Source organism: Polaribacter aquimarinus (assembly GCF_003129485.1).
GTDB lineage: Bacteria > Bacteroidota > Bacteroidia > Flavobacteriales > Flavobacteriaceae > Polaribacter > Polaribacter aquimarinus.
This window is the reverse complement of sequence record NZ_QFFG01000001.1, coordinates 1-57,671: the sequence shown is the minus strand read 5'-3', so window position 1 is coordinate 57,671 and position 57,671 is coordinate 1. Positions and strand designations below refer to the sequence as shown.

Sequence of the window (57,671 nt, the reverse complement as noted above, 5' to 3'; positions counted from 1 at the left end):
TTCTTTAAAATCTAAAATATTTGTTACTTTTGAAGATGTTCCATAATTATGGTTAAAGGAATCTATTGCTGGTTTCCAATGGTCATATCCAGCTACAATCTTGTAACCTTGTTGTCTAAAACCCTCAGAAAATCCACCAGCTCCACAAAAAAAATCTATTACAGTTAGTTTATTCATATGTAGGTTAAATCTACGTTTTTTTCTTTTTTTATTAATTACAACTATAGATAGCCAATTTACCAATTTTTAACAAGAAATCAACACGTATAAACACTCTTTTTAATAAAAATCAATTGAATTATATTTCCTTGGGTATATTTTCCTTGGTAAATAAAAGTATTTGTTGTAACTTTGTCTAGAATTTAAAAATAATCAAGATGAAAACAACAAAAATTATATATTACATTTCTACAGGTTTGTTAACGGTATTAATGCTTTTTTCAGCAGGAATGTATTTTTTCAATCACGCAGAAGTGGCAACAATGTTTACCAGTTTTGGCTATCCAACTTATATTATTTATCCTTATGGTGCAGCAAAAGTTTTAGGAATAATCGCAATTTGGTTTATAGCGAATAAAACTATTAAAGAATGGGCATATGCAGGTTTTTTCTTCGCATTTATACTCGCATTTTTTGCACACGTAATGATTGGAGATGGAAAACAAATGGGCGCAGTGGTAGCAATGGTGTTGTTAATTGCTTCTTACGTTACTCATAAGAAAATTGCAAATGGCTAAAACAAAAAACGCAGCAGTAGTTTTATCCAATAAAAACTATTTGGCAGAAGCAAAAACGAGAAACCATTTTTTAACCATAGATGAACCTGTTGCTTCTGGAGGTGATGATAATGGCCCAACACCAGTTGAGTATTTATTAACGGCAGTAGGAGGTTGTGTATCCATCACACTAAGAATGTATGCAGAAAGAAAAGGTTGGGATGTGGGTAAAATAACCGTAAACGTTTCTCAAAAAGAAGAGTTAACCAAAGCAGGTATCAAAAAAAGTTTGGTAGAAGAAATTTCTTTTGAAAACGAAATTACAGAAGACCAAAAAACAAAATTATTAGAAATAGCAGGAAAATGTCCTGTGGCAAAAATGATAAAAGGAGAAACTGAAATAGTTAGCAGTATTCAGTAGTTCAGTAGTTCAGTTTGCGGTCGCAGTTTACAGTCTGTCAGTTCGAGTGATTTTGAAGAATGAAAAAATTGTATCAAACACAATTACACAAATAAACATTTTAAAATATGAAAAAAATACTAGCATTTGCAGGGAGCACAAGCTCAACATCCATCAATAAAAAATTAGCAACATTTGCAGCAGAAAATTTAAAAAATACGGCTTTTGATGTGATCGATTTAAGAGATTTTACTTTGCCCATTTATAGTTCAGACGAAGAGCAAAACGGAATTCCAGAAGACGCACAAAAATTCTCTGATTTGTTAGACAATTACGATGGTTTTATACTGTCTTTAGCAGAACACAATGGTTCTTATGCAGCAGCGTTCAAAAACATTTTTGATTGGAGTTCTAGAATCGAGAAAAGTGTATTTAGAGACAAACCTTTATTATTAATGGCAACGTCTCCAGGAGGAATGGGAGGTAAATTTGTGTTGGCAGCAGGAGTACAGAGATTTCCAAGACAAGGAGCAAAAGAAGTAATATCATTCTCTTTACCCAATTTTTACGATAATTTTAAAGACGGTACAATCGTAAATGACGAATTATCAGCTTCTTTAAAAGAACGAGTTCGTGAATTTGAAAATTCAGTAAATCAATAAAAAATGAAAATTACTTTATACGGAAAACAAGGACACGCCTATACAGTTGCATTTAAAAACTTTTTAAATTCTACAGATGTTCCTTATATTTATAAAGATATTTCTAAGGATGTTGAGGCAAGAGAACACAGCAAAGAATTGTATGGAGGTATTGCCAAGTTTCCTACTTTATTTGTGGATGATGATGTGTATTTAACACCAACAACAGAAGAGTTTAACAAAATAATGCAAGATTTAAAGTTGAGAGCGTGATGAATTGGGAGTTGGAAGAGTGAAGAATGAAGTTGGAAGATGGGAGTTGGGAGTTTGTAGAATGAAGATGGAAGATTGGAGTTTGAAGAAAGAAGAACTAAATAGAAAAAAATCAAACTTATTAGCCAACAACCAAAAACCAACAACCAACAACCAAAAACTAAAAACTTAAAACCAAAAACTAAATAATGGGTGACATTTCTAAAGACATAAAATCAAAATTTGTAAGTAATAAAGTCAAAGCTTTAATCAATATCAAGTACACTTCCAATTGGTTGAGTAGTAAAGAAAATGAGTTTTTTAAACCTTATGGAATTTCGCCACAACAATACAATATTTTGCGAATTTTAAGAGGCGCAAAAGAGAGAACAAAGGTGCAAATTGTAAAAGACAGAATGATAGAAAGAGCACCAAATGCAACCCGTTTAATGGATAAATTGTGCGATAAAAGTTTAATTGCCAGAGAACGTTGTGAGCACGATAGGAGAGTGGTGTATGTGAAAATCACCAATCAAGGATTGGAATTATTAGCTACTATTGATGACAATAAGAACTTGTCTTTTTTAGAAAATTTGACAGATGAAGAAGCAGAAACATTAAGCAACTTACTAGATAAATTACGATAGAATTATTACTTAATATTGTTTCAAAAAAAAAGAAAGGTTTTTTTTATAAAAATATTTTCCTTGGAAAATAAATAAAACCTAAGTAAATGTCAGTTCGAGTGATTTTGAGGAACGAAAAATTGTATCGAGAACTATTTTAAAGTTTAAACTCTTATTCTCGATACAAATTTTATTCATTTCAATCATAAAATTCACTCGAATTGACAGCGTATTATAAAACTTAATAAAATGAAAACATATAAAACCATACAACATAAAGTTACAAGTCCGTTAGTAAATATGGGGCCAATAAGATTGCGTCAACCCTTACCAACACAAGGCATAGAAAACGTAGATCCGTTTTTATTATTACATCATTATGGGCCTTATGCCATCTCAGAATTCAACAATCCCTTTGATCTTGGTCCACATCCACACAGAGGTTTTGAGCCAATCACATTATTATTCAAAGGAGAGCAACTGCATAGAGATTCTTTAGGAAATGAAATGATTGTAAAAGCAGGAGGTGTACAATGGACTACTGCTGGACGTGGAATTATTCACGCAGAAGCTCCAACCAAAGAATTTGTAAAAAAAGGAGGAGAGTTAGAGGGAATCCAATTGTGGTTGAACTTACCAGCAAAAGATAAAATGATGACTCCTAATTATCAACATTTAGAAGATGAACAAATTCCGAAGATTTTTTCTGAAGACAAAAAAGTGCAACTCAATGTGATTGCAGGAAATCAGAAAGAAGTAACAGGAAATATTAGCACCCAAACTCCAGTAAATGTATTTACAGCAAATGCGGATGAAAATGGGAGCATAGAAATTGAGATTCCAGAAAATCATCAATCATTGCTCTATTTGTTAGAAGGTGAAGTGATTGTAAATGATGCTGAGAATTTAAAAAAAGGCGAAAATCAGATGGTTACTTTCAATCAAGATGGAAATACCATAAAATTTGAAGCAATTCAAAAAAGTACTTTATTGATTTTGTCAGGAGCACCAATCCAAGAAAAAGTAACCCAATATGGACCTTATGTAATGAACACACAGACTGAAATATTAGAAGCAATGCGCGATTATCAGGCAGGTAAAATGGGGTATTTGTATTAATTGTCATTCCCGTGAAAACGGGAATCTAAAATATTAAAAAAATGAAAAAAACAATTCACAAAGCAGACACAAGAGGATATGCAAATCACGGTTGGTTAAAATCACATCATACCTTCAGTTTTGCAAGTTATCAAAATCAAGAAAGAATGAATTTTGGAATGTTACGTGTTTTAAATGACGATGTTGTACAACCAAAAATGGGATTTGGAACACATCCTCATAGAAATATGGAAATCATTTCTATACCGATTTCAGGAGTTTTATCGCACAAAGATTCTATGGACAATAAACGTGCTATAGAAGTAGGAGAGGTGCAAGTAATGAGTGCAGGAACAGGTTTAACCCATTCAGAATTTAACGACTCTAAAACTGATGAAGTTAACTTTTTACAACTTTGGATTATTCCTGAGCAACAAGAAGTGGAACCTTATTACAATCAAAAGTTTTTTGAAGAAGAGGGAAGGAAAAATAGATTTCAAACCTTAGTTTCTCCAAAAACAAATCAGGTTGAAGGCTCTTTACCAATACATCAACAAGGTTATATATCTATGATTGATTTAGAAGAAAAAAAGGAAGTTGTTTATCATTTAAAAAACGGAGCTTATTTTTTCTTAATTGATGGCAAAGTTGAAGTTGCTGATGAAACCTTACAGAAAAGAGATGCTGTTGGGATTTCAGAAACAAAAAGTGTTACAGTAAAAGCAAAATCAAAAAGTAAGTTACTGGTAATTGATGTACCTTTTGATTAACAGTTGATTACATCAAGAATTGATTTAACAATAAAAAAGTATTTTTTTTCAAAAAAATACTTTTTTTGTTTTTGTATTAAAAAAATATATACATTTGTTGCACTTATTTTAAGTGAAATTGTTAAGTTTTTCTTATTTCGGAAATAACTTTCCATTGGAGAATGAAAGTTATATCGCATTTTGGAAATGCAACGAAAAAATTAAGGTATCTCCGTTTTCTTATCCAAAAGAAGTGCAGTGTTTTTCTAAGCTGCATGTAGTTTACTTGCAAATATTACAGTGATAATCATCTCTTTTTATGAGTTGTAAATGCTATGCTTTAACTTTTTTCAGTTTTAGCTAGGATTGATTTATCCTATAATTAATTTAAAATAAAGTGAACACAAAATACATAGATTTAATCGAACAAACGTTCGATTTTCCTCAAGAGGAATTTAAAACAGAAAACAATAAATTATTTTGGCATGGTGTAAATTTAATGGAATTAGCAGCAAAATATGGAGCTCCATTAAAGTTTACTTACCTACCTAAAATTTCAGAAAACATCAATAAAGCAAAAGGATGGTTTCAAAATAGTATGGAAAAATACAACTATAAAGGCAAATACTTTTATAGTTATTGTACTAAAAGTTCTCATTTTAAACACATTTTAAATGAAGCTTTAAAAAATGATATTCATATTGAAACATCTTCTGCTTTTGATATCGATATTGTTAACAATTTGAAGAAAGATGGAAAAATAAAAGACACCACTTTTGTGATTTGTAACGGATTTAAACGCGATCAATACATCAAAAATATTGGTGGTTTAATCAATTCAGGACATAAAAGTTGCATTCCGATTATAGACAATTATGAGGAGCTTAATTTATTGATGGATGAAACAGATCAAAAACTAAATGTAGGGATTAGAATTGCTTCTGAGGAAGAACCAAAATTCGAATTTTATACGTCTAGATTGGGTATTGGTTATAAAAATATCGTTTCTTTTTACGAGCGTGAAATCGCAGAGAACCCTCAAGTAGATTTAAAAATGTTACACTTTTTTATCAATACTGGTATTAAAGACAACGCTTATTATTGGAATGAGTTGATGAAATGCTTAACAGTATATATCAATCTTAAAAAAGTATGTCCAACTTTAGACAGCTTAAATATTGGAGGCGGATTTCCGATTAAAAATTCATTGGCTTTTGAGTACGATTATCAATATATGATTGATGAAATTATCAATCAAATTAAGCAGGCTTGTGATGAAGCCAATGTAGATGTGCCACATATTTTTACAGAATTTGGAAGTTTTACTGTAGGCGAATCTGGAGCAGCGATTTACGAAGTTTTGTATCAGAAAAAACAAAATGATAGAGAACGTTGGAATATGATTAACTCATCATTTATAACCACTTTACCAGATTCTTGGGCTATTAATAAACGCTTTATTATGTTACCCATAAACAAATGGAACAGACAATATGAGCGTGTTTTATTAGGTGGTTTAACTTGTGATAGTGATGATTATTACAACTCAGAACAACACGTAAACGGAATTTACTTACCTGTTTACGAGAAAGATAAGCCTTTATATATTGGCTTTTTTAATATTGGTGCGTATCAAGAATCTATAGGTGGTTTTGGAGGATTGCAGCATTGCTTAATTCCACATCCAAAACATTTAATTATTGATAGAGATGAAGATGGAAACATCACCACCAAAATATTTAAAGAGCAACAAAAAAGTAGCGAATTACTGTCCATTTTAGGCTATGGAGAAGCTACAGAAACAACACAAAAAGAAGAAGAATTAATACAACAAGAAGTGTTTTAACACATCAACTTATAAAATGAATACAACAAAAACTTATGCAGGAATTCCAGAAGAGTATGGAAACCTGTCAACATCAAAAATCGTAATTATTCCTGTTCCTTATGATGGAACAAGCACTTGGCAAAAAGGAGCAGACAAAGGGCCACAAGCGTTTTTAGACGCTTCAGAAAATATGGAATTGTATGACATAGAAACTGATTCTGAAGTATATAAAGAAGGTGTTTTTTTAGCAGAAGCTGTAACAGAAAATGCATCACCAGAAGCAATGGTAGAAGCTGTGCATCAAGAAACTAAAAAGTATATCAATAGAAATAAGTTTGTCACTGTTTTTGGAGGAGAACATTCAGTTTCAATAGGTGCAATTCGTGCTTTTAATGAGTGTTTTAACAATTTATCGGTGTTGCATATAGATGCACACGCAGATTTAAGAAAAGAATATGGTGGCTCTACTTGCAATCACGCTTGTGCTGTTTATGAAGCAAATCAAACCACCAATTTGGTGCAAGTGGGTATTAGAAGTATGGATATTTCTGAAAAAAGAACAATGAATTCAGATAAAGTATTTTTTGCACATGATATGGCAATTAATGAATATTGGATGGATGACGTTGTAGATCAATTAACTGATAATGTATTTATTACGTTTGATTTAGATGCTTTAGATCCTTCTATTATGCCTTCTACAGGAACTCCAGAACCAGGAGGATTATTATACTATGAAACTTTAGAATTCTTAAAAAAAGTGTTTGAAGAGAAAAACGTAGTTGGTTTTGATATGGTTGAATTATGTCCGAATGAAAATGAAAAATCTTCTGACTTTTTAGCAGCAAAATTATATTACAAAATGTTGAGCTACAAGTTTGCAAAAAATGATGACACGTATGATAATGGAGATGATGAAATTGAAAACCCGTTTAGCAAATTGTCTAAATTTAAAAATGACGACGACGATTTTTAAGAAATTATGAAAGTCGAAAACATAGAAAATATAGAGCTGCAGTATTTAACGATTAACGACTATCAGGAGTTAAAACAGGCAATGATAGAGGTGTATGCAAATATGCAAAGCACTTATTGGGAAGAACCTCAAATTCAATCTTTAATTAATAAATTTCCTGATGGGCAGGTAGTTATAAAGATTAATGGTCAACTTGCAGGTTGTGCGCTTTCGTTAAGAGTAAATTACGATCAGTTTGACGATCATCACACATACAAAGAAATTACGGGCAACTATACTTTTAGCACGCATAGTAATTCTGGCGATGTTTTATATGGAATAGATGTGTTTATCAAACCAGAATACAGAGGTTTACGTTTGGGAAGAAGGTTGTATGATTATCGAAAAGAATTATGCGAAAAACTGAATTTACGAGGCATTGCATTTGGAGGAAGAATTCCGAATTATCATAAATATTCAGCACAAATTTCACCAAAAGAATACATAGAAAAAGTAAAACGTAAAGAAATTCAAGATCCTGTTTTAAACTTTCAAATTTCTAATGATTTTCATCCTTCAAAAGTGATGAAAGGTTATATAGAGGGAGATTCTGATTCGAATGATTTTGCAGTTTTGTTGGAATGGGATAATGTGTATTATAAAAAGGAAACTACAAAAGCGGTTATTAAAAAGAAAGTAGTTCGTTTAGGATTGATTCAGTGGCAAATGCGTTTGTATAAAAACTTAGAAGAATTAATGCAACAAGCGGAATATTTTGTGGATGCAGTTTCTGCTTACAGGTCAGATTTCGCATTGTTTCCAGAGTTTTTTAATGCGCCATTAATGGCAGACAATAATCACTTACCAGAATCAGAGGCCATTAGAGAATTGGCAAAATTTACACCAGAAATTGTACAGAAATTTTCTGAATTAGCAATTACTTACAACATCAATATCATTACAGGAAGTTTCCCAGAATTAAAAGACGGAATGTTATACAATGTAGGGTATTTGTGCAGAAGAGATGGTTCTACAGAACGTTACGAAAAATTACACGTAACACCGGATGAAGCAAAGGTTTGGGGAATGCAAGGAGGTAATGAACTTAAAACGTTTGATACAGATTGTGGTAAAATAGGTGTTTTAATATGTTACGATTCAGAATTTCCTGAGTTAAGTAGATTATTAGCAGAAGAAGGTATGGATATTTTATTTATCCCGTTTTTAACGGATACACAAAATGGATACTCAAGAGTAAGACATTGTGCACAAGCAAGAGCTATAGAAAACGAGTGTTATGTGGCTATTGCTGGTAGTGTAGGGAATTTACCAAAAGTAAATAATATGGATATACAGTTTGCACAATCTATGGTTTTTACACCTTGTGATTTTTCTTTTCCTGCAAACGGAATAAAAGCAGAAGCAACCACCAATACAGAAATGATTTTAATTGCTGATGTGGATTTAGACCTGCTAAAAGATTTAAATCAATTTGGCAGTGTGCGCAATTTAAAAGACAGAAGAACAGATATTTTTGAAGTAAAAAAAATAAAAAATTAAATTAGAATGATCAATACAAACTCAAAACCAATTTCAGAATTTATTGAAAAATATTTTCTACATTTTAATGCTGCTTCTTTGGTGGATGCAGCTAAAGAATATGAAACTCAATTAGAAAAGGGTTCTAAAATGTTGGTTTCTTTAGCAGGAGCAATGAGTACTGCTGAAATAGGAAAAATATTTGCAGAAATGATTCGTCAAGAAAAAGTACATATTGTTTCTTGTACCGGTGCAAATTTAGAAGAAGATATTATGAATTTAGTAGCACATTCTCATTATAAACGCGTACCAAATTATAGAGATTTAACAGCTCAAGACGAATGGGATTTGTTACTAAAAGGATTAAATAGAGTTACTGATACTTGCATACCAGAAGATGAAGCTTTTAGAAGATTGCAAAAACATATTTTTAAAATTTGGCAAGATGCAGAAGAAAATGAAGAACGTTTTTTTCCACACGAATTTATGTACAAATTGTTATTGTCTGGTGTTTTAGAAGAATATTATGAGATTGATTTAAAAGATTCTTGGATGTATGCAGCAGCACAAAAAAACTTACCAATGGTGGTTCCTGGTTGGGAAGATTCAACAATGGGTAACATTTTTGCTTCATATGTTTTAAAAGGAGAGTTAAAAGCTGCTACTATGAAATCTGGAATTGAATACATGACTTTTTTAGCAGAATGGTATACAGAAAATTCTAAAGATGGAATAGGATTTTTCCAAATTGGAGGAGGTATTGCTGGTGATTTTCCAATTTGCGTAGTGCCTATGTTATACCAAGATATGGAAAGAGAAGATACTCCTTTTTGGAGTTATTTTTGTCAAATATCAGATTCAACAACCAGTTATGGTTCTTATTCTGGAGCTGTACCTAATGAAAAAATTACTTGGGGTAAACTAGACATTGATACTCCTAAATATATTATTGAAAGTGATGCAACCATTGTCGCACCATTAATTTTTGCTTACTTGTTAAATATGTAAAACAATTGTTGTTCCAAAATTTGCTTTTTTAAGCTATTGTAGAATATCACATTAAATTTAAAAAATGAAAAGAGTAATTGTAGAATACGCAAAATTAACCAAAGATATTTTAGATATGCTTATTGAAAAATATCCTGATGGTTATGATTATGAAGACATCATTTCCTTTAAAAATGCAAAAGGAGAAACTGTGAAAGCTGTTGAAGTAAAAACAGAAGATACTTGTTACTTAGTCAAAATTAGTAATCGTTTAGAAAATGCTATGGAAGAATATGCAGAAGATGAAGAGTTTTTTGACGATAATGATGATTTTGATGTAAATGATGATGAAAGTAAATAAAAGTTAAACACTCCGAAGTATAAAAAGTTCTGATAGTATATATTATCAGAACTTTTCGATTAATCATCATAATATAGATTCATAACGGATTTAAAATTATTTTGGAAAAAATTGTATCTTGCCATATATTATGCATGCATAGTAAATTTAATTCCAGTTTTATGAAATACAAACACATTTTTGAGCCCTTAGATTTAGGTTTTACAACCTTAAAAAACAGAATTTTAATGGGTTCTATGCATACAGGTTTAGAAGAAGAAAAAAACGGAATTGAAAGAATAGCAGCCTATTATGCAGATCGTGCAAAAGGTGGAGTAGGCTTAATAGTTACAGGAGGAATTGCACCAAATATTCAAGGTTGGACAGGACCATTTGCAGCGCGAATGTCTACCAAAAAACACGCAAGACATCATCAAAAAATAACGGAAGCTGTTCATGCGGCAGGAGGTAAAATTTGTATGCAAATATTACACGCAGGTCGTTATGGATACCATCCTTTTAATGTAGCTCCATCAAAAATTAAAGCGCCAATCAACCGATTTACGCCTTTTAAATTAAAAGAATCAGGAATTAAAAGAACGATTAAAGATTTTGTCAATTGCGCAAAATTATCAAAACTAGCAGGTTATGATGGCGTAGAAATTATGGGTTCTGAAGGATATTTAATCAATCAATTTATTGCAAAAAGAACCAACAAAAGAACTGATAAATGGGGAGGAGATTATGAAAACAGAATGCGTTTACCTATTGAATTGGTAAAACAAACAAGAGCAGCTGTAGGTAAAGAGTTTATCATTATCTACAGATTATCAATGTTAGATTTGGTTGAAAATGGAAGTTCTTGGGAAGAAGTGGTTCAACTAGGTAAAGCAATAGAAAAAGCAGGTGCAACCATTATCAATACAGGAATTGGTTGGCACGAAGCTAGAATTCCGACGATTGCTACTTCAGTGCCAAGAGCCGCATTTACGTGGGTGACCAAAAAAATGAAAAAAGAGATTAAAATTCCGTTGATTACTTCTAACAGAATTAATATGCCAGAAACTGCAGAAAAAGTGTTGGCAGCAGGAGATGCAGATATGATTTCTATGGCGCGACCTTTTTTAGCAGATCCAGAATGGGTAGATAAAGCTAAAGAAGAAAAAGCAGATGAAATTAATACGTGTATTGGTTGTAATCAAGCTTGTTTAGATCACGTTTTTCAGCAAAAAGTGGCCAGTTGTTTGGTAAATCCAAGAGCTTGTCACGAAACAGAACTGAATTACCATCCAACCGAAAATCAACAAAAAGTTGCTGTTATTGGTGCAGGTCCTGCAGGATTAGCAGCAGCAACAATTGCAGCACAAAGAGGACATACAGTTACGTTGTTTGATGCAGCTTCAGAAATTGGAGGACAATTTAATATGGCAAAACAAATTCCTGGTAAAGAGGAATTTTATGAAACCATCAGATATTTTAATAAACAAATCGAATTGCATAACGTCAATTTAAAATTGAATACCAAAGTATCTGTAGAAGATATACAAAATTCAGATTTTGATGAGATTGTGATTGCTACAGGGATACAACCAAGAGCATTAAAAATTGAAGGTATCAATCATCCTAAGGTATTAAGTTATATAGATGTTTTAAAGCATAAAAAACCAGTTGGAAAAAGAGTAGCCGTAATTGGCGCAGGAGGAATTGGTTTTGACGTTTCAGAATATTTAACGCAGGAAGGTGAATCTACTTCACAAAATATAGATGCTTGGTTAAAAGAATGGGGAATAGATAAATCTATGGAAGCTAGAAGCGGAATAGAAGGTGTTCAACCAGAATTTCATCCCTCACCAAGAGAAATTTTTATGTTTAAAAGAAGCAAAGGTAAGTTTGGCGGAAACCTAGGAAAAACAACAGGTTGGATTCATAGATCAACTCTAAAAAAGAAAAAAGTACAATTTATCGGTGAAGTTGCTTACAATAAAATTGATGATAAAGGTTTGCACTATACCCAGAATGAAGAGCAAAAAGTATTAGAAGTAGATAACGTTGTTATTTGCGCGGGTCAAACTCCGTTTAAAGAATTGTATCAACCATTATTAGACTTAGGAAAAAATGTGCACGTTATTGGAGGTGCAGATTTTGCAAGTGAATTAGATGCAAAAAGAGCTATCAATCAAGGAGCAAGATTAGCAGCTAGTTTGTAGAATTGTTATTTTTATTTTTTTTAAACAAGTTTTTTAGAAAAATATCATCTAAATATAAAACCAATATAAAACCATTATGAAACATATCTTTTTAACAATATCTTTATTTTTAAGCACTATTTTTTATGTGCAAGCTCAAGGAGGAAGAGGGGGGAGGTCTCCTCAAAATCAAAATAGACAACCTAGAGTTGAATCGGAACGCAAAGAAGTTAAAGCAAGTGATCTTGCAGGTATTTTTTATTATGATGTAAAAAGTACGCTTAAAAAAGTTAAAATTAAAGATGATGACATTAAAGTAAAAGTTTCTAATGCTCTAAAAAAATACAATACAAAAATTAAAGAAATATCATTTTTAAATTCCGATAAATTTAAAGGTATTAATGTCTTGATGAAATCTTTAAGAGAAAATAGAACAAGTAACAATGGGAAAGCTAATAAAAATAGTGATCTAAGAAAAAAAATTGGAGAAGTTATTAGACCAATACGAAAAGAAATTAGAGCACATGAAATGGTTTTAAATGAAACTTTAGAGGGTATTTTAACTCAAAAGCAAATCAAGAAATGGTTAAAATATCAGAAAAAAGAAAAAGATAAATTAAAACCTCAAAGACAAGAAAGAAATAAAAATAGGCAACAACCTCAGAATCAAAATAGACAAAGAAGATATTGATGTTTAATTTTACCACCTAATAACGCAACTAGAATTCTAAAAAAACATAAAGATATTTTTTTAGAATTCTCCTGATTTTTTCTCATATTTGTAGTTAAACTAACTAATTACGAATTATGGGTATGAATAAAAATACGGTGCTCGCTTGGGCAACGTTTATAATGATTTTAGTAGGATTAGGTTTAATTGCTCTAGGAGCATTTAGGTATGATGACGTAGCAGGTTGGGGATTTGGTGCTGTTGGTGCAGGTTTCTTCGCAATTGCTTGGGTTTTTAATGCTTTAAAAGGAAGAGTCTAATAAAAGTCTACAGTATTTCAGTAGCAATTTTCAGTATAAAATTAATACAGCATATTTATGAGTGATGATAAGAAAGTCATCTTTTCGATGAATAAGGTTTCTAAAACCTATCAATCTACAGGAAAACAAGTCTTAAAAGATATTTATCTAAGTTTTTTTTACGGAGCAAAAATTGGAATTCTTGGTTTAAATGGATCAGGTAAATCAACTTTATTAAAAATTATTGCGGGTGTAGAAAAGAATTTTCAAGGTGATGTTACTTTTTCGCCAGGTTATAAAGTAGGATATTTAGAACAAGAACCACAACTTGATCCAGAAAAAACAGTTTTAGAAGTAGTTAAAGAAGGCGTTGCAGAAACCGTTGCCATTTTAGATGAATACAACAAAATCAATGATATGTTTGGTTTAGAAGAAGTGTATTCTGATGCTGATAAGATGGAAAAACTAATGAATCAACAAGCAGAATTACAAGACAAAATAGATGCTGCTAATGCTTGGGAATTAGATACTAAACTAGAAATTGCAATGGATGCGTTGAGAACTCCAGATTCTGATAAGAAAATTGGAGTACTTTCTGGAGGAGAAAAAAGACGTGTTGCTTTATGTAGATTGTTGTTACAAGAACCAGAAATTTTATTATTAGATGAGCCTACCAACCATTTAGATGCAGAATCTGTACACTGGTTAGAACATCATTTAGCACAATATAAAGGGACTGTAATAGCAGTTACGCACGATAGATATTTCTTAGACAATGTTGCTGGTTGGATTTTAGAATTAGATAGAGGAGAAGGAATTCCTTGGAAAGGAAATTATTCTTCTTGGTTAGATCAGAAATCACAAAGAATGGCGCAAGAAAGTAAAACTGCTTCTAAGCGTCAAAAAACATTAGAACGAGAATTAGAGTGGGTTAGACAAGGAGCAAAAGGACGTCAAACAAAGCAAAAAGCACGTTTAAAGAACTATGACAAATTAATGAGTCAAGATCAAAAACAAGTGGATGCTAAACTAGAAATTTATATTCCTAATGGACCAAGATTAGGAACCAATGTAATTGAAGCTACAGGGGTTTCTAAAGCTTATGGAGATAAATTACTATATGAAAATTTAGAATTTAATTTACCACAGGCAGGAATTGTTGGAATCATTGGACCCAATGGAGCAGGAAAAACGACCATTTTTAAAATGATAATGGGAGAAGAAGCTGCTGATAAGGGAAGTTTTAAAGTAGGAGAAACTGCTAAAATTGCATACGTAGATCAGGCGCATTCAGATATTAATCCTGATAAAACGATTTGGGAAAACTTTTCAGATGGACAAGATTTGGTAATGATGGGAGGAAGACAAGTTAATTCTAGAGCGTATTTAAGTCGTTTTAACTTTTCAGGAAGTGAGCAAAACAAGAAAGTATCTACACTTTCTGGAGGTGAAAGAAATCGATTGCATTTGGCAATGACATTGAAAGAAGAAGGAAACGTATTGTTATTAGATGAACCAACAAATGATTTAGATGTAAACACATTACGAGCTTTAGAAGAAGGCTTGGAAAATTTTGCGGGTTGTGCAGTTGTGATTAGTCACGATAGATGGTTTCTAGATAGAATATGTACACATATTTTAGCATTTGAAGGAGATAGTCAAGTGTATTTCTTTGAAGGTTCTTTCTCTGATTACGAAGAAAATAAGAAAAAACGTTTGGGAGGAGATTTGATGCCAAAACGTATAAAGTATAAAAAATTGATTAGATAAAATCCAAATAATTTTATGTGATTATGATAAATTAATTCATAATATGTGTTAAAAATAATATATATTGTAGACGTATTTTTTAAAATACTGATAATTTATTAATTAAAACATATTTTTATGAAACGTATTTATTACAAGTTTTTATGTATTTTTTCACTAGGAGTTGCGGTAGTAAGCTGTTCTAACGATTCAAATTTAGATTCAAATTTAGATGTAAACTCAGATTTAACCGAACAAAATTTTTTGAGCGAAAGTTTTACCCCCATCCCTAATCAGTATATTGTTACTTTTAAAGGAAACACATTGTCTAAAAGACCTTCAAAAAAATCTAATATTTCTTACGAAAAAAGTGTAGAAAATATTAAAGAAGAAGTAATATCAAAATTTAAAAAGGCTAGAATTTCTAAACAAAATGTTAAAGCAACTTTTGGTTATGCATTAGAGGGTTTTGTAGCGATACTTTCGGATGAACAATTATTTGAATTAAAAAATGACCCTAGAATAAAATCAATAGAGTTAGATTACATGATTACTTTGGCACCACCACCAGGTAAAGGACCTGGAAATGGAGGAGGAGGAGGTGGAGGAACTACTGATCCTCAAGAAATTCCTTGGGGTATTAATAGAGTAGGAGGTGCTGTTAGCGGAGTTGGTAAAACGGCTTGGATAATTGATTCAGGTGTTGATTCAGACCATCCGGATTTAAATGTTGATATATCAAGAAGTAGGTCTTATGTAACAAAAGGTAAATATTCTATTGAAGACGGGAGTGGTCATGGTACTCATGTTGCAGGAACCGTAGCAGCTTTAGATAATAATATTGGAGTAGTAGGTGTTGCACCTGGAGCTACGATTGTAGCACTTAGAGTTTTAGATAATAGAGGTAGTGGCAGTTTTTCTTGGACAATACAAGCTTTAGATTATGTAGCTGCTAATGCAAATGCTGGAGACGCAGTTAATATGAGTCTAGGACCTAGATCAAGATATACAGACTCTGCAGTTGATGCTGCTGCTTTAAATGTGGCTTCATTAGGCATAAAAATAGCTATAGCTGCGGGTAATTCTAGTGACGATAGTCAATTTTATTCTCCGGCAAGGGTCAATCACCCTAACATCTATACAGTTTCAGCAATGGATATTAATGATAACTGGGCTTCTTTTTCTAATTTTGGCTCACCTGTAGATTATGCAGCTCCTGGTGTAAATGTCAAATCTACTTATAAAGACGGTGGATATGCAACTTTGAATGGAACTTCTATGGCATCTCCTCACGTATGCGGTATGTTACTGCTAGGAGGGAATATTATTTCTGATGGTTTCGTTAATGGAGATCCAGATGGTAATCCAGATCCTATAGCCACTCATAATTAATTAAATATTAAAAAGCCCCATTTCCAAAAGAAATGGGGCTTTTAACTTCTACTTTTTCTATCGCAACTATTTAATACAGTATAAGTTTATATTTCAAATAATGATATTACAAATTTAAATAAGTGCTATTAATTAAAAACACGTATAAATACCTGTTTTTTAATTTCTTCTTTTTTTAACAATTTTTTCTTTTCTATCTGAACTTCTTTTGATTGTTTTATTTACCTCTCTTTTAGAGTTATCTAATTTTCTATAGGTGGCACTACTGTTTCTATTTGTAGATAACCTTCTATCTTTTTTTATTTTTCTTTTAGAATTAACAGCAGATGCTGGTTTTCTATAAGAGTTATTTCTTTTTCTTTTGATAGAACTATTTTCAATTCTTTTAGAACCAGGCTTTTTTCTTCTTAAAATCTGACTTCTTTTCCCAATTTTCGCATTAGTATTTGCTTTGTAATAATAGTAGTTTCTATCTTCTCTAATTTGAGAATAGTTACTTCGAAACTCTCTTCCAAAGAAATATCGATCATTATAATCACAAATATCTCCAATATTTAAGTTGAATCGAACCCCATTATGAGTGTAGATGTTATTTCTAACAGTGCCATAAAAAGCAGGGTAACCCCACCTATCATAACGTACTCTTAAGTTACCAACTTTGGTTAATCTTCCTCTATGATACCTCATAAATACGTTTCCGATCCTTGTAACATTTCCTCTAAAATCATAATTTATAAAAGTGCCACCAATTCGTCTAACTCTTCCTCTAAAATCTCTATCAATACTTACACCATTATTTCTTCTTGTACGTCTTCCGTTGTAATCGAAATATACGCTATTGTAATTGGTGTCAAAATCAAATTCGCCATTAGTAAAAACAAAAAATTCAATTCCTCGCTCAACAAAATTCACCGAATTTTGGTAAGAGTAATTAAACCCAATTCTGTTTGGTAAGTTATTGCCATTATTGGCTTCAACAGTAGAAACCATCATGAACATTCCTAATAATAAAAGTAAACCTCTTTTCATAATTTATGGTTTTAAGGGTTTCGCCTACTCTATTTGCTTTTCGGCATCCGCGTTTGATTTATATATTTTCAAAGAGCGTGCCATAATCTAAAAAGTATAGTTTTAATAGGTTTTATGCATGTAATAAACTATTTGTATTTGTATGGTTTTAAGGTTTTTAAAAGTTGTTGATTTTTTTTTTAAAAATCAATTAGAACTCGTAAATTGACAAAACTTTTTACGACTGAGTTGATTTAGATATATAATATGATTGAAGCAATAGCGAAAAATTTACAAAGAGGTATAAAATTATTAAACTCAATTTCTGATGAACAATATTCAAACACCTCTGTAGCTCCCTATTATTCTAGTATTGGTTGCCATATGCGTCATGTTTTAGATGTGTTTTCTTGTGTTTTTGAGGGTTTAGAAACTAAAAATGTATATTTAAATAAACGAAATCGAAATCAAATAGTAGAGTTGCAAGCGAACTTAGGTTTACAATATTTTGATGAAATAATTCATCAATTAATTGAAATTGATAAAAAAAAACTTGAACAAAAAATTGAAGTTATAGATGATTTAGGATTAGGATTGGAATCTGCAACTTATACTTTAGGTGCTATTTTAATGCAAGCACATAGTCATGCAATACATCATTTTGCAAGTGTTGGTTATGTTATTTATCAATTAGGAATTGAATTACCTGATGAAGATTTTGGTTTTAATCCAACAACACCTAAGTTAAAGGTCTAGATTTAAAACAAAACACTTGTTTGTTTTGTTTAATAAATGCTTCATTACAGTTTGTAGAATGTAAAAACTGATGCGGTTTTTGGATTTTAAAACCTTTTTTATCAACATAGAAATCACCTTCAAAGTCTTTAAAACCCTCAGAAGTATATCTTGCAATGATATAGTTTTTAGCATTAATTTTTTCTTCAATTTTAAACCAAGCTCCACTTCCAATTCCGCCCAACCAAGTTGCTTTTTTTAAATCAAAAACATTTTTATTAGGTAATTCTGTACCAATTAAATTTGGTTTTATATCAAACTTTTTTAAAAAAGAAGTTTTGTATTCTTTGATGATAGATCTATTTTGGTAGGTTTTAGTTTGCTGATTTATAACTTCAAAAATTAAATTTGTGGTCGTTCCTTTAATTACATTTCCAATAGGGCTAGGTGTGAATAAATTTGACTTTTTTAATCTTGATTTAATTTTTTTAAAAGTAGATGCAGTAATAATAGTATCGGTTACAAAACGAGCACAATTAGTCCCCTTTTTAATAAAAGCTCCGTATGGAATTTCTTTTTTATTTATGAGCGATATTATAAAAGCTTTTGCTTTCTTATAATCAATTCTATTATTTATAGTTGCAACTAATCGTCCCTCTCCATGTGTTTTTTCAGGATGTTTATCTAACCAAAGTAAAATTTCTTTTAAGTTAGTTAGTCTACCATTTTTAAAGTTAGCTAAAACAGGAATTACTAATTCCGGATCGGTTTCTTTAGATCGCACTCTACCATTTCCATAACTAGTAATATACCTGCCAAAATCAAAATAATTAATTTCAGTTTCTTCTTTTTTGATTAATAAAAAAGCTGCATGACCAGCTTGTACAGCATGTTTACCACCAATACCTATTAATGGCCAAATTTTACTAGAAAACTCCCAATATGCTGGTCTTACAATGGTGTCTGGATAAGAAAGAATGACGATAATTCCGTCAGAATTTTGCATATTTAATCTTTAAAAAAAGCTTTTAATAAAGTGTTAAAGGTTTTAAAAGCAAAGAAAATGGTGAAAATAATTAAGATACCGGCTATTGTTAAAATAAGGTAAGATATAAACTCTTTATTGGTGTTTTCAAACTTTTCTAATGCTTTAAACCCCATAGTTAGCGCAATCGGAGATGCTATAAATAAAAAAACTAAAATTCCTAAATTTCTTAACCCTTTTCCGAGTGCATTTACATCGGTGCTCATTAATTATAATTTTTTAAAGCATTTCTAACATTACCATATTTTTTAATTAATTGGCTAGCTTTATTTAAGTTGATATTTAGTTCTTTGGCTAACATTTTTTGTCCTCTTTCAACTAATTTATTATTAGATAATTGCATGTCTACCATTTTGTTTCCTTTTATTCTTCCTAATTGAATCATAGAAGCTGTAGATAGCATATTTAAGACCAATTTTTGTGCAGTTCCTGCTTTCATTCTAGAACTTCCAGTAACAAATTCTGGGCCAACGATTACTTCTATAGGAAATTGAGCAGTTTTTGAAAGTGGACTATTTTTATTACAAGTTATACAACCTGTTGTAATTTTATTTTCGTTGCATTTTTCTAATGCAGCAATTACATAAGGTGTTGTTCCAGAAGCGGCAATACCAACAACTACATCTTTTTCTGATATTTGATGTTCTTGTAAATCTGTCCAACCTTGATTTGTAGAATCTTCTGCAAATTCCACGGCTTTTCGAATAGCAATATCACCTCCAGCAATTAATCCGACAACCAATTCGTGAGGAACACCAAATGTTGGCGGACATTCAGAAGCATCAACAATACCAAGTCTTCCTGAAGTTCCGGCGCCAATATAAAATAACCTTCCATCGTTTTTAAGTTTATGGGTTATTTGATACGTTAGAGCTTCTATTTGTGGCAACGATTTTTCTACAGCCAAAGGAACAGTTTTATCCTCATTATTAATATTGATTAATAAATTAGAAACGGACATCTTTTCTAGATTATTATAGTGAGAGTCTTGCTCAGTAGTTTTTGTAAAATCCATCACTCAAAAATACAGTTTTTATTGCATTTTAAGTAATGAATTTTTATAAGAAGTTATTCTTTTTTTACCAAACTAATGGTAAAAGTATCAGTCTCTGAAATATGAAAATATCCTAAAGGAAAATTATCTTGATTGGTTATATTTGTCATATTTCCTAATAGGGATGAAGGTACAGTTTCAAACGGACCTCCAGCATTTTGCCCACTTTGATCGACCAATACTCTAAAATAGGTGAAATATTCTTTACTAATACCAGACATTTTAATGTTAACAGTTGCAGGAACTTCTAGATCATCTTCACTATAAAAATAGGAAAAATTATAATCTGAACCATCAAAAAATCGATCTTCAATAGATAAGAATAAATTATTAGATAAATTAAATAAATAATAATTCTCTACATTAGCTTCATCTTTAAACGCTATTTTTAATTCTGTTTCATTACCAGAAAACAGAGTTTTATCTCCCTGTTCAACTTTAGAGAATGGAGTAGATTTTATTTTTGTTGCAGTTCCTTTGTAAGTTTCATTATCATAAATTACAGTGAGCTCATAAGAAGCATTATCTTTTGGGATAAAAGTATTTGCAGGCTTATAGTTTCCATCACCATTTGTGTCAGAAAAGTTAATAATTGTATTATTTGATAAGTCTGTTAAAAATACAGTAGCATTGGTAACTGACGGGATTGTTTCTTCAAAATAATCTGCTGTTAATCGAAGTTTTACAGTTGTGTTTGCGGTTACAGGAGTTTCATCAAATAGAACCTCAAACGAAGCATCTATAATTAATTTTGGTGAAATTGATGGTACTTCGACATCAACTACTTTCTCACAATTTAATAAAAAGAAGCACAGTAAAATTGAAAGTGAATATGTCTTTTTCATTTTTTTAGAATTTAAAATTATAAGTTACTGATGGAACAATTCCAAAAATAGATGTTTGTATAGCTTCATTTCGCATGGTTTCTCTGTTTTGTCTAAAACTAATAGAAGCTGCATTTTGTCGGCCATATAAATTATAAATACCAAATACCCATTCTGCTTGCCATTTTCTGTTTTTATTTTTTTTAGGAGTTAATGTTGCAGAAACATCTAATCTATGATATGCTGGTAATCTATCTGCATTTCTTCTGTTGTCATCATAAACAGGAACATTTAAACCTTGTATTTCATATTGACCAACGGGGTAATTTGTGGGTTGACCAGTTTGAAAGACAAAATTTGTATTGAATTTCCATTTTTTATTCAATTTGTAACTTGCATTTAAAGAGAAATCGTGGGTTTTATCAAAAGGGGTACTGTACCATTCACCCCTGTTAATACCGGGTTCATTGGTTGTTCTTCCCAACGTTTGTTGTTCTGATCTTGATAAGGTATATGCTAACCATCCTTTTAAATTTCCTTTATTTTTTTTAAATAAAACTTCTAATCCGTATGCTTTTGCTTGTCCATTTAAAATTACTGTTTCAATTTCATTATTTGCTACAAGATTGGCACCATTTATATAATCAATTCTATTCTGAATGTCTTTATAGAATATTTCAGTTTCTAAGGAATATCTTCCTTCTTTTAAAGATTTAAAATATCCAATGGCATACTGATCTAGTAGCTGAGGTTTAATATAACGGCCACTTGGAGCCCAAACATCTAATGGAGTAGGAGAGGCAGTATTTGAGAGTAAATGTAAATATTGTGCCATTCTATTATAACTGGTTTTAATTGAAGTGTTATCATTTAAAACATATGACATTGAAATTCTAGGTTCAAAGTTGTTAAAACTGGCGATGACCTTACTTCTGTTAAAATTTTCTGTACCAGTAGGAGTCGCTGATTCATAAACTTTAAATTGAGAATTATATATTACAGGTTGGTTGTTTTGATAAACATTTAATTCATCTTGACCTAAACGAGTAAAATTACTAAAACGAATACCATATTGTAATCTAAATTTGTCACTTATTTTATGCTCTACATCTAGGTAAGTGGCAAATTCATTGGCATATTTATCAATTAATTTTTCTGCAACAATACCGGAGTCATCTCTGTTTGGGAAAATATTACCTGGATTAAATTTGGTATAAATATTATTGATACCGTAACTTAATTTTATTTTATCGCTTACAAAGTGATTGAAATCGTATTTTAAATTGTAGTTTGTAATTCCAGAATCCCATTCAAATCCAACAAAATCAAGAGTTAAACCGTAGAAATAATCAGAATAAATTAGTGATAAATTAGAGAATAGTTTATCAGAAAATAAGTGATTCCACCGTAGGTTGGCAACTTGGTTTCCGTAAGTATTTACAAAATTTTCACTTACACCGAAGACATCTTTCCCAAAATAACCTGAGAAATAAAGGCTGTTTCTATCATTAATTCTATAATTTACTTTAGTATTTAAATCATAAAAATAGGCGGTATTGTCATTGTCAAAAAGTGGTAAAAAAAGGTGTGCATAAGAGGATCTTCCACCTACTAAAAAGGATACTTTTTCTTCTTTAATTGGTCCTTCAACTAATAATCTACTAGAAATTAAACCAATACCTCCTGTGACTTTAAACTCTTTGCTATTTCCCTCTTTTTGATAAATATCTAAAACAGATGATAATCTTCCTCCATATTTTGCAGGGATTCCTCCTTTATATAGTCGAATGTCTTTAATAACATCTGGGTTAAAAACTGAGAAAAAACCAAATAGGTGAGAGGAGTTAAATACAATTGCTTCATCTAATAGAATTAAGTTTTGATCAACAGCTCCACCACGCACATTAAATCCGGAAGCCCCTTCACCAGCACTAGTTACTCCGGGTAATAGAATAATTGATTTTATAATATCTGCTTCACCCAATACAACAGGAATTTGTTTTATTGAGGCAGCTGTAAGCTTATTAACACTCATCTGAGGTGTTCTTACGTTTAGGTTTTCTATATTAGTTTCTATTATGATTTCATCTAAACTTTCGGCTTCTTCTTTTAATTTAAAACTTTTGGTTAATTTCTTGTCTAGATTAATAGTCTCTTCAATTGTTGAAAACCCCAAATAGCTTATTTGCACTTTGTAGCTTCCTTTAGGTAATGTTATTGAATAAAAACCATATTCGTTTGTTGTAGTTCCAGAATTTAACTCGGGAAAATAAACAGAAACACCAATTAAAGTTTCGTTGCTACTATTATCGTAAATAGTACCACTTATGGTGTATCTTTCTTGACCATACATTGATGTAGTCAAAAAAAGTAATAAAAAGAGCAATTTTTTTGTGTTGCACATTTTGTTTAATTATTAAATTAATTTAATAAACAAAAATACAATTCTAAACTTTAAGAAAACGTTAAAATAATAACAAATACTTATCTATTTAAATAAAAAAGTCGGTCTTATATAGACCGACTTTTTATTTGTGCTATGTTCTATTTAGTATGTTAAAATCGAGTTTAAAGTACTGTTAGGTCTCATGGCATTATCTGCTAATTCATCATTAGGTTGGTAATAACCACCAATATTTACAGAGTTACCTTGTATTTCATTTAATTCGGCAACAATTTTTGCTTCATTTGCTTTTAGTTCAGTAGCAATTTTTGTGAATTGTGTTTTTAACTCAGCATCTCTATTTTGATTAGCTAAACCTTCAGCCCAATACATTGCTAGATAAAAATGTGATCCTCTGTTGTCTAATTCACCAACTTTTCTAGAAGGAGATTTATCATTGTCTAAAAATTTATCAGTTGCATCATCTAGTGTTTCAGCTAAGACTAATGCTTTAGTATTGTTATTAGTATTACCTAAATGTTCTAAAGAAACTGCTAATGCTAAAAATTCACCTAAAGAATCCCAACGTAAGTGGTTTTCTTCTAGAAATTGTTGTACGTGTTTTGGAGCTGAACCACCGGCACCTGTTTCAAATAATCCACCACCATTCATTAACGGAACTATTGATAACATTTTTGCAGAAGTACCAACTTCTAGAATTGGAAATAAATCAGTTAAATAATCACGTAAAACGTTACCAGAAACAGATATTGTATCTTCTCCTTTTACAATTCTTTCTAAAGTGAATTCTGTAGCTTTTATAGGTGATAAAATTTTAATTTCTAAACCAGAAGTATCATGATTTGGTAAATATGTATTTACTTTTTTGATGATTTCTGCATCATGAGCTCTATTCTCATCTAACCAAAAAACTGCTGGTGTTTGAGAGGCTCTTGCTCTTGTAACTGCTAATTTTACCCAATCTTGAATTGGTAAATCTTTAGTTTGACACATTCTCCAAATATCACCTTCATCAACAGAATGCTCAATTAATGTTTTACCATTTTCATCGACCACTACCACTTTTCCAGCTGTAGCAATTTCAAAAGTTTTATCATGAGAACCATATTCTTCTGCTTTTTTAGCCATTAAACCAACATTAGGAACAGTACCCATAGTAGTTGGGTCAAAAGCTCCATTCTTTTTGCAAAAGTCTATAGTTGCTGAATAAATTCCTGCATAAGAACTATCTGGTATAATCGCTTTTGTATCTTGCAATTCCCCTTTAGCATTCCACATTCTACCCGAAGTTCTAATCATTGCTGGCATAGAAGCATCAATAATTACATCAGAAGGAACGTGCAGATTAGTAATTCCTTTATCAGAATTTACCATAGCTAAATCTGCTTTTTTAGAGAGTATAGTATCAATATCGGCTAAAATTTCAGCTTTCTTTTCTACTGAGACTTCATCTAAATTACTTAATAAGTTCCCAAAACCATTATTTACATCAACACCAATTTCTTCAAAAATTGCGGCATGTTTATCAAATAATTCTTTAAAATATGTTCTTACTGCATGGCCAAAAATAATAGGGTCAGAAACCTTCATCATTGTTGCTTTCATGTGTAAAGAAAGTAAAACACCACTTTCAGTAGCCTCATTAATTTCTTTATCTAAGAAAGATAATAATGCTTTTTTACTCATTACAGTAGCATCAATAATCTCACCATTAATTAAAGCTAATTCATCTTTTAAGATAGTCTTAGAGCCTTCATTATTGATATGGTATATGCTAACTTTTGTAGCATTTTCTAGAGTAACAGATTTTTCATTATGTGCAAAATCTCCAGCGCTCATAGTGGCTACATGAGTTTTAGAATCAGATTCCCAAACACCCATTGAGTGAGGGTTTTTGCGAGCATAATTTTTAATAGCTTTTGGAGCTCTTCGATCTGAGTTTCCTTCACGTAAAACAGGATTTACAGCCGAGCCTTTTACTTTATTATAAAGCGATAAAACTTTCTGATCTTCTTCAGTTACAACTTCTTCTGGAAAATCGGGTAATGCATAACCTAAAGCTTGTAATTCTGCTATAGCAGCGTTTAGTTGCGGAACAGAAGCACTAATGTTAGGTAATTTTATAATATTAGCTTCAGGTTTTGTAGCTAAATCACCTAAAACGGTTAAAGCATCTTCAACCTTTTGATCTTCTGTTAAATAATCAGAGAAATTAGCTAAAATTCTTGATGCTAAAGAAATATCTTTTACTTCAATTTCTATATTAGATGATTTTGTAAAAGCTTTTACAATTGGTAAGAAAGAACGTGTTGCTAAAGCTGGAGCTTCATCCGTTTTTGTGTATACAATTTTAGCTATTTTACTCATTTTTATATTTTTTTAGATAATTCTTTTGTGTAAAAAATCATAAAACCATTATTGATTTTACGAAAGCGAGCAAATTTAAGAATTATAGATGAGATTTTTAATGGTAAAATCCTATTAATTAGCAGGTTTTATTATGATTTTAATAATTTTTGAAAACGATTTCGTAGAAGTTAAAAATAAAAGCCATATCGCACAATTTCTTGTAGTGATATGGCTTCTTTGAAATAGTTTTAAGTATTGATGCAAATTGCTTAACAATCAAATAAAAGTTGCCTTTTATATTTCTTTTTAACAAAGAAATCACGTTTAACTATTTCAGTTTTTGAAACATCCTTAATTTTAATTAAGCATTCTACTTTTTTAAAACTTTTATTAATGTTTCAGATTGTTTATCACGAACTGTAAACTAATTTGTATGTCTATATAATCGTATTCCCAATCAATTATAGTTAAGGCTTTAATTTATTCACATAGATTTAAATTTTCAATAGTTACTGTAAATTTTCATTTACAAAATCCTATGTTTTTTTAAATGCCAATTCTCTAAACTAAGCTTTTAATTAATTTGTTAATTTTGATTTATATCATAAACTAATCATAAGTTTGTAGATAAAACAATATGTAAAGAACGTTACTTTATTTATTTACGTTTAATTTTTATATTAGTTTTTGAAGACTGATAAGTTGAATTATTTTGTAAATTATAGTGTAAATATATATTTGATTTTTGATTTTACAAACTTTTTAACCAATTAGAAATCAACAGAGTATTAACCATGGTTATTAACATTTGTTCATTAAAAAAAGCGTTGTGAAATATTCACAACGCTTTTTTTATATTTTTTTAAAGAGAGATTATCTTCTTTTCTCAGTAATTCTGGCTTTTTTACCAGTAAGACCTCTAAAGTAGAAAATACGTGCTCTACGTACTTTACCTCTTTTATTAACTTCAATTTTTTGAATAGAAGGTAAGTTTATTGGGAATATTCTTTCTACACCAACAGTACCAGACATTTTTCTGATTGTAAATGTTTCTGAAGTTCCAGATCCTCTTCTTTGAATTACTACACCTCTAAAAAACTGAGTTCTAGTTTTGTTTCCTTCTTTAATTTCGTAATACACTGTAATTGTATCACCAGCAGCAAATTCTGCAAATTCTTTTTTTGTTACGAATTCGTCTTGAACAAATTTTACTAAAGATTCCATATCTTAATATTTATAGTTTTGTAAAGTAACATTCACGATTCTCGTCAGAGGTTAATTTAGCGGTTGCAAAAGTAATCATTATTTTTTGTTCAAAAAACTAAAAACAATTATTTTTTTGATTGATAATTAGTACAATAGAAAACCCAAAACTTGCGAGATTCTTTGTTATTAATTTTAATAATGATGGGTTCTAATTCGGTAACATTATTAAAATAATCTTTTAGTAAAGGGTGAAGGTCTCCTTTTTTGTTTTTGTTTTTAAAACGTTTGTCAGAATCAATAAAAATAGCATTTTTAGAGTTTAAGGTAGATAGATTATCACCTAAATAATCGAAATGTAAAGCAGGTAACCCAATAATGTTTTGCGCATAAACTTTATCATCCATATAAAAGTTTAAACAAGCTGATGTTTTATAATTATCTTCAGAGAAAACAAATGTATTTGGGTATTTTTCCTGCAATTTTTTGGTTTCAGTGGCCAGTTCTTTCCATCCAATCCAAGTGTCATCACTTTTAATTGGAACGAGATAAAATAAAACTTGCAAACCTACTAAAACATGAAAAACAATAGAAAGTATAATTTGACTTTTCAATAATTTTTTGTTGATAAACATTCCTGCTAAAATGATTCCTGTTATATAGGAAGGCATCATCCAGTTTAGTTTTACCCAATAAATTGGCGTGAGGCTAAAAAAGCCAACAAAAGTAGGAATAAAAAAAGCCAGTAAAAATAAGGTTTTACCCTCCGGAATTTTAAATTTCAGCAATGCTCTTTTTAAATATTTAAATGTAAAAGTGATGAAAATGAAAAATAAAATAGGTAATAGTAAGAACATCTGATGCCCAATAGCCCCGAAGAAATTTTTTGGGGAAATTTTAAATTCTGAGATAGAATTTGTTCTTTCTGAAGATTGAAAAGCAAACGAAGCAAATTCATTTTGATAATTCCACCACCATACAGGAAACATGACTCCCACAGATATTATAATTGAAACCCATAGCCACGGAGAAATTAAAAATTTTCTGTATTTGTTAGAAAAAATAAGAAAAGCAATTAGTCCGATTTGTAATAATAAGGCTGTGTACTTACTGTTAAAAGCTAATCCCATTGCAATACCACCAAGAATCCAATACCATTTTTTTTCTTCGAAAATGGCTTTGTATAAGCAGATTAAACTCAGTGTCCAGAATAAAAGTAAAGGAACATCTGGAGTAGAATTAAAAGATAAAATGGAAACAAAAATGGTTGAGACCAATAAAACAATAGCTCTTTGTAGTTTTCTTTTGGATAAAAAGTAAGAGGCTAATTTGTAAAAACTCAGAATAGTTAAAGAAGTAATTATAAAATCAGCAAATTTTATGGTAAATACAGATTGTCCAAAAATATCGGTAAAGATTCTTAAAATGTATCCTATCATTCCTGGATGATCAAAATAGGATAAAGATAAGTTTTGCCCATATAAATAATAATAGGCATCTTGAGGCATTAAACCCATAAATGGGAGTAATATCAACCTAAAAAGTTGAAAACCTAAAACCCAAGAAATGGCTTTGTTGTTTTTTATTAGTAATAAAATCTTATTCATCTAAAAGATCAGGTCTTATTTCTTCTGTTCGTTTATAGGCTTGTTCGCTTCTCCAATCGTCAATTTTAGGAAAATTACCAGACAATAAAATAGCAGGAACTTTCATTCCTTCAAATTCTGCAGGTCTTGTGTAAACGGGAGGTGATAGTAAATTGTCTTGAAAAGAATCGGTTAAAGCCGATTGTTCATCACCAATAACACCTGGAATTAAACGGACAACAGCATCTACTAAAACTGCTGCGGCTAATTCGCCACCTGTTAATACATAATCACCAATAGAAATTTCTTTGGTAATGTATTTGTCTCTAATTCTTTGATCTACACCTTTATAATGCCCCGTAAGAATTAAAATGTTTTCTTTCAATGAAAGCGTATTTGCGATCGATTGATTTAATGTTTTCGCATCTGGAGTCATATAGATAATTTCATCATAAGATCTCTCTGATTGTAATTTTTTGATGCAATTCGAAATGGGTTCAATCATCATTACCATTCCTGCGCCTCCTCCAAATTGTGTATCATCTATTTGTTTGTAATTGCCCAAACCATATTTACGCAAATCGTGCACCATAATTTCTACCAACCCTTTTTTTTGTGCACGCTTTATAATAGAATGATTAAAAGGGCTTTTTAGTAAATCTGGAGCTACTGAAATAATGTCTATTCGCATGTTTGCAAATGTAAAAACTTTAAGTTTATAAATTAGTTTTTAATATTAGAATAGCAATATTCATTGTAGAAATCAATTAATTTTATGGTTTCTTTTACATCTAACTTTCCTTGTTTGATGTATTTTACAATTTTTGGACAATCTTTAAAAAAAGTGATTACTCTCTTTTTTATTTTATGCCAACCCTTACCATCTATAAAACCAATATTAAATGCATAACTTTCATTTTTTCTTTTAATATAAAGTTCTGAACCTTTTCTAAATTCCCTGCTGATATTACTTTGATAGCTGTCTTTAATATGAAAAGCTACTTGATAAAGCTCTAAATGTTTATTTTGATGTATAATGTAACCGATGCCTTGAAGTATTTTTTTAGAGTTTACATTTTTTTTTATATTAATAATATAAGCGTCAAGTCTAGGATTTTTTTTATCAATAATCATAGTTGTTATGCTATCATAATTGTATTCTTTTTTTGTTTTTGCATCCTCAATTTTCTTAATACTTACATTAAAATCACCTTGAATTACTTTACCATTTTTAAAGGTGATCTCTAGGTTTAGTTTTCTTTGAGAATACGTAATTGAAGTAATAAATATTAGAAAAATTATAAAACTAAACTTCATTGAATTTATTTTATGTGATAAATTTTTTACTGCTAAGATTTAGCAATGGCAGCTTCGGCACAACGTTCGCCGTCCATAGCGGCAGAAACAATTCCACCAGCATAACCACCACCTTCTCCACAAGGAAATAAACCTTCTATTTCTGTGTGCTCTAAATTTTCTTTTCTTGGAATATTAACCGGGGATGAAGTTCTAGATTCTACACCAATAATATTGGCTTCATTTGTATGATAACCGTGCATTTTTTGACCGAATGCTGCAAAGCCTTTTCGCAATCTACTTCCAATAATTTTTGGTAAAAGCGAGTGTAGTGGAGCCGATTTTAAACCTGGCTGATAAGAACAATCGTTTAATTCTGGAGAGAGTTTTCCATCTACAAAATCTACCAATCTTTGAGCGGGTGCAGTTTGCGTTCTACCACCTGCATAAAAAGCAATTTTTTCTAAATCTTTTTGAAATTGTAATCCTTTTAAAGCACCTAAATGTTCGTACTTTTTAAAATCTTTGTCAATATCTAATTCAACCACAATACCAGAATTGGCAAACTTATTATTTCTACGAGAAGGAGACATTCCGTTTACAACAACTTCGCCATTTGCCGTGGCTGCAGGAACTATAAATCCGCCAGGACACATGCAAAAAGAATATACCCCTCTGTTGTTTACTTGATGCACCAAACTGTAAGCGGCCGCAGGTAACAATTCGTCTCTTTCGCCAGAACAATGATATTGAATTTGGTCGATAATTTCTTGCGGATGTTCTACACGAACACCCATTGCAAAAGATTTTGCTTTTAAAGCGATTTCTTTTTTGTGCAACAATTCGTAAATATCTCTCGCTGAATGCCCCGTAGCTAAAATTACAGAATTTACAGTCATTTCTTCTCCATTTTGAAGCTGAATGGCAAGTAATTTGTTGTTCTTAACAATAAAATCTGTCACTCTCGTTTCAAAATGAATTTCGCCACCAAACTTTAAGATATTCTCACGAATATTCTGAATGATTTTTGGTAATTTATTCGTTCCAATATGTGGATGTGCATCAATTAGAATTTGTTCTGTAGCTCCGTGAAAAACTAAATTTTCGAAAATTCTACGAACATCACCTCTTTTCAAAGAACGTGTATACAATTTTCCATCAGAATAGGTTCCTGCACCACCTTCACCAAAACAATAATTAGAATCTTCGTTTACAAAATGTTCTTGATTAATTGCACGTAAATCTCTACGTCTGTCTTGTACGTTTTTTCCACGTTCTAAGACTATAGGTTTGTACCCCAATTCTATGCAACGCAAAGCTGCATACATTCCTGCAGGACCAAAACCAACAATGTGAATTTCTTTAGCCTTAGAAACGTCTTTATACTCAAAAATATAATCCGATTTTTCAGGAACGGCTTCGTTTATGTATACCGCAACTTTATAATTAAAGATGATGTTTTTTTTACGAGCATCAATTGATTTACGTAACACTTTTACTGCAGTTATTTCTGAGGTTTCAACACCTAATTGTTTTGCAGCTTTATATAATAGCGTATTCTCTTTACGTTCTTCAATTAAATTTACACGAAGTTGAATTTCTTTAACCATTCTGCAAAAGTAATCAAATTAAAGACTGAGTATTGATGATAATTCAATAGAATTTACTGGAAGATTCGCTAACGTAGTGACGAATATGCAACGTTTCAATGTTTTATATTCGTAGTTAGCGAAGTTATCAGAAAATAAGTTTAGAAACAAACTAAATGAAACTCGCTTTTAGCATTCTATTGTTCCCAAATAAATCTTTTTTAAGAATGATATTTTTAAAATCTTTTTCTGCTAACATTTCAACAGTTTCTTTGCCTAAATATTGATTGATTTCAAAAAATAATACTCCGTTTTTAGTAAGATGTTGTTTGGCTAAATCTGTAATTTTTTTGTAGAAGATTAGTGGATTTTCATCAGTAACAAATAAAGCCAAATGTGGTTCATTTTCTAACACATTATTATTGATTTCAACTTTTTCTAATTCTCGAACATAAGGAGGATTAGAAATAATAATATCATATTGCTGATTTAATTTGTTAGTATTTAAAATATCCATTTCTATAAAATCGACTTCAGCATTATTTAAATTAGCGTTTTTACGTGCAATTTGCAAAGCTTTTTTAGAGACATCAATAGCAGAAATTTTTACACATTTTAGGTTATTCGCTAATGAAATAGGGATACAACCTGTTCCTGTTCCAATATCAAGAATTGAAAGAGATTTCTCATTAATATTCGAAATGACATCCTTACTCTTTATTCTTTTTTCTTGAATCTCTTTTATAATCCACTCCACCAATTCTTCTGTTTCTGGTCTTGGTATCAAAGTGTTTTCATTTACAATAAAAGGCAATCCATAGAACTCCGTTTTTCCTAAAATATATTGAATCGGTTCTTCTTTTTGTAATCTTTTTGTAATGTTTTTTAATCGAAGAAGCATGTCATCATCAATTAAAAAATCTGGTTTTAAAACCGTGTCTATTCTTTGCAAATGAAGTTTTTCTTCAATCAATAAAAAGAAAAAAGTATCGATTTCTGTTTTTGGATAGATTTCTGAAAGTGCTTCCGAAAAATAGTTTCTAAATTCTTTTAAAATCATATTTTTTTAATCATCCAAACGTTACAAGAATAGTGGCAAGTGTTTCCCATTGGTGCATCTAAAGCAGTAAAACCATATTTTTTATACAATTTAACGGCCGCTTTCATATAAGGAAGCGTTTCTAAATAACAGTTTTCGAAACCAAATTCTTTGGCTTTTTCTAAACAGGTAGAAATCAGTTTGGTGCCTAATCCTTTTCCTCTTGCAATGGGCAAAAAATACATTTTTTGCAATTCACAAGTATTGCCTTTAAAATTATCTAATTGTGCAATTCCTGCTCCGCCAACAACTTTTCCTTCATGTTCTACCACATAATAAATAGCTTTTTCTTTTTGATAGGTTTCAAACATTTGGTCTGTAGCTTTATCTTCGTAAGCAGTTCCTGTCTTGGGAGCTCCCATTTCTAAAATAACGGCTCTCACAACTTTTGCAAGTTCACGATTATCTTTAGGTTGAATTTCTCGAATGATAAAATCTTGAGGTGTCATTTAATACTGTATTTTTGCAAGAGCAATTTACCTAATTTTTTAATTTATTTAGATGAAAAATCTTCTATATTTTACTTTTATATTTTTATTGATAACAAGCTGTTCTGTGAATAAAGAACCTATTTTTATTAAAGTTGATGATATAAAATTAGTGAGTATTAAAAGCGATACAGTCGTTTTAAAAGCGTTTGCTTTTTTCGAGAATCCAAATGATGTTGGCGGAAAAATTTCTACAGATGAAATTCAAATTATGGTGAACGAACATGAGGTTGCACAAGTAACTGCCGATGAATTTAAAGTGCCCGCTAGAAAAGAATTCTCCATTCCGCTATTTGCAAGTATACCTACTAAGAAATTATTAAATACCAACAAAAATGGAGTTTTAGGAGGTTTGATCAATTCTATTTTAACCAATAAGATAAATGTTAGAATTAAAGGTAATTTAGAATATGTTGTTTTTGGTTTTAAGAAAGAATTTGTTGTAGATAAGTCGCAAGAAATAAAGATTAAATTGTAAGTTATTAATCACGAGTTTTACATAAAACGTTGTTTGCAAATCGCTAAAAATGGAATTGGAACTGCACGTCCTAATCCTTCTGTTGGCGCGGTTGTAGTTTATAATGATACAATTATAGGAGAAGGTTTTACTTCTTCTTACAGTGGTAAACACGCCGAAGTAAATGCAATTGAATCGGTAAAAGATAAATCACTTTTAAAAGAAGCAACAATTTATGTAACCTTAGAACCTTGTGCACATTTTGGTAAAACACCACCTTGTGCAGATTTAATTGTAAAATATCAATTTAAAAAAGTGGTTATTGGTTGTGTAGATTCTAATAGTTTGGTTGCTGGTAAAGGAATTGAGCGATTAAAAATAGCAGGAATAGAAGTAGTTGTTGGTGTATTGGAAGATGAATGTAGAGAGCATCACAAACGTTTTTTTACAAGTCAAGAAAAAAAAAGACCTTTTATTATGCTTAAATGGGCAGAAACCAAAGATGGATGTATTGCTCCATTAACCAAAGGCGAAAACAGACCCGTTTGGATTTCCAATCCTTATTCACAGCAATTAGTGCACCAATTAAGAAGTAAAGAGCACGCTATTTTAGTAGGGACAAATACGGTTATTGCTGATAACCCTAAACTAAATGTAAGAAGTTGGTATGGAGAAAATCCAATTAGAATTGTATTGGATAGAAATTTAAGAATACCAAAAAGCGCCAATGTTTTTGATAAAAGTGTGAAGACAATCGTTATTACAGAATCAAGAAGTCTAAAGAATAAAAATGTCATTTCGAACAATGTCGAGAAATCTCAACTAATTTATGAAGAGATTGATTTTACTAAAAAAATAGCTTCTCAAATTTGTGAAGTTTTACAAAAACACCATATTCAATCTTTAATTATAGAAGGAGGTACTCATACATTACAAACATTTATTGATGAGAACTTATGGGATGAAGCAATGATTTTTATAGGTGATTGTGAGTTTGGAATGGGGGTAAAATCTCCAATTTTTAATAAAACAGTTTTAGAAGAGAAAAACATTAAAAGAGATGTTTTAAAAATATATTCAAATGATTAAAAATATCATTTTCGATTTTGGCGATATTTTTATCAACTTAGATAAAAAACGCTTTGCAAAAGAGATAGAGAAATTAGGTGTTTCTCAAGTAGATGAAGCAGTAAAAAATATTTTAGATGATTATGAAATGGGATTAATTTCTACTGAAGATTTTTTAACTTTTTTCAATCAAAATCTTAAAAAACCTAAAGAAGCATTGGTTTTAGCTTGGAATTCTATTTTGTTAGATTTTCCTTTAAAACGATTAGAGTTTTTAAAAAAGTTGGCAGAAAGTAAAAAATATAGATTGTTTTTATTAAGCAATACAAACGATTTACACATTTCTTGGATTCAAAAAGATTGGGGAATGGAACTTTATAATGATTTTAAAAGCTGTTTTGAAAAATTTTATTTGACTTATGAAATTCATTTAAAAAAACCCAATGCAGACATTTATAAGTTTGTATTGAATGAAAATAATTTAATCGCAGAAGAAACTATTTTTATTGATGATACAAAAGAGAATACAGATGCTGCAAATCTACTTGGAATTCATACTTGGAATTTAATTCCAGGAGAAGAAGATGTAACTCAATTATTCACGAAAAAAGAAGATTTATTTTGATTTATTTACTGCTAAGTATTCTTTTTTCAACAGGTTTGTTTGTCATCTTTAAATACTTTGGTATTTATAAAATTGATGTTTTAAAAGCTATAGTTGTAAACTATATTGTTGCTTTTATGATAGGTTTTGTATCCGCAGAAAAAAGAATTCCGTTTGCAGAAATTCCAAATCAAACTTGGTTTTTTGGTGCTATATTATTGGGTGCATTATTTGTTTCTATTTTTTTTGTAATGGCAATGGCAGCTCAAAAAAATGGAGTTTCAGTAGCTTCTGTGGCAGGTAAAATGTCTGTGGTTATACCTGTTTTATTCGGGCTTTTTTTGTACAATGAGTCTGTTACTTTTTTAAAAGTTATCGGAATTATAATAGCAGTTATTGCTGTCTATTTAGCATCTGTAAAAGAAGAAAAAAGAAACGTTAAAAAAGCTGGGTTACTATTTCCAATCCTTTTGTTTTTTGGTTCTGGAGCAATAGATACCCTATTAAAATATATTGAAGTAAACTTTGTTCCCAAAGAAGAAGTTGCAATTTTTTCTGGAAGTTTATTCGCAATAGCAGCTTTTTTTGGACTGATTATTCTAGGAGTGAAATCCATAAAAAAACAAGAATCTTTTGGTGTAAAAAATGTAATTGCTGGTGTTGTTTTAGGAATACCTAATTATTATTCGATTATATTTTTAATTAAAGCTTTGCAAGTAGATGGTTTCGAAAGTTCAACTTTGTTCACCATAAATAATGTAGGTATTGTAATTGTTTCTACTTTGGTAGGTTTGTTATTATTTAAAGAACATTTTAGCCTTAAAAATAAAATAGGAGTCTTTTTAGCAATTCTTGGAATTATCCTAGTAACTATAGCTTAAATGATAGAAGACGCATATAAAACCATAGAAAAACCATCTGAGGAAACACTTTTTAAGGAAAAAGGAAGCAAGTTTTTTGGATATGCTTTTCCTGTTAAAAACGAAGATGATGTAAAAGAATGTTTAGAAGAACTCAAGAAAAAACATCATGCTGCAAGACATTTTTGTTATGCGTATCAATTAGGAATTGAAAAAATAAGGTTTAGAGCAAATGATGATGGAGAACCTAATAATTCTGCGGGTTTGCCTATTTATGGACAAATTCAATCTTTTGAAGTTACCAATATTTTAGTCGTTTCAGTTCGTTATTTTGGAGGAACAAAACTAGGAGTTGGCGGATTAATTTCAGCATATAAAACATCTGCACAGTTGGCTTTAGAAGCATCAGATATTTTAGAAAAAACGATTGATGTTCATTTTGCTTTAAAATTCAACTATGATATGATGAATGCCGTGCAAAGAATCATCAAAGAGAAAAACATTGAAATTATCAAACAAAAATTAGAAATGGATTGTGAGTATACAATTTCTACTCGTAAAAATGATGCGGATGCTATTTTTAGTATTTTTAATACTTTGTATAAAGTTGATATAAAAAGAATAGTATAGTGTTTAAGTTTATCAAAAAGGATAGAATATGAAAATAGTAGTTTTAGATGGATATACGTTAAATCCAGGAGATATTAGTTGGACCGCCTTGGAAGAATTAGGAGATGTAACCATTTATGATAGAACAGCATACGATTCAAATAGTATTATAGAAAATATTGCAGATGCAACAATTGTTTTTACAAACAAAACACCTTTAAATGAAGAGGTTTTAGCGCAAGTGCCTTCTGTAGAATATATAGGAGTATTGGCAACTGGGTTTAATGTTGTAGCTATAGAAGCTGCAAAAAGGCACAATATTATAGTCACTAATATTCCAGATTATAGTTCTGGTGCAGTAGCACAATTTACAATGGCGCTTTTATTAGAATTATGCCATCATATAGGAGCTCATCATATTTCTGTAAAAAATGGAGATTGGGTTTCTAGCAAAGATTTTAGTTATTGGAATAGTCCATTAATAGAGTTATCTGGAAAAACAATTGGGTTAATTGGTTTTGGTAAAATTGGGCAAGCAACAGCTAAATTGGCAATTGCATTTGGTTTAAAAGTTTTGGTATATAGTAGGACTATATATAAAGACTTTGAAAATGAAAACCTTCAATTTGTTGCTTTGGATGATTTGCTCCTGCAATCAGATTTTGTAAGCCTTCACTGTCCTTTAAATAAAGAAACAGAAGGGATTATAAATGCTGAAAATATTTCTAAAATGAAAAAAACAGCAATATTAATCAATACATCTAGAGGTCCTTTGGTTGATGAAAAAGATTTAGCAAATGCGTTAAATACAAATAATTTAATGGCAGCTGCTGTAGATGTAATTTCGGAAGAACCAATGAAAAAAGACAATCCGTTACGAAATGCTAAAAATTGTATTATAACTCCGCATATTGCTTGGGCATCAAAAGAAGCTAGATTACGTTTAATGAATACTGCTATTGGTAATTTAGAAGCTTTTATAGAAAATAACCCAATAAATGTTGTAAGCTAATATTTCATTTTTTTAATATCCCAAACCTTCTAATAAATAATCAGGGCATCTTGCTGGTTTCATCGTTTTTCTGTTCATAAAAGCCAAAACTGTATTTCCTGTGCAAATTAATTCGTCACTTTGGTTTTTAATTTCATAATCAAATTCAATCTTTACCATTGGTTTTTTTTTCAAGATTGTATGTATGGTTAAAACATCATCATACAAAGCCGATTTTATAAAATTGCAACTTAAAGAAATAACAGGGAGCATTATTCCGCTGATTTCCATATCTTTGTAAGTAACTCCTAAAGAACGCAGCCATTCAGTTCGGCCCAATTCGAAAAATTGAGCGTAGTTTCCGTGATATACAACGCCCATTTGGTCGGTTTCTGAATATCGTATTCTAGTTTTTGTTGATGATTTTTTCAATTGTAATAGACAAATTTTATAAAAGCATTTTACGTAAAAAATAATTAATAATCAATAGCAATTTCATTTTTTTTTAATGAATTTTATTCACACTTTTGTAAGGCTTTAGAAAAAGGTTCAAAAAGTCCATTTTTAACCAAAATTATTAACCTAAAAAAATTTACTTTAACTAAATGACTGTAACTGCTGACTCAGTTTGGAATGAATGTTTGACTTTTATAAAGGATAATATTAAACCACAAGCTTATAAAACTTGGTTCGAACCAATAAAGCCGGTAAAACTTTCAGGAGAAGCATTAACAATTCAAGTACCCAGTAAATTTTTTTATGAATGGTTAGAAGAACACTACATTAAATTATTACGTGTAGCATTGGTAAGACAATTAGGAAATGATGCCAAATTGATTTACGATGTGAAAATGGAAAACAATTATAGTAGTAACAGACCACAAATTGTTAAAATTCCTAGTTCCAATAGAGATCCTTTAAAACCTCAAAAAGTTACAGTTCCTTTAGAATCTAATAAAAGAGAATTAAGAAATCCTTTTGTAATTCCTGGATTGCAAAAAGTGAAGATAGAATCTCAATTAAATCCAAACTATAGTTTTGCAAATTTTGTTGAAGGAGATTCAAATAGATTAGCACGTTCTGCAGGTATGGCAGTTGCAAACAAACCAGGAGGAACCTCTTTTAATCCTCTTTTAATTTATGGTGGTGTTGGTTTAGGAAAAACACATTTGGCACATGCTATTGGTGTTGATATTAAAGATAAATATCCAGACAAAACAGTTTTATATATTTCTTCAGAAAAATTCACACAGCAATTTATAGATTCTGTAAAGTCGAATACTAGAAATGATTTTATTCATTTCTATCAGATGATAGATGTGTTAATTATTGATGATGTTCAATTCTTATCAGGAAAAGCAGGAACACAAGATGTGTTCTTCCATATTTTTAACCATTTACATCAAAATGGGAAACAGGTAATTTTAACTTCGGATAAAGCGCCTGTAGACATGCAAGATATCGAGCAACGTTTATTATCTCGTTTCAAATGGGGATTGTCAGCAGAATTACAAGCACCAGATTACGAAACAAGAATTTCTATTTTAGAAAATAAATTGTTTAGAGATGGTGTAGAAATGCCAGAGGAAATTATAGAGTATATTGCTAAAAACATCAAATCTAATGTAAGAGAATTAGAAGGTGTTATCATTTCTATGATTGCTCAAGCCTCTTTTAATAGAAGAGAATTCTCTATAGAATTGGCTAAACAGATTGTAGATAAGTTTGTTAAAAACACTAAAAAAGAAGTATCTATAGATTATATTCAGAAAGAAGTATCTAAGTACTTTGATATGGATGTAGCTACTTTACAATCTAAAACACGTAAGCGTCATATAGTACAAGCTAGACAGTTAGCAATGTTTTTTGCGAAACGATTAACTAAAACCTCTCTAGCAAGTATTGGTAATCAAATAGGACAAAGAGATCACGCAACAGTGTTGCACGCTTGTAAAACTGTAGACAACTTAACAGAAACAGACAAGCAGTTTAGAAAATATGTAGACGACTTAACAAAAAAGTTGACTTTCTAAAACTTTCGAAAATTTTTTTATTTGTCATTCCTCTACAATCAGGAATCTATTTCTTATTTTTAACAAAAATACTTTATGTATAAAATATTGATGGTTTGTTTAGGAAACATCTGTCGTTCTCCTTTAGCTGAAGGGATTTTACAATCTAAAGTGAATGCTGATACAGTTTTTGTAGATTCTGCAGGTACTGCTGCCTATCATATAGGAAATAAACCAGATGAACGTTCAATTGATGTTGCTGCTAAATATGGGTTAAATATTAGAAATCAAAGAGCAAGAAAATTTTCTGTATCAGATTTTGATGAGTTTGATATGATTTATGCGATGGATGAAAGTAATTATCAGAATATACTTGATGTAGCAAGAAATAAAGATGATGAGCAGAAAGTACAACTTATTTTGAACGAATCAAACCCCAATTCTAATCTAAATGTTCCAGATCCATATTATGGAGGAAATCAAGGTTTTGAAAATGTCTATAAAATGCTTGATGAAGCTTGTGAAATCATTGCTAAAAAATTATAAAAATGTTTGGTAAACTATACTTAATTCCTACAACTTTAGGAGAAACTGAACCATTAGAGGTAATGCCTTTATCTGTAAAAAAAGTAGTTGAGCAAATTGATTATTATATTGTTGAGAACGAAAAATCAGCAAGAAGATTTATCAAAAAAATATCTCCTAAAAAATCACAACCTTCTCTGCAAATAATGTTGCTGGATAAGTACGCTGAAGAATTAGAAACAAGAAAATATTTAGATGTTTGTAAAGAAGGAATCAATGTTGGTCTACTTTCAGAGGCAGGAGTTCCAGCTATTGCAGATCCTGGAGCAAGTATCGTTAAATTAGCCCATCAGAACAATATTCAAGTTGTGCCTTTGGTTGGACCAAGCTCTATTTTAATGGCGATGATGAGCTCTGGAATGAATGGGCAAAATTTTGCTTTTAACGGTTATTTACCAATAGATAAAGGTGAAAGAAAAAAAGCAATTAAAGATTTAGAACGTTTGTCTAAAGATAAAAAACAATCACAAATCTTTATAGAAACTCCTTACAGAAATGAAAAGATGTTTACCGATTTAAAAGCTACTTTAACCCCAACTACCAATTTATGTATTGCTGCAGATATAACTTTGCCAACTGAGTTTATTAAAACAATGTTTATAAAGGATTGGAAACATCAACAACCTGATTTACATAAAAAGCCTGCTATTTTTATTATTCAGAAGTAATTATACCTTCGCCTTTCTATCAGCTTTAATGTTAGAAACATTATAGCCACCAAACTTTTTTAAGTAAGATTGAATGGTTGCTCCATAAGCATCAGAAAAACGAACAGAACCATTACTTCTTAAGAATTTTTTTACATTACCAGCACCACTTAAATGAGCAGCAGCTAAAATACCTGATTCTGTAATTTTAATTCCGTTAATGGTTTTTCCAATTGAACGCTTAATATCTTTTCTTAAAATCCACTTATTTACTTTACATAAAGCAATAAAGGCTCTTTCTTGTAATTCTGGATTTCTTAAAAACGCTTGCGTATTGTAAATTCTAAATCTTTCTAAAGTTGTTCTCCCAAATTGATATTTGCCTAAATACCCTAAAGTATTTACAATGGTATATTTTCCTTGAGATTCTTTAAAAGCTAAAGCTTCTTTAAAACCTACAAAATCTTTCTGTAAATAAGGAATATTGTAATCTATAAACTTCGGAAGAGTAACTTCGTCTACTGCATTTGTTTTTTTATCAATAATTGTTGCGTTGATAAATCCTAAAAACACAATGCATAAAACTAAAAACTTTTTGATATATTAAATCTTTCTGTTTTGCATGACAAAGGTATAATCAATTTTTAATTTAACTGATTATCAATGTGTTAAATTTTTTAGAAATACAAATAATGAAATTTTACTTGTCCTTTGGTGTTAATTTCTAAACTTGGGGCTGGTATTTTTATGAAGTTAATAACAGAAAAGACCGATTTTAAGAATTTTGATTTTGTAGGAACCTTTACTAAATCGATATCGAGACTCAAATAAAACTGCCTATAGGGTGATTGAAGTGATAAATTCTGTGGATTTTCACTTCCAAAGAGCATTCCATCTGCTCCATAACCCACAGCGACATTTAACCATTTTGGAAAGTTTCCTTTTTTATTAAACGACCAAATATTTGCTGAAAGCCAGTATGTTTGTCCATTATAATCTTTTAAAGCTTGTTGTAAATAGTTTTTACCTAACGTATTAGGCCTTTGTTTTGCATATGCAGTTTGATTAAAGGAGTATTTTACTGTAATTCGTTGTTCCTTCCATAATAATTCTTGTCCAATTAATAGTCCGGTACCAGCAGCATTCGCTAAAATATCTCCAGGAGAAGCGCCCCATTCTCTAGAAAATCCGTCTAAAATTTCAACAGCAGTTAAAAAAGCAAAACCATAGGTTGCTCCATATATTAGTTGATTTGTTTTTGAAACACCAGCCCAATCTAAGGTTTCCATTCCAATTTTACCAACATAATATGAAGTCATAAAATGTCCAACTTTATCCATTTGTTTCCAATCGTTATTGTCATTTTTAAAATGAAAACTTGATTGAGGATAATCTTTATACCAAAGTTGATGTAATGCAAGTAAAGATCCTCCTGCTAGAACACTTTTAGCAATAACAATAGTGTTTCTTCTCTTTTTATGAAGTGTGTCGGATTTCTTAAAAAAAGATGTGTTTTGAGCACAAAAGGAAAATGTGAAAAATAAAGCTACAAAAAAGGAGATTGTTTTTTTTTTGATCAAAAGTATTTTTTTTATTCTCTAACAACTAACAACTAACAACTAACAACTAACAACTAACAACTAACAACTGCTACCTATTAATTCTATGTCTATTTAACCAACGTTGGTATTTTGCTGCGTTTCTATTATGTTGAGTTAATGTTTTTGCAAATTCATGATATCCAATTTTATCTACACTTGCACACATATAATAATAACTGTGTTTTGTGGGATTTAAAACCGCATCTATTGCAGAAATATCAGGCATCGCAATTAAAGTGGGAGGTAAGCCTCTGTTTTTGTAAGTGTTATAGGGTGAATTAATTTCCAAATCTATATTCAATACTCTTTTTACTACAAAATCTTGCCCATTTACTTCTTTAACACAGTAAATAATAGTTGGGTCTGCTTGCAAAGGAATTCCTTTTTTGAGTCTATTTAAATACAAACCAGCCACAATAGGTCTTTCAAATTCTTGAGCAGTTTCTTTATGCACTATAGATGCTAAAGTAATTACTTCCTCTTTGTTGAGTTTTAAAGCTTTAGCCTTCTGCAATCTAGTTTCATTCCAAAACCGCTTGAAAGATACTAACATTTTAGCTCTGAATTTTTCTGGAGAAACAGTCCAATAAAATTCATATGTATTTGGAATAAAAATTTGGAGTACAGATTTTTTTGTCAAATTATTTACTGATAAGAATTTTTTATCAGTAAACGCATTTAGCAATGAAATAGAGTCAGTTTCTAATTGTTGAGAAATTCTTCCTGCAAGTTTTTCTATAGTATCTTGATTGTTAAAAGAGATTTTTAAGGGAGTTTGCCAACCACTCCGTAACATGTTTATCAAATCGTTATTAGACATTCCTTCTTTTAAAACATACCTCCCTTTTTTAAATTTTGAAACATTTTTTTTTGCAGCAACCCATAGAAAAGTATTTGGTTTGTTAGAAAAATGAGAAATCTTTTCTTTGACATCGACCAAACTATCTGAAACGTCTACATAAAGAACAGTCTCTTTTATGATTGCTTTACCAAATATTTTTTGATAATAATTGTAACCCAATATTCCTCCAAGAATTAGGAAGAAACCCAATATGTATAATCTTTTTTTATGCAATGAAATCAGTTTTTTTAAAAAAACAAAATTAGTGTTTTATCAATTGAAATAAAATTTCATCTTTAAAATTTCCTTCAGATAGAATCCAATCTACTTTTGTACCTACTTTTTTAAAGTAATGTTTTGTAAAAAGTGAAATACTTTTAGAATTGTCACAAGTAATATTAGCATATAGTTGATGTAAATTTAAAATAGAAAAACAATAATTAACTAAAATTGATAAAGCTTCTGATGCGTATCCTTTGTTTTGATAATTCGGATGAATTAATATACCAATTCCAGCTCTTTGATGTTGTGAGTTAAAATCAAAAAGGTCTATCATTCCTAGTTGTTTTTTAGTTGATTTTTCTTCAATTAACAAACGTAATTGTTTGGCTTCAAAAATATCTAAATGTGCATTTGCTAAATATTGTTTTAATATATATTTAGAAAATGGAGTTTTTGTATGGCTTACCTCCCAAAAAGATTCGTTATTTTCTATTTTATAAAGAAAATCTAAATCTTCTGGCTCTAAAGCTCTGAGTTTTATTTTTTTTCCAACTAAGAGTTTTTTTGTCATTCTTAAATGTAAATATCAATATTTAGATGGTAAATATCATGTTATTTATTTAAATTTTAAACTTTTACCAAAATTATATGTCTAAATACAGTGTTAGATATATTTTCCCCATTAAAAAACACGAATCAACAACTTAAGATACAAAACTTATGAAACTATTTAAAACTGTACTCTTTTTATTTTTGTTTGCACCAACAATTTTAAGTCAGCAACAATCTCCAAATATATTATTAATAATTGCAGATGATTTAGGTATAGATTCTACTCCTGGGTTTGGAATATCTAATGATTTACCAGTAACACCAACTTTAGATTCTTTTAGAAAAAAAGGCGTGACGTTTACAAATACTTGGGCAACACCTCAATGTTCACCAACACGTGCAGCAATTATGAGTGGTAAATATGGAATTAAAACGGGTGTTATGAGACCACCATTAATACTAGATCCAAGTCATACATCCTTATTTACTAAAATTAAAACACAAAGTTCAACTGATTATAGTATGGCGGTAATTGGCAAATGGCATATTGGAGGTAATAGTAGCAGTAATTTTAATCATCCTGCCAATTCAGGAATTCCTTATTATGAGGGGGTTTTTACTGCTCAAGTTTCAGATTATTATAATTGGACAAAATTAAATACTGAGCAAGAAGAAGAACAAGTAAGTGAATATATTACCACACATTTAACAAACAAAGCAATTTCTTGGGTAAGTAATCAAACAAAACCATGGTTTTTGTGGTTGTCTCATGTTTCACCTCATGTACCTTTTCAAAAACCACCTGCAGGAACCTATACTACACAACCTACTAACAATAGAAATACTTATTTATCTATGATAGAAAATTTAGATTATGAAATTAATAGGTTAGTAAATAGTATGGATGAAAAAACCTTAGAAAACACTGTAATTATTTTTATTGGTGACAATGGAACTCCAGGTCGGGCAAATAATTATTGGCCAAATGGACACGCAAAATCCTCCTTATACGAAGGTGGTATTAGAGTCCCTATGATTATTACAGGTAAATCTGTAGAAAGAATTAATGAAGTAGAAACAAGTTTGGTACATGCAACTGATTTACATGCTACAATTTTAGAATTGGCCGGGGTAAAATTATTAGGAGGTACAGAAAATAGCTTAAGTTTAAAACCAGCTTTATCATCACAAAATCAAATCAAAAGAAAAATTCTATATTCAGATTATGAGAGTGGTGGAATAGAATATTGGACAACTAGAAATGCAACTTATAAATTAATCGAAGATGAAAACGGTAATGAAGAGTTTTACAATATTATTGATGATATTAAAGAAGAACATAATTTAATCGACAATTTAACTTCTGAGCAAGAAACAATAAAAGCAATGCTAAAGCAAGAAGCTCAGACTATAAGAACAGATTGGTCTTGTAATGATGGAATAAAGAATGGAAATGAAAACACAATAGACGATTGTAATAATACATGTGGAGATATTGATGTGTTAAGTTACAACAATATTAAGTGTTGTGGTACACCTTTAAACCCAAGTATTTATTACGAGTTTATAGAAGATGAAAAAAGGGTTGTATATTCTAATAACTATCCAAATCATAATTTTTGTTTTGTTGCTGACCGAACACCAGAACCTTATTATAGATTGTATAAAATTGATTTGAAACCTAAATTATCGGGAATTACTACAAGCTTAACTAGAGCAAATGGAAGACCACTAAATTTCTTTGGAATTAGCTTAAATGGAGTTTATATGATGCCAGCGCCTGCGACTCCATTTATTTTTGAAGATAAAAATACAGGAAGATATAATTGGGATTGGGTTTTTGAGCCAACTACTAATATTGGAGAAGGAAGAGAATTTGTAGGTTTAGATTGTGCTTCAGCACATGTAAACCCTAATTCAGGATATCATTATCATGGAAATATGTTTGAGTATGTAGAGCAATTACAAACAGGAATTTCCACTAGGAAAACTGCTCCAGAAAAACTATTACAAGTAGGTTGGGCAGCAGATGGTTTTCCTATTATGTACAGATTTGGTCCTGATAAGGATGGAAATGTTAAGGAAATGAGCCCTAGTTTCCAATTAAAAAGTGGTTTAAGACCTGGTGATGGTATTAGTGCACCTTGTGGGTCCTATTCTGGAAAATACACTAACGATTTTGAGTACATCGCTGGTAAAGGAGATTTAGATGAATGCAATGGTATAGAAGCTTCGATTACTTTAACAACCACGCAAGGAAAAGAGGTTTTTGAATATTATTATGTGGTGACAAAAGATTTTCCTCAAATTTCAAGATGTATGAAGGGGAATTTTAATGATAGTTTTGTTAGTAGTAAAGGTCCTTTAAATGATGAAGACAAAGATGCAGATGGATTTGTAAGTGCTTATGATTGCGATGACAATAATGCTAATATAAATCCTTTTGCTACTGATAATCCAGAAACAACTGTTGATGAAAGTTGTGGGGCTACTTTAAGTGCGCCAAAACTAGGGTTAGAAGAATTAGGTTATTTTATAAATTCTAACCCTAATACTAAAGAAAGTTTTTCTGTAATTTCTACAAATTTGCAAAAATATGAGGTGGGTTTGTTTTCGTTAACCGGAAAATTAATTGATAACAAATCTGGTAGAGGTGTGTTAAAATTTAATAATATAAAATCTTCTAGTGTTTATCTAATAAGAGTTGTGGAAAAAGGGAAGCTAATAGGAACTAAAAAAGTAATTATAAAATGAAACAATTAATAATCGTACTTGTAGCTTTTTTAACTATTGGTAATAGTTTTTTAACCCACGATTCTGTTTCAGCTACTTTTAATGTTATTGAAAGGGGGCATGTGTTATTACTTGAAATTGATTTTGACCAAGAAAATTATATAAAATTTGCTGAATCTAGAAGCCTTAAAATTAATAAAGAAGATTTTAGAAACTATTTATACAAAACGACAAGTTGGAGTTTTGATGGTGAGGAGGTTGTACCACAAATTTTAAGTATAAAGTCTCAACGAGAGCATACAAGAGTAATTTGTTTCTTATCAGAATCAAAAAAAAATATCAAAATAGTTAAGGTTAAAAATGAATTTTTAATCAATGTAAAAGAGCATTCTAATATATTAAAACTAGATATTAACAATAGCTTTAAAGATTTTAGATTGCACAAAAACAGACGAGAAATAAAAGTAGTTTATTAAAATTGTTTTTTGTGGTAGAATTTAAATTTGAATTTTACCACTAAAAACAAATTTTGCAGGACCTTTTAAAAAAACGTTTGTGTAAACTCCATTATTTTCAGAAAAAGAAACTTCTAAATTTCCACCTTCAACTGGTAAGGAAATTGAATTACTATTTGTTTTATTGGTTTTATGCATTGCAATTGCAACGGCAGTAACTCCTGTACCACAAGCTAAAGTTTCGTCTTCAACACCTTTTTCGTAAGTTCTTACTCTAAAAGTCGAATTGTTAATTTGTTGTACAAAATTCACATTACTTCCTGGATTAGCATAAGAATATCTAATTTTTCTTCCTTTTTCAAAAACAGGAAAGTGATCTAAATTATCAACCATTTCTACATGATGCTGAGTACCTGTGTAAGCAAAAACCGAGTTTTCTTGAATTTTAATTTCATCAACATCAATCATTTTTAAAGAAACAATATCGTTTTCGATTTCAGCAAAATGTTTTCCATCAATGGCAATAAATTTCGTTTTAGAATCGATAATATTTAAATATTTAGCAAAAGCAACAGCACACCTACCTCCATTTCCACAAAAAGTTTGACTTCCATCAGCATTAAAATAAATCATTTTAAAATCGAATTCCTTATCATTCTCAATCAAAATAACACCATCAGCCCCAATTCCAAAATGTCTGTCACACAAATGTGAAATTATGTCAGTTTTTTCTTTTGGAAAGATTTTTGTTCTGTTGTCAATCATAACAAAATCGTTTCCTGTTCCTTGGTATTTGTAAAACTCTAAATTCATTGGAACAAAGATAGCGATTTCAATCTCAAAAAAAACCTGTTAATACGTGGTTAAAATGCGTTAAAAACAAGTTAAACAGATTTTTTAAAAATGTTAAAATTGTATATTTGAATTATTAAAAATTAAGATTATGAAGAAATTTTTTGGTTTTTTAGGAATGGCGGTTTTAGGAGGTGCTCTTACTTTAGGTGGATACAAAATGCTATTTAACGAAGAAGTTATTGTTGAAAGAACTTTACCAGAACCTATTAAAACGGTTAACACCAATTTTAATCCTACATACAAAAATGATGCTATTATTGCAAATTCTATAGATTTTACAATAGCCGCAGAACGATCAGTGAATTCAGTAGTTCATGTTAAAAATACAGCAGTTAGAACCAGAGTTAACCCTTACGATCTTATTTTTGGTGGAGGAAATGGGAAAAGAAAATATGAACAAGTTGGCACAGGCAGCGGAGTGATTATTTCGCAAGATGGTTACATTGTTACAAACAATCACGTAATTGCAAATGCAACAAATATAGAAATCACTCTAAATAATAAACAAAAATATCCTGCAGAACTCATTGGAACGGATAAAGAAAATGATATAGCTTTATTAAAGATTGATACTGATGTTGATTTGCCATATATTCCGTTTGCAAATTCAGATAATATTAAAATTGGAGAATGGGTTTTAGCAGTTGGTAACCCTTATAATTTAACATCAACAGTTACAGCAGGAATTGTAAGCGCAAAAGGTAGAGACTTAGAAGGTAATGCTGGTGTAGAATCTTTTATACAATCAGATGCAGCAGTAAATCCTGGAAATAGTGGGGGAGCATTAGTAAATACAAGAGGAGAATTGGTTGGTATAAACACTGCAATTTCTTCTAAAACGGGCTCTTTTATAGGATATTCATTTGCAGTTCCATCTAATATTGCAAAGAAAATTGTAGACGATTTATTAGAGTTTGGTACTGTACAAGAAGCAATTTTGGGAATCAATTACGATCAAAGAGATAAAGATATAAACGGTGTAAAAATAACAGCAGTTGCAGACGATGGCGGCGCAAAAAAAGCAGGTTTAAAATCTGGAGATGTAATTAAGAAAGTGAATAATGTTAAGATTTCTAAGTTTTCCGAATTAAGAGGGCAATTAACAGCTAAAAGACCAGGAGATTTTGTAGATATTACTGTAGATAGAGATGGAGAGTTTATAACAAAAAGTGTAAAGCTTAGTAAAAAAGATTCCTATATCTCAAGAAGTTTAAGTGTTGTTTTGAAAGATTTAAATAAAAAAGAGAAAAAGAAATACGATTTAAAAGGAGGTGCTAAAATTATACAGAATGGTAATAAAAATCTAGATTATTATGGTGTAAAAGAAGGTTTTATTATAACGGAAATTAATAAAAAACCAGTTTTAAATGCAAGCGAAGCAGCTAAGGCAATAGATGCTTCTTATGGAAATGGAAGACCCATTTATATCGAAGTAATTAATTTAGATGGAGAAAGAGAGCGTTACGCATTTAGGTAAAAGAAATTTTAAAATAATTTTATAAAATCCTGATATTTTATCAGGATTTTTTTATTTACGAAAATTTCACGAAATCGATTTCGTATTTTCGAAAAAAGAAATACTTTTGCATCAAAATTAACACATTAATCAATTCAAATGTTGACAGCAATTAATTACGAAGAAGAAGTTTTATCTCAAGCTCAACTTAGAAGAGCAACGGTAGAATTTATTACTATTGTAAACGATTTATGGTACGATAAATCTATTGAGTTAGTATTATTTAGAAACCCTTTGGTAGACAAAAGAGCTAATGAAGTTCTAAATTTAATTAGTTATGCTAAAGAATTTGTTAGTAAACCAATCTCTATTCAAGATGCTCTAGAAATTGCAAAAGCTATTAAACAAATAGATTTGCCTTCCTCTAAGTTGGATATTGGTAAATTGGCCTATGAAAGTCATTTAAACCCAAAAAAATCTGCGAATAAGGTAGAGTTTGTAAAACACAAACTAAGAGGAGCTAAAGAATATAAAGACATACAGCCAAAAGATGTGGTTCTTTATGGATTTGGTAGAATTGGTCGTTTATTAGCGAGAGAATTAAGTTCTAAAATGGGGAAAGGTTCTCAATTACGTTTAAGGGCTATAGTAACTCGAGGTAAAATTAATAAAACTGTTTTAGAAAAAAGAGCTTCGTTGTTAAGTATAGATTCTGTTCACGGAGATTTTTTAGGAACTGTACAAGTAGATGCTGAACATAATGCGTTGATTATTAATGGAACAACAGTTCATATGATTTCAGCAAACAATCCAGAAGATATTGATTATACAATATACGATATTAATAAAGCTTTAGTTATTGATAATACTGGAGCGTTTAGAGATGATGTTGCATTAGAAAGACATTTAAAAGCTAAAGGAGCTGATAAAGTACTTCTAACTGCACCAGGGAAAGGAGTTCCTAATATTGTGCATGGTGTAAATCATAAACAATACAGTCCAGATAAAGTAAATGTTTTTTCTGCTGCTTCTTGTACAACAAATGCAATTACACCAGTTTTAAAAGTATTAGAAGATAATTTTGGAATTCTAAAAGGGCATTTAGAAACGATTCATGCTTACACAAATGATCAGAATTTGGTCGACAATATGCATAGTAAGTATAGAAGAGGTAGGGCAGCAGCTTTAAATATGGTAATTACAGAAACAGGAGCGGGTCAAGCAGTTGCTAAAGCCATACCAGCCTTGAATGGAAAGTTGACGTCAAGTGCCATTAGAGTTCCAGTACCTAATGGCTCTTTGGCTATTTTAAATTTACAACTAAGGACTAAAGTTACTAAAGATAGAATTAACGCTATTTTAAAGAAATATGCTTTAGAAGGTGATTTAGTTGAGCAAATTAAATATTCACTAGATAATGAATTAGTATCTTCAGACATAGTTGGAACAACAGCACCATCAATTTTTGATAGTAAAGCTACAATTGTAGATGAAGAAACTATTGTAATTTATGTATGGTACGATAATGAATATGGGTATTCTCATCAAGTAATTCGACTTGCAAAACACATTTCTAAAGTTAGAAGATACACTTATTATTAAAATTTATTTCCCCAGCTTATTATATAAGCAAATAAACCCGAAACAATATTTTGTTTCGGGTTTTGATTTTTTCTAAATAAATAATAAATGTGTATTTTCTTGATCTGCTCTTGCATAAAAATCACCTACAGTTATAATGTCTTCAATTTCATCAATTAAATCTTCTTTTTTAAGATGAAACATATCCACTGCCAATTTACAAGCCCAAAGTTTACATCCTGAATCGGATAAAATTTCTAAAAACTCACCTACAGGAGGGATGTCTAACTTATCCATTTCTTTTTTCATCATTTTTGTAGCTAAAGCTTCCATACCGGGTAAACCACCTAGCATTGTTGGGATATGCATAGCAGGATTACCAACTGTAGCAACCCTTAAATTTTCTAATTTCTTTTTTTGAATAGCTTCTAATCCAAAAAAAGTAAAAAATATTTCAGAGTCAATGCCTTCCATTCTCGCACCATTTGCCATAATAAATGCTGCATAAACATTTTCTATTGTTGCCTTTGATAAGATAAAAAGCATCTTTTTTACTTTTGTTTTTCCCATAATTTCTAGTTTTTAAGTTAAATACAGCTTTTAGGTTTTGGTACTCCAGCTATTTTAGTCGATACTTTTAGAGGGCCTCCAGGAAATAAAGCATAAAATTGTTTAATGTCAATTACACCACTTTTTTTAATTCCTCTTATTGATAAAGATTTATTAGCTTTTACTTGTTCTTGAATCCATGAAACAACTTCCCAATGTTTGTCTGTCATTTCAATTTCATGTTCTTTAGCAATTTCATCTCCAATTTCTTTTGTCCATTGAGAAAGATCTGTCAAATACCCTTCTTCGTTTACATTAATTTCTACTTGTTTTATAGTTTTTATCATTTTTATTTAGTTTTAATTATTGATATTTTTTCCTTTAAGACTCATATTTCTAGATACAAATGGAATAGAAATTCCTTTTAAGAGCATATTCCAATAAATCCATCTGAAAGCCAATTTCCCCCAATGATTAAAAATACTTTCCTTTAAAAGTTTTAGAGGACCAATTCCCGAAAATGGAAAAGTTCCTGTAACGGGTTCTTGTTTATAATTAAAATCTATGAGTAGAGCTTTATTATTTCCAGTTTCTATAAAGCAATTAGCATGTCCATCAAATTCTTCTTTTAATGGTTTGTTATCTATATATAGCAGAATATTATCAGTTAACGTTTCTGCTTGAAAATGGGCAACAGAACCAGCTTTTGATGCAGGGACATTAGTAGCATCACCAATCACAAAAATATTTTCATTTTCTAAAGATTGTAAAGTATTTGGATGTGTTGGAACAAAATTTAAATCATCGCCCAAACAAGAACGTTCAATAACTTCATCGCCCATATTGGTGGGTACTGTTACTAATAAATCGTACCCTACCTCTTTGTCTATGTAATCTATAATTTTGTTGTTTTCAAAATCTACACGTTCTATTGCAAAGTCAGTTACAAGCTTTATGTTTTTCTCTTCTAATAAATAGCCTAAAGATTTTGAACAAAATTCTTTAGTAAAGGCACCAGATAATGGAGTTACATAAGTAATTTCTACTTTATCTCTAATTTTTTTCTTTTTAAAATAAGAATCAGCTAAAAATGCAAATTCTAAGGGAGCAACTGGGCATTTTATGGGCATTTCTGTAATATGGACAACCAATTTTCCACCTTGCCAATCTCTTAATTTGTTTCTCAAAGCCAAAGCACCTTCATAGGTGTAAAAGTCAAAAATAGATTTTTTCCATTCCTCGCTCATCATTCCTTCTACTTCATCTGGTGCTATTTTAGAACCTGTTGCAATGATTAAGATATCATAAGATAAAGTTCCATTTTCTAAATCCACTAAATTATTTTCAGCATCTATTTTCTCGATTCTTTGTTGAATATAATTCACACCTTTTGGAATAAATTTTTTTCCAACTTTTTTTACTTGTTCTTCTGTATAGATATCAAAAGGTAAAAACAGAAACCCTGGTTGATAATAATGGGTTTTAAATTGGTCTACAATATGGATTTTCCAATCTTTTTTGGGCAATTTAGAAACAAGGTGATTTGCCATCATTGTTCCTGCTGTTCCCGCTCCTAAAATTACTAAGTTTTTCATAATTAATGATTTATATTCCAAATTTAGAATATGATTGTTAATTACAGTATGACAAAAATCATAAAATCCAGTTGTGTAACATAGGTTACAAAGCAGGTGTTTTAAAGAAAAATTTGAATAATTTATTAACTGTAAATTCCTTTAATTATCTTATTTTTGAAGTTATACTTAATTATAATTAGAATGAAAAAGTACTTCCTTTTTTTCTTAATATTTTATACTTGTCTTATATTATCTCAAGAAAAACTTCCCTATTACGAAATTCCTGAAGCACCAAAAGAATTTACTCCAGGAACCACCGCTAGTAGAATGGTAGATGGTTTGGGTTTTAGATATTATTGGGCAACAGAAGGTTTAACTGAAAAAGATTTGGCATTTCAGCCCAATGCAGAAGCAAGAACAACATTAGCAACCATAGATCATATTTTAGGATTATCACAAGTCATTTTAAACGCAACTTTAAAAGTTGCAAATGGAGCAAAACAACCGAAAATGTCATTTGCAGAAAAACGAAAAAAAACTTTAGAAAACCTACAACAAGCCAGTAAAATTCTAAAAGAAAGTAAAGATATTTCTCAGTATAAAATGATTTTCGGAAAAACAGAATTTCCTTTTTGGAATGCTATTAACGGGCCAATTGCAGATGCTATTTGGCATGTGGGTCAAGTAGTGTCTTTTAGACGTTCATCTGGAAATCCTTTTCCAAAAGGTGTTAGTGTTTTAAGAGGAAAGAAAAGTTAGTTTGATATGAGTATAAAAATTAATATTATATTAATTTGTTTTTTTTTATGTTCATGTAAGCAAAAAAAAAGTGATAAAATTAAGATTTCCAATTCTGACGAAAGTGTCAAAGCCTACGAGAGAAAAGAAGAGAGAGTTTCCTATGCTTTAACTAACGAGTTACCTTTAAACAAATTAAAGTTTTATAAATTAAGTATTATTGATACAGGTTCAATTTATAAATACCACTACAAAAGCTTAAAAGATAGTATTTATGATTTGATTATTTCATATAATAAAGCAAGTAATCAATTGATTTTTTATCACGATATTTACTATGAAGGAAATTTAGACTTAAGGTATAAAAATCAACTTATTTCAGAAAAAAACTTTTCTTTTTATTGGATAAACTCAGGGAAAAGTGACGTAACGAGGCCAATATTGTTTAATAAGGATTATGGTGTTTTAGGAATTTATAATGATTATGGTTCTGATTTTGTCTTCTTAAAAGAAAAAACAGAAAATAAAAAATTGCTTAAAGATATTTTGCTTACAATGGAAAATTATAGAACCAACGAATGACAACTCAACAAAAAATACAATCACTTCGTGATGAATTAAATCAACATAATTACAATTATTATGTATTAGATAATGCCTCTATTTCAGATTTTGAATTTGATATCAAACTAAAAGAATTAGAGAAATTAGAGAAAGAAAATCCAGAGTTTTTTGATGCAAATTCACCAACACAAAGAGTAGGAGGAACCATCACAAAAAACTTTGAAACGGTTACACATAAAAATAGAATGTATTCTTTAGATAATTCGTATTCTAAAGAAGACTTGTTAGATTGGGAAAAACGAGTTCAAAAAGGTTTAGGTAGAACAGATTTAGAATACACTTGCGAATTGAAATTTGATGGAGCTTCCATTAATTTAACTTATGAAAACGGTCAGTTTATGAAAGCGGTCACAAGAGGTGATGGTTTTCAAGGAGATGAGGTTACCGCAAACATTAGAACTATAAAGTCAATTCCGCTAAGTGTAAAATCGGACTTCGTTCGCGATTTTGAAATGCGTGGAGAAATCATTTTACCTATAGACGGATTCAATAAAATGAATGAAGAACGAGTTGCAAATGGAGAAGAGGAGTATAGGAACCCAAGAAATACGGCTAGCGGAAGTTTAAAATTACAAGATAGTACAGAAGTTGCAAAACGACCTTTAGATTGTTTGTTGTATCAAGTAGTAACTTCAGAAAGAAAATATAAAACGCATTTCGAGAGTTTAGAAAATGCAAGAAAAGTAGGATTTAAAGTTCCAAAAACCATCAAATTAGCAAAATCGATTGATGAAGTTTTCGAATTTGTAAATTTTTGGGATACCAAACGTCACGATTTACCTTATGAAACAGATGGAATTGTAATCAAAGTAAATAATCTCCAACAGCAAGAAGAATTAGGGTATACCTCTAAAGCTCCAAGATGGGCAATTGCTTATAAGTTTGCAGCAGAACAAGTTTCTACGGTTTTAAATGAGATTACATATCAGGTGGGAAGAACTGGAGCAATTACACCTGTTGCAAATTTGGATCCTGTGCAATTGGCAGGAACCACTGTAAAAAGAGCATCTTTGCACAATGCAGACCAAATAGAAAAGTTAGATATAAGAGAAGGTGATACTGTTTTTGTAGAAAAAGGAGGGGAAATTATTCCCAAAATAATAGCAGTAGATTTTGCAAAACGTCCAATTGATTCTCAACCAACAATATATGCGACTCATTGCCCTGAATGCAATACAGAGTTAGTAAGAACTGATGGAGATGCAAAACATTATTGTCCAAATGAATTCGGTTGTGCACCTCAAATTACAGGAAGAATCCAACATTTTATTAGTAGAAAAGCGATGGATATTGATGGCTTAGGTGGAGAAACTGTAGATTTATTACGCAAAGAAGGATTAATTCAGAATTATGCAGATTTATACGATTTAAAGGTAGAACAAATAATTCCGTTAGAAAGAATGGCAGAGAAATCTGCACAAAATATGATTAACGGAATCGAAAAATCGAAAGAAATTCCGTTCGAAAAAGTATTATTTGCTCTCGGAATTCGTTTTGTGGGTGAGACAGTTGCTAAAAAACTAGCAAAACATTTTAAATCTATAGACAATTTAATGACTGCGGATTTCGATATATTAATAGGTGTAGATGAAATAGGAGATAGAATTGCGCAAAGTATTATCGACTTTTCATCAGATTTAGGTAACATTCAATTGGTAAATCGTTTAAAACACTATGGGGTTCAATTAGAAGTTTCTGAAGAAAGTTTAGAAAATCAAACTGATAAACTAAAAGGACAAATATTTGTGGTTTCAGGTGTTTTTCATCAAATGAGTAGAAACGAACTCAAGAAAGCAATCGAAGATAATGGAGGTAAGGTAAGTTCATCCATCTCTAAAAAAACCAACTTTATAGTTGCAGGAGATAATATGGGACCATCAAAACTTACAAAAGCACAAGATTTAGGAATAGAAATTATTTCAGAACAAGATTTTATTGACAAAATTTCTGATTAATATATCTTGGCAACCTTTTTGTTATTTATTGATAAGATTAGAATGTCAGTTCGAGTGATTTTTGAAGAATGAAAAAATTGTATCGAGAACAAATTAAAATTTGAAAAAACTACTATACATATATATAGGATTAAGTTCAATTATTTCTTTCGCTCAAGTAAAAGAAAAAGATTCTTTACCTCATAATATAGACGATTATATTTTCGTAAAACCAGGAGATTCCTTAACAGTTGAATTCAAAGGATTCGATTTGTTACCAAAACATAAATTTAAATCAAGAAACGATATACGATATTATTTATGGTTTCGTAGAAAAGTATTCAAAGCCTATCCTTATGCGCATTTGGCATCTACAAGATTGGATTCTTTAAATGCAAGATTAGAGAGAATTAAATCCAAAAGAAAACGTAAAAAATATACTCGGCAAATTCAAAAGTATATAGAAGGAGAGTTTACAGATCAAATCAAAAAAATGACAAAGACCGAAGGTCGAATTCTTATCAAACTTATTCATCGTCAAACAGGTAAAACAGCTTTCAATAATATAAAAGAACTCAGAAGTGGTTGGAAAGCCTTTTGGTACAATACCACCGCCAATGTTTTTAAGCTTTCTTTAAAAACCGAATATCACCCAGAATCAGAAAATGAAGATTTTCTAATTGAAGATGTTTTGCAACGTGCTTTTCAAGATGATAAGTTAAAAAGACAAGATTCAAAGCTCAATTTCGACTTCTCAAAAATCGTTGCAGAAAGAAAAGCAGAAGTAAATGTGGAAGTTTACAAGCAAATGTTCGCTAAAATCAGAAAGAAACAAAATCGAAAAAAGAAGAAAAAGTAATTTTTGGGTGTTACCTTCCTTATAGTCAGGTCGGGTTTTCCACTATATCTTTTGTTCGTTCCTCACAAAAGGATGTCGTTTCAATCCCTAACATGAGCTTCTAGTGTTTTTAAAGATTAATAGAATAATTAAAATATCATATTAATTTTTTAAA

Annotated in this window: 60 protein-coding genes (1 of these 60 running past the window's edge); 36 read left to right on the top strand and 24 right to left on the bottom strand. The window is 30.4% G+C overall.

Annotated features, from left to right (window positions below; translation table 11 throughout):
- Positions 1–177 carry the 5' portion of a DNA cytosine methyltransferase gene (locus DIS07_RS00295; protein WP_109403833.1) on the bottom strand. The gene continues 1,533 nt to the left of window position 1, outside the view, so only the first 177 of its 1,710 coding nucleotides appear in the window; it begins with the start codon at positions 175–177; the stop codon falls past the left edge of the window.
- Positions 178–377: 200 nt separating this feature from the next.
- Between DIS07_RS00295 and DIS07_RS00290 the strand changes: the two genes are divergently transcribed.
- From DIS07_RS00290 to DIS07_RS00210, 18 genes are all read left to right on the top strand, one after another.
- Complete coding sequence (locus DIS07_RS00290; protein WP_109403221.1) at positions 378–737, top strand: DoxX family protein; 360 nt, start codon at positions 378–380, stop codon at positions 735–737.
- Complete coding sequence (locus tag DIS07_RS00285) at positions 730–1,137, top strand: OsmC family protein (RefSeq protein WP_109403220.1); 408 nt, start codon at positions 730–732, stop codon at positions 1,135–1,137. The genes DIS07_RS00290 and DIS07_RS00285 overlap by 8 nt, the downstream gene beginning before the upstream one ends.
- 107 nt (positions 1,138–1,244) lie before the next feature.
- Complete coding sequence (locus DIS07_RS00280) at positions 1,245–1,778, top strand: NADPH-dependent FMN reductase (protein WP_109403219.1); 534 nt, start codon at positions 1,245–1,247, stop codon at positions 1,776–1,778.
- Positions 1,779–1,781: 3 nt separating this feature from the next.
- Positions 1,782–2,030 (top strand): glutaredoxin family protein, encoded by a 249-nt coding sequence (locus DIS07_RS00275; RefSeq protein ID WP_109403218.1) that lies wholly within the window; start codon positions 1,782–1,784, stop codon positions 2,028–2,030.
- Between the two features lie 4 nt (positions 2,031–2,034).
- On the top strand, positions 2,035–2,202 hold the full coding sequence (locus tag DIS07_RS15010) for a hypothetical protein (protein WP_181374493.1): 168 nt from the start codon (positions 2,035–2,037) through the stop codon (positions 2,200–2,202).
- Between the two features lie 16 nt (positions 2,203–2,218).
- A complete protein-coding gene (locus tag DIS07_RS00270; RefSeq protein ID WP_109403217.1) occupies positions 2,219–2,656 on the top strand; it encodes a MarR family winged helix-turn-helix transcriptional regulator in 438 nt (145 codons plus the stop codon).
- Positions 2,657–2,884: 228 nt separating this feature from the next.
- Positions 2,885–3,754 carry a pirin family protein gene (locus tag DIS07_RS00265; protein ID WP_109403216.1) on the top strand — a complete coding sequence of 290 codons (870 nt, stop codon included), beginning with the start codon at positions 2,885–2,887 and terminating at the stop codon, positions 3,752–3,754.
- A 41-nt stretch (positions 3,755–3,795) separates the two neighbouring features.
- A complete protein-coding gene (locus DIS07_RS00260) occupies positions 3,796–4,503 on the top strand; it encodes a pirin family protein (protein ID WP_109403215.1) in 708 nt (235 codons plus the stop codon).
- 376 nt (positions 4,504–4,879) lie between these two features.
- Positions 4,880–6,328 (top strand): arginine decarboxylase, encoded by a 1,449-nt coding sequence (locus tag DIS07_RS00255; RefSeq protein WP_109403214.1) that lies wholly within the window; start codon positions 4,880–4,882, stop codon positions 6,326–6,328.
- Positions 6,329–6,344: 16 nt separating this feature from the next.
- Complete coding sequence (speB, locus tag DIS07_RS00250) at positions 6,345–7,286, top strand: agmatinase (RefSeq protein ID WP_109403213.1); 942 nt, start codon at positions 6,345–6,347, stop codon at positions 7,284–7,286.
- A 6-nt stretch (positions 7,287–7,292) separates the two neighbouring features.
- Positions 7,293–8,825, top strand: coding sequence for a bifunctional GNAT family N-acetyltransferase/carbon-nitrogen hydrolase family protein (locus DIS07_RS00245; protein ID WP_109403212.1), 1,533 nt, complete (start codon positions 7,293–7,295; stop codon positions 8,823–8,825).
- Positions 8,826–8,831: 6 nt separating this feature from the next.
- The gene (locus DIS07_RS00240; RefSeq protein WP_109403211.1) at positions 8,832–9,812 is read left to right on the top strand and encodes a deoxyhypusine synthase family protein; all 981 of its coding nucleotides are present in this window, start codon (positions 8,832–8,834) and stop codon (positions 9,810–9,812) included.
- 64 nt (positions 9,813–9,876) lie between these two features.
- Positions 9,877–10,152 carry a hypothetical protein gene (locus tag DIS07_RS00235; protein WP_109403210.1) on the top strand — a complete coding sequence of 92 codons (276 nt, stop codon included), beginning with the start codon at positions 9,877–9,879 and terminating at the stop codon, positions 10,150–10,152.
- Positions 10,153–10,313: 161 nt separating this feature from the next.
- Positions 10,314–12,338, top strand: coding sequence for an NADPH-dependent 2,4-dienoyl-CoA reductase (locus DIS07_RS00230; RefSeq protein ID WP_109403832.1), 2,025 nt, complete (start codon positions 10,314–10,316; stop codon positions 12,336–12,338).
- A gap of 76 nt (positions 12,339–12,414) precedes the next feature.
- A complete protein-coding gene (locus DIS07_RS00225; RefSeq protein WP_146190690.1) occupies positions 12,415–13,008 on the top strand; it encodes a hypothetical protein in 594 nt (197 codons plus the stop codon).
- 116 nt (positions 13,009–13,124) lie between these two features.
- On the top strand, positions 13,125–13,307 hold the full coding sequence (locus DIS07_RS00220) for a CAL67264 family membrane protein (protein ID WP_109403208.1): 183 nt from the start codon (positions 13,125–13,127) through the stop codon (positions 13,305–13,307).
- A 57-nt stretch (positions 13,308–13,364) separates the two neighbouring features.
- Positions 13,365–15,056: an energy-dependent translational throttle protein EttA gene (gene ettA, locus DIS07_RS00215; protein ID WP_109403207.1), complete on the top strand. Its 1,692-nt coding sequence runs from the start codon at positions 13,365–13,367 to the stop codon at positions 15,054–15,056.
- Positions 15,057–15,173: 117 nt separating this feature from the next.
- Positions 15,174–16,427, top strand: coding sequence for a S8 family serine peptidase (locus tag DIS07_RS00210; protein ID WP_109403206.1), 1,254 nt, complete (start codon positions 15,174–15,176; stop codon positions 16,425–16,427).
- A 159-nt stretch (positions 16,428–16,586) separates the two neighbouring features.
- On the opposite strand, the gene DIS07_RS00205 is transcribed toward DIS07_RS00210, so the two are convergent.
- Complete coding sequence (locus DIS07_RS00205) at positions 16,587–17,456, bottom strand: hypothetical protein (RefSeq protein WP_146190689.1); 870 nt, start codon at positions 17,454–17,456, stop codon at positions 16,587–16,589.
- 246 nt (positions 17,457–17,702) lie between these two features.
- Between DIS07_RS00205 and DIS07_RS00200 the strand changes: the two genes are divergently transcribed.
- Complete coding sequence (locus DIS07_RS00200) at positions 17,703–18,191, top strand: DinB family protein (protein WP_109403204.1); 489 nt, start codon at positions 17,703–17,705, stop codon at positions 18,189–18,191.
- On the opposite strand, the gene DIS07_RS00195 is transcribed toward DIS07_RS00200, so the two are convergent.
- The 13 genes from DIS07_RS00195 to DIS07_RS00135 form a co-directional block, all read right to left on the bottom strand.
- On the bottom strand, positions 18,175–19,176 hold the full coding sequence (locus DIS07_RS00195) for a DUF6695 family protein (RefSeq protein WP_109403203.1): 1,002 nt from the start codon (positions 19,174–19,176) through the stop codon (positions 18,175–18,177). The two genes, DIS07_RS00200 and DIS07_RS00195, sit on opposite strands and share 17 nt — an antisense overlap.
- Positions 19,177–19,178: 2 nt before the next feature.
- A complete protein-coding gene (locus tag DIS07_RS00190) occupies positions 19,179–19,421 on the bottom strand; it encodes a DUF6095 family protein (RefSeq protein ID WP_109403202.1) in 243 nt (80 codons plus the stop codon).
- On the bottom strand, positions 19,421–20,230 hold the full coding sequence (murQ, locus tag DIS07_RS00185; RefSeq protein WP_109403201.1) for an N-acetylmuramic acid 6-phosphate etherase: 810 nt from the start codon (positions 20,228–20,230) through the stop codon (positions 19,421–19,423). The genes DIS07_RS00190 and murQ overlap by 1 nt, the downstream gene beginning before the upstream one ends.
- 53 nt (positions 20,231–20,283) lie before the next feature.
- Positions 20,284–21,114, bottom strand: coding sequence for a DUF4249 family protein (locus tag DIS07_RS00180; RefSeq protein ID WP_109403200.1), 831 nt, complete (start codon positions 21,112–21,114; stop codon positions 20,284–20,286).
- Between the two features lie 4 nt (positions 21,115–21,118).
- On the bottom strand, positions 21,119–23,446 hold the full coding sequence (locus tag DIS07_RS00175; protein ID WP_394340961.1) for a TonB-dependent receptor: 2,328 nt from the start codon (positions 23,444–23,446) through the stop codon (positions 21,119–21,121).
- 195 nt (positions 23,447–23,641) lie between these two features.
- Entirely contained in the window at positions 23,642–25,864 is a 2,223-nt protein-coding gene (locus tag DIS07_RS00170; RefSeq protein WP_109403198.1) for an NADP-dependent isocitrate dehydrogenase, read from the bottom strand.
- An 855-nt stretch (positions 25,865–26,719) separates the two neighbouring features.
- Complete coding sequence (gene rplS / locus DIS07_RS00165; RefSeq protein ID WP_109403197.1) at positions 26,720–27,070, bottom strand: 50S ribosomal protein L19; 351 nt, start codon at positions 27,068–27,070, stop codon at positions 26,720–26,722.
- Positions 27,071–27,177: 107 nt separating this feature from the next.
- Complete coding sequence (locus DIS07_RS00160; RefSeq protein WP_109403196.1) at positions 27,178–28,656, bottom strand: glycosyltransferase family 39 protein; 1,479 nt, start codon at positions 28,654–28,656, stop codon at positions 27,178–27,180.
- The gene (gene trmD / locus DIS07_RS00155) at positions 28,649–29,326 is read right to left on the bottom strand and encodes a tRNA (guanosine(37)-N1)-methyltransferase TrmD (protein WP_109403195.1); all 678 of its coding nucleotides are present in this window, start codon (positions 29,324–29,326) and stop codon (positions 28,649–28,651) included. Before trmD ends, DIS07_RS00160 begins: the two co-directional genes overlap by 8 nt.
- Positions 29,327–29,358: 32 nt before the next feature.
- Entirely contained in the window at positions 29,359–29,952 is a 594-nt protein-coding gene (locus DIS07_RS00150) for a hypothetical protein (RefSeq protein WP_109403194.1), read from the bottom strand.
- 32 nt (positions 29,953–29,984) lie between these two features.
- Positions 29,985–31,541: an NAD(P)/FAD-dependent oxidoreductase gene (locus DIS07_RS00145; RefSeq protein WP_109403193.1), complete on the bottom strand. Its 1,557-nt coding sequence runs from the start codon at positions 31,539–31,541 to the stop codon at positions 29,985–29,987.
- 151 nt (positions 31,542–31,692) lie between these two features.
- The gene (prmC, locus tag DIS07_RS00140) at positions 31,693–32,580 is read right to left on the bottom strand and encodes a peptide chain release factor N(5)-glutamine methyltransferase (RefSeq protein WP_109403192.1); all 888 of its coding nucleotides are present in this window, start codon (positions 32,578–32,580) and stop codon (positions 31,693–31,695) included.
- On the bottom strand, positions 32,577–33,068 hold the full coding sequence (locus DIS07_RS00135) for a GNAT family N-acetyltransferase (protein ID WP_109403191.1): 492 nt from the start codon (positions 33,066–33,068) through the stop codon (positions 32,577–32,579). The genes prmC and DIS07_RS00135 overlap by 4 nt, the downstream gene beginning before the upstream one ends.
- A 52-nt stretch (positions 33,069–33,120) precedes the next feature.
- On the opposite strand from DIS07_RS00135, the gene DIS07_RS00130 reads away from it, so the two are divergent.
- From DIS07_RS00130 to DIS07_RS00105, 6 genes are read left to right on the top strand one after another with little or no spacing between them, the layout of a single operon-like run.
- The gene (locus DIS07_RS00130; RefSeq protein ID WP_109403190.1) at positions 33,121–33,585 is read left to right on the top strand and encodes an LEA type 2 family protein; all 465 of its coding nucleotides are present in this window, start codon (positions 33,121–33,123) and stop codon (positions 33,583–33,585) included.
- A gap of 3 nt (positions 33,586–33,588) precedes the next feature.
- On the top strand, positions 33,589–34,653 hold the full coding sequence (gene ribD / locus DIS07_RS00125; RefSeq protein ID WP_262503120.1) for a bifunctional diaminohydroxyphosphoribosylaminopyrimidine deaminase/5-amino-6-(5-phosphoribosylamino)uracil reductase RibD: 1,065 nt from the start codon (positions 33,589–33,591) through the stop codon (positions 34,651–34,653).
- A complete protein-coding gene (locus DIS07_RS00120; protein ID WP_109403188.1) occupies positions 34,646–35,257 on the top strand; it encodes an HAD family hydrolase in 612 nt (203 codons plus the stop codon). Before ribD ends, DIS07_RS00120 begins: the two co-directional genes overlap by 8 nt.
- Positions 35,254–36,117 (top strand): EamA family transporter, encoded by an 864-nt coding sequence (locus DIS07_RS00115; RefSeq protein WP_109403187.1) that lies wholly within the window; start codon positions 35,254–35,256, stop codon positions 36,115–36,117. The genes DIS07_RS00120 and DIS07_RS00115 overlap by 4 nt, the downstream gene beginning before the upstream one ends.
- Positions 36,118–36,726, top strand: a complete 609-nt coding sequence (locus DIS07_RS00110; RefSeq protein ID WP_181374492.1) for an IMPACT family protein — start codon at positions 36,118–36,120, stop codon at positions 36,724–36,726.
- 28 nt (positions 36,727–36,754) lie between these two features.
- Positions 36,755–37,717 (top strand): D-2-hydroxyacid dehydrogenase, encoded by a 963-nt coding sequence (locus DIS07_RS00105; RefSeq protein ID WP_109403186.1) that lies wholly within the window; start codon positions 36,755–36,757, stop codon positions 37,715–37,717.
- A gap of 12 nt (positions 37,718–37,729) precedes the next feature.
- On the opposite strand, the gene DIS07_RS00100 is transcribed toward DIS07_RS00105, so the two are convergent.
- Positions 37,730–38,128: an acyl-CoA thioesterase gene (locus tag DIS07_RS00100; protein WP_109403185.1), complete on the bottom strand. Its 399-nt coding sequence runs from the start codon at positions 38,126–38,128 to the stop codon at positions 37,730–37,732.
- Between the two features lie 173 nt (positions 38,129–38,301).
- Here DIS07_RS00100 and dnaA point away from each other — a divergent pair, with 173 nt between their 5' ends.
- From dnaA to DIS07_RS00085, 3 genes are all read left to right on the top strand, one after another.
- Entirely contained in the window at positions 38,302–39,729 is a 1,428-nt protein-coding gene (dnaA, locus tag DIS07_RS00095) for a chromosomal replication initiator protein DnaA (RefSeq protein ID WP_109403184.1), read from the top strand.
- A 75-nt stretch (positions 39,730–39,804) separates the two neighbouring features.
- The gene (locus DIS07_RS00090) at positions 39,805–40,254 is read left to right on the top strand and encodes a low molecular weight protein-tyrosine-phosphatase (RefSeq protein WP_109403183.1); all 450 of its coding nucleotides are present in this window, start codon (positions 39,805–39,807) and stop codon (positions 40,252–40,254) included.
- A 2-nt stretch (positions 40,255–40,256) separates the two neighbouring features.
- Positions 40,257–40,961, top strand: a complete 705-nt coding sequence (locus tag DIS07_RS00085; protein WP_109403182.1) for an SAM-dependent methyltransferase — start codon at positions 40,257–40,259, stop codon at positions 40,959–40,961.
- Here DIS07_RS00085 and DIS07_RS00080 read toward each other — a convergent pair whose 3' ends face one another.
- The 4 genes from DIS07_RS00080 to DIS07_RS00065 form a co-directional block, all read right to left on the bottom strand.
- On the bottom strand, positions 40,962–41,513 hold the full coding sequence (locus DIS07_RS00080) for a peptidoglycan-binding protein LysM (RefSeq protein ID WP_235869064.1): 552 nt from the start codon (positions 41,511–41,513) through the stop codon (positions 40,962–40,964).
- Between the two features lie 104 nt (positions 41,514–41,617).
- Complete coding sequence (locus DIS07_RS00075) at positions 41,618–42,520, bottom strand: DUF2279 domain-containing protein (RefSeq protein WP_235869063.1); 903 nt, start codon at positions 42,518–42,520, stop codon at positions 41,618–41,620.
- 70 nt (positions 42,521–42,590) lie between these two features.
- Positions 42,591–43,592 carry an endolytic transglycosylase MltG gene (gene mltG / locus DIS07_RS00070; protein WP_235869062.1) on the bottom strand — a complete coding sequence of 334 codons (1,002 nt, stop codon included), beginning with the start codon at positions 43,590–43,592 and terminating at the stop codon, positions 42,591–42,593.
- A 52-nt stretch (positions 43,593–43,644) separates the two neighbouring features.
- Complete coding sequence (locus tag DIS07_RS00065) at positions 43,645–44,175, bottom strand: GNAT family N-acetyltransferase (protein WP_109403179.1); 531 nt, start codon at positions 44,173–44,175, stop codon at positions 43,645–43,647.
- Between the two features lie 149 nt (positions 44,176–44,324).
- Here DIS07_RS00065 and DIS07_RS00060 point away from each other — a divergent pair, with 149 nt between their 5' ends.
- Together DIS07_RS00060 and DIS07_RS00055 are read left to right on the top strand one after the other, a co-directional pair.
- Positions 44,325–46,910: a sulfatase-like hydrolase/transferase gene (locus tag DIS07_RS00060; protein WP_109403178.1), complete on the top strand. Its 2,586-nt coding sequence runs from the start codon at positions 44,325–44,327 to the stop codon at positions 46,908–46,910.
- Positions 46,907–47,365 carry a hypothetical protein gene (locus DIS07_RS00055; RefSeq protein WP_109403177.1) on the top strand — a complete coding sequence of 153 codons (459 nt, stop codon included), beginning with the start codon at positions 46,907–46,909 and terminating at the stop codon, positions 47,363–47,365. The genes DIS07_RS00060 and DIS07_RS00055 overlap by 4 nt, the downstream gene beginning before the upstream one ends.
- Positions 47,366–47,386: 21 nt before the next feature.
- Here DIS07_RS00055 and dapF read toward each other — a convergent pair whose 3' ends face one another.
- A complete protein-coding gene (gene dapF, locus DIS07_RS00050) occupies positions 47,387–48,157 on the bottom strand; it encodes a diaminopimelate epimerase (RefSeq protein WP_109403176.1) in 771 nt (256 codons plus the stop codon).
- 130 nt (positions 48,158–48,287) lie between these two features.
- Between dapF and DIS07_RS00045 the strand changes: the two genes are divergently transcribed.
- Together DIS07_RS00045 and DIS07_RS00040 are read left to right on the top strand one after the other, a co-directional pair.
- Positions 48,288–49,676: a S1C family serine protease gene (locus DIS07_RS00045; RefSeq protein ID WP_109403175.1), complete on the top strand. Its 1,389-nt coding sequence runs from the start codon at positions 48,288–48,290 to the stop codon at positions 49,674–49,676.
- A 138-nt stretch (positions 49,677–49,814) separates the two neighbouring features.
- A complete protein-coding gene (locus tag DIS07_RS00040; RefSeq protein WP_109403174.1) occupies positions 49,815–51,257 on the top strand; it encodes a glyceraldehyde-3-phosphate dehydrogenase in 1,443 nt (480 codons plus the stop codon).
- Positions 51,258–51,329: 72 nt separating this feature from the next.
- On the opposite strand, the gene DIS07_RS00035 is transcribed toward DIS07_RS00040, so the two are convergent.
- Genes DIS07_RS00035 through sqr form a run of 3 tightly spaced genes read right to left on the bottom strand, consistent with a single transcriptional unit; the run spans position 51,330 to position 53,380 of the window.
- On the bottom strand, positions 51,330–51,806 hold the full coding sequence (locus DIS07_RS00035; protein ID WP_109403173.1) for a DsrE/DsrF/DrsH-like family protein: 477 nt from the start codon (positions 51,804–51,806) through the stop codon (positions 51,330–51,332).
- A 17-nt stretch (positions 51,807–51,823) separates the two neighbouring features.
- On the bottom strand, positions 51,824–52,132 hold the full coding sequence (locus tag DIS07_RS00030) for a TusE/DsrC/DsvC family sulfur relay protein (protein WP_109403172.1): 309 nt from the start codon (positions 52,130–52,132) through the stop codon (positions 51,824–51,826).
- Positions 52,133–52,144: 12 nt separating this feature from the next.
- Complete coding sequence (gene sqr, locus DIS07_RS00025) at positions 52,145–53,380, bottom strand: type III sulfide quinone reductase, selenoprotein subtype (protein WP_109403171.1); 1,236 nt, start codon at positions 53,378–53,380, stop codon at positions 52,145–52,147.
- A gap of 183 nt (positions 53,381–53,563) precedes the next feature.
- Between sqr and DIS07_RS00020 the strand changes: the two genes are divergently transcribed.
- From DIS07_RS00020 to DIS07_RS00005, 4 genes are all read left to right on the top strand, one after another.
- Positions 53,564–54,121 carry a hypothetical protein gene (locus tag DIS07_RS00020; protein ID WP_109403170.1) on the top strand — a complete coding sequence of 186 codons (558 nt, stop codon included), beginning with the start codon at positions 53,564–53,566 and terminating at the stop codon, positions 54,119–54,121.
- A gap of 6 nt (positions 54,122–54,127) precedes the next feature.
- Positions 54,128–54,682, top strand: a complete 555-nt coding sequence (locus DIS07_RS00015) for a hypothetical protein (protein ID WP_109403169.1) — start codon at positions 54,128–54,130, stop codon at positions 54,680–54,682.
- Positions 54,679–56,679: an NAD-dependent DNA ligase LigA gene (ligA, locus tag DIS07_RS00010; protein ID WP_109403168.1), complete on the top strand. Its 2,001-nt coding sequence runs from the start codon at positions 54,679–54,681 to the stop codon at positions 56,677–56,679. The genes DIS07_RS00015 and ligA overlap by 4 nt, the downstream gene beginning before the upstream one ends.
- 100 nt (positions 56,680–56,779) lie before the next feature.
- A complete protein-coding gene (locus DIS07_RS00005; protein ID WP_235869061.1) occupies positions 56,780–57,517 on the top strand; it encodes a DUF4294 domain-containing protein in 738 nt (245 codons plus the stop codon).
- Positions 57,518–57,671 lie beyond the last annotated feature (154 nt).

Bases quoted from the DNA above. Each gene is read 5' to 3' on its own strand.
- DIS07_RS00130 (WP_109403190.1), top strand. From the start codon at position 33,121: ATGAAAAATCTTCTATATTTTACTTTTATATTTTTATTGATAACAAGC.
- DIS07_RS00195 (WP_109403203.1), bottom strand. From the start codon at position 19,176: ATGCAAAATTCTGACGGAATTATCGTCATTCTTTCTTATCCAGACACC.
- DIS07_RS00280 (WP_109403219.1), top strand. From the start codon at position 1,245: ATGAAAAAAATACTAGCATTTGCAGGGAGCACAAGCTCAACATCCATC.
- DIS07_RS00290 (WP_109403221.1), top strand. From the start codon at position 378: ATGAAAACAACAAAAATTATATATTACATTTCTACAGGTTTGTTAACG.
- DIS07_RS00170 (WP_109403198.1), bottom strand. From the start codon at position 25,864: ATGAGTAAAATAGCTAAAATTGTATACACAAAAACGGATGAAGCTCCA.
- DIS07_RS00200 (WP_109403204.1), top strand. From the start codon at position 17,703: ATGATTGAAGCAATAGCGAAAAATTTACAAAGAGGTATAAAATTATTA.
- DIS07_RS00235 (WP_109403210.1), top strand. From the start codon at position 9,877: ATGAAAAGAGTAATTGTAGAATACGCAAAATTAACCAAAGATATTTTA.
- rplS (WP_109403197.1), bottom strand. From the start codon at position 27,070: ATGGAATCTTTAGTAAAATTTGTTCAAGACGAATTCGTAACAAAAAAA.
- DIS07_RS00055 (WP_109403177.1), top strand. From the start codon at position 46,907: ATGAAACAATTAATAATCGTACTTGTAGCTTTTTTAACTATTGGTAAT.
- prmC (WP_109403192.1), bottom strand. From the start codon at position 32,580: ATGATTTTAAAAGAATTTAGAAACTATTTTTCGGAAGCACTTTCAGAA.
- DIS07_RS00015 (WP_109403169.1), top strand. From the start codon at position 54,128: ATGAGTATAAAAATTAATATTATATTAATTTGTTTTTTTTTATGTTCA.
- ettA (WP_109403207.1), top strand. From the start codon at position 13,365: ATGAGTGATGATAAGAAAGTCATCTTTTCGATGAATAAGGTTTCTAAA.
- DIS07_RS00275 (WP_109403218.1), top strand. From the start codon at position 1,782: ATGAAAATTACTTTATACGGAAAACAAGGACACGCCTATACAGTTGCA.
- DIS07_RS00285 (WP_109403220.1), top strand. From the start codon at position 730: ATGGCTAAAACAAAAAACGCAGCAGTAGTTTTATCCAATAAAAACTAT.
- DIS07_RS00160 (WP_109403196.1), bottom strand. From the start codon at position 28,656: ATGAATAAGATTTTATTACTAATAAAAAACAACAAAGCCATTTCTTGG.
- DIS07_RS00180 (WP_109403200.1), bottom strand. From the start codon at position 21,114: ATGAAAAAGACATATTCACTTTCAATTTTACTGTGCTTCTTTTTATTA.
- DIS07_RS00240 (WP_109403211.1), top strand. From the start codon at position 8,832: ATGATCAATACAAACTCAAAACCAATTTCAGAATTTATTGAAAAATAT.
- DIS07_RS00230 (WP_109403832.1), top strand. From the start codon at position 10,314: ATGAAATACAAACACATTTTTGAGCCCTTAGATTTAGGTTTTACAACC.
- DIS07_RS00260 (WP_109403215.1), top strand. From the start codon at position 3,796: ATGAAAAAAACAATTCACAAAGCAGACACAAGAGGATATGCAAATCAC.
- DIS07_RS00210 (WP_109403206.1), top strand. From the start codon at position 15,174: ATGAAACGTATTTATTACAAGTTTTTATGTATTTTTTCACTAGGAGTT.
- DIS07_RS00040 (WP_109403174.1), top strand. From the start codon at position 49,815: ATGTTGACAGCAATTAATTACGAAGAAGAAGTTTTATCTCAAGCTCAA.
- DIS07_RS00035 (WP_109403173.1), bottom strand. From the start codon at position 51,806: ATGGGAAAAACAAAAGTAAAAAAGATGCTTTTTATCTTATCAAAGGCA.
- DIS07_RS00065 (WP_109403179.1), bottom strand. From the start codon at position 44,175: ATGACAAAAAAACTCTTAGTTGGAAAAAAAATAAAACTCAGAGCTTTA.
- trmD (WP_109403195.1), bottom strand. From the start codon at position 29,326: ATGCGAATAGACATTATTTCAGTAGCTCCAGATTTACTAAAAAGCCCT.
- sqr (WP_109403171.1), bottom strand. From the start codon at position 53,380: ATGAAAAACTTAGTAATTTTAGGAGCGGGAACAGCAGGAACAATGATG.
- DIS07_RS00145 (WP_109403193.1), bottom strand. From the start codon at position 31,541: ATGGTTAAAGAAATTCAACTTCGTGTAAATTTAATTGAAGAACGTAAA.
- DIS07_RS00110 (WP_181374492.1), top strand. From the start codon at position 36,118: ATGATAGAAGACGCATATAAAACCATAGAAAAACCATCTGAGGAAACA.
- speB (WP_109403213.1), top strand. From the start codon at position 6,345: ATGAATACAACAAAAACTTATGCAGGAATTCCAGAAGAGTATGGAAAC.
- dapF (WP_109403176.1), bottom strand. From the start codon at position 48,157: ATGAATTTAGAGTTTTACAAATACCAAGGAACAGGAAACGATTTTGTT.
- DIS07_RS00265 (WP_109403216.1), top strand. From the start codon at position 2,885: ATGAAAACATATAAAACCATACAACATAAAGTTACAAGTCCGTTAGTA.
- DIS07_RS00220 (WP_109403208.1), top strand. From the start codon at position 13,125: ATGGGTATGAATAAAAATACGGTGCTCGCTTGGGCAACGTTTATAATG.
- DIS07_RS00090 (WP_109403183.1), top strand. From the start codon at position 39,805: ATGTATAAAATATTGATGGTTTGTTTAGGAAACATCTGTCGTTCTCCT.
- DIS07_RS00060 (WP_109403178.1), top strand. From the start codon at position 44,325: ATGAAACTATTTAAAACTGTACTCTTTTTATTTTTGTTTGCACCAACA.
- DIS07_RS00225 (WP_146190690.1), top strand. From the start codon at position 12,415: ATGAAACATATCTTTTTAACAATATCTTTATTTTTAAGCACTATTTTT.
- DIS07_RS00105 (WP_109403186.1), top strand. From the start codon at position 36,755: ATGAAAATAGTAGTTTTAGATGGATATACGTTAAATCCAGGAGATATT.
- murQ (WP_109403201.1), bottom strand. From the start codon at position 20,230: ATGGATTTTACAAAAACTACTGAGCAAGACTCTCACTATAATAATCTA.
- DIS07_RS00205 (WP_146190689.1), bottom strand. From the start codon at position 17,456: ATGAAAAGAGGTTTACTTTTATTATTAGGAATGTTCATGATGGTTTCT.
- DIS07_RS00190 (WP_109403202.1), bottom strand. From the start codon at position 19,421: ATGAGCACCGATGTAAATGCACTCGGAAAAGGGTTAAGAAATTTAGGA.
- DIS07_RS00030 (WP_109403172.1), bottom strand. From the start codon at position 52,132: ATGATAAAAACTATAAAACAAGTAGAAATTAATGTAAACGAAGAAGGG.
- ligA (WP_109403168.1), top strand. From the start codon at position 54,679: ATGACAACTCAACAAAAAATACAATCACTTCGTGATGAATTAAATCAA.
- DIS07_RS00135 (WP_109403191.1), bottom strand. From the start codon at position 33,068: ATGACACCTCAAGATTTTATCATTCGAGAAATTCAACCTAAAGATAAT.
- DIS07_RS00175 (WP_394340961.1), bottom strand. From the start codon at position 23,446: ATGTATGGTCAAGAAAGATACACCATAAGTGGTACTATTTACGATAAT.
- DIS07_RS00270 (WP_109403217.1), top strand. From the start codon at position 2,219: ATGGGTGACATTTCTAAAGACATAAAATCAAAATTTGTAAGTAATAAA.
- DIS07_RS00045 (WP_109403175.1), top strand. From the start codon at position 48,288: ATGAAGAAATTTTTTGGTTTTTTAGGAATGGCGGTTTTAGGAGGTGCT.
- DIS07_RS00120 (WP_109403188.1), top strand. From the start codon at position 34,646: ATGATTAAAAATATCATTTTCGATTTTGGCGATATTTTTATCAACTTA.
- DIS07_RS00085 (WP_109403182.1), top strand. From the start codon at position 40,257: ATGTTTGGTAAACTATACTTAATTCCTACAACTTTAGGAGAAACTGAA.
- DIS07_RS00245 (WP_109403212.1), top strand. From the start codon at position 7,293: ATGAAAGTCGAAAACATAGAAAATATAGAGCTGCAGTATTTAACGATT.
- DIS07_RS00020 (WP_109403170.1), top strand. From the start codon at position 53,564: ATGAAAAAGTACTTCCTTTTTTTCTTAATATTTTATACTTGTCTTATA.
- dnaA (WP_109403184.1), top strand. From the start codon at position 38,302: ATGACTGTAACTGCTGACTCAGTTTGGAATGAATGTTTGACTTTTATA.
- DIS07_RS00150 (WP_109403194.1), bottom strand. From the start codon at position 29,952: ATGAAGTTTAGTTTTATAATTTTTCTAATATTTATTACTTCAATTACG.